General features: G+C 60.0%; 46 protein-coding genes and 1 pseudogene. 22 read left to right on the top strand and 25 right to left on the bottom strand.

All coding sequences use genetic code 11. The features are described from left to right. Positions 1-104 precede the first annotated feature (104 nt). The 9 genes from ACZZZU_RS00495 to ACZZZU_RS00455 form a co-directional block, all read right to left on the bottom strand. The gene (locus tag ACZZZU_RS00495) at positions 105-968 is read right to left on the bottom strand and encodes an IS3 family transposase (RefSeq protein ID WP_463549379.1); all 864 of its coding nucleotides are present in this window, start codon (positions 966-968) and stop codon (positions 105-107) included. After that, on the bottom strand, positions 965-1,258 hold the full coding sequence (locus tag ACZZZU_RS00490; protein WP_463549378.1) for a transposase: 294 nt from the start codon (positions 1,256-1,258) through the stop codon (positions 965-967). Before ACZZZU_RS00490 ends, ACZZZU_RS00495 begins: the two co-directional genes overlap by 4 nt. 195 nt (positions 1,259-1,453) lie before the next feature. Next, positions 1,454-1,804, bottom strand: a complete 351-nt coding sequence (locus ACZZZU_RS00485; RefSeq protein WP_463549377.1) for a hypothetical protein — start codon at positions 1,802-1,804, stop codon at positions 1,454-1,456. Positions 1,805-2,946: 1,142 nt separating this feature from the next. Beyond that, the gene (locus ACZZZU_RS00480) at positions 2,947-3,378 is read right to left on the bottom strand and encodes a hypothetical protein (RefSeq protein WP_463549376.1); all 432 of its coding nucleotides are present in this window, start codon (positions 3,376-3,378) and stop codon (positions 2,947-2,949) included. A 193-nt stretch (positions 3,379-3,571) separates the two neighbouring features. Next, positions 3,572-10,132 (bottom strand): hemagglutinin repeat-containing protein, encoded by a 6,561-nt coding sequence (locus ACZZZU_RS00475; protein ID WP_463549375.1) that lies wholly within the window; start codon positions 10,130-10,132, stop codon positions 3,572-3,574. A gap of 311 nt (positions 10,133-10,443) precedes the next feature. Beyond that, positions 10,444-11,106: a DUF799 domain-containing protein gene (locus tag ACZZZU_RS00470; protein WP_463549374.1), complete on the bottom strand. Its 663-nt coding sequence runs from the start codon at positions 11,104-11,106 to the stop codon at positions 10,444-10,446. Next, positions 11,106-11,471: a DUF4810 domain-containing protein gene (locus tag ACZZZU_RS00465; RefSeq protein WP_122495285.1), complete on the bottom strand. Its 366-nt coding sequence runs from the start codon at positions 11,469-11,471 to the stop codon at positions 11,106-11,108. The genes ACZZZU_RS00470 and ACZZZU_RS00465 overlap by 1 nt, the downstream gene beginning before the upstream one ends. A gap of 40 nt (positions 11,472-11,511) precedes the next feature. After that, the gene (locus ACZZZU_RS00460; RefSeq protein WP_463542205.1) at positions 11,512-12,180 is read right to left on the bottom strand and encodes a CsgG/HfaB family protein; all 669 of its coding nucleotides are present in this window, start codon (positions 12,178-12,180) and stop codon (positions 11,512-11,514) included. Between the two features lie 31 nt (positions 12,181-12,211). Further along, entirely contained in the window at positions 12,212-13,900 is a 1,689-nt protein-coding gene (locus ACZZZU_RS00455) for a ShlB/FhaC/HecB family hemolysin secretion/activation protein (RefSeq protein ID WP_463549373.1), read from the bottom strand. 402 nt (positions 13,901-14,302) lie between these two features. On the opposite strand from ACZZZU_RS00455, the gene ACZZZU_RS00450 reads away from it, so the two are divergent. After that, the gene (locus tag ACZZZU_RS00450; protein ID WP_122450515.1) at positions 14,303-14,470 is read left to right on the top strand and encodes a DUF2897 family protein; all 168 of its coding nucleotides are present in this window, start codon (positions 14,303-14,305) and stop codon (positions 14,468-14,470) included. A 15-nt stretch (positions 14,471-14,485) separates the two neighbouring features. Here ACZZZU_RS00450 and ACZZZU_RS00445 read toward each other — a convergent pair whose 3' ends face one another. The 3 genes from ACZZZU_RS00445 to ACZZZU_RS00435 form a co-directional block, all read right to left on the bottom strand. Next, on the bottom strand, positions 14,486-15,328 hold the full coding sequence (locus ACZZZU_RS00445) for an EamA family transporter (RefSeq protein ID WP_463549372.1): 843 nt from the start codon (positions 15,326-15,328) through the stop codon (positions 14,486-14,488). Positions 15,329-15,359: 31 nt separating this feature from the next. Continuing rightward, on the bottom strand, positions 15,360-19,484 hold the full coding sequence (locus ACZZZU_RS00440) for a chemotaxis protein CheB (protein WP_463549371.1): 4,125 nt from the start codon (positions 19,482-19,484) through the stop codon (positions 15,360-15,362). A 255-nt stretch (positions 19,485-19,739) separates the two neighbouring features. Beyond that, entirely contained in the window at positions 19,740-20,012 is a 273-nt protein-coding gene (locus ACZZZU_RS00435; protein WP_163016651.1) for a DUF1652 domain-containing protein, read from the bottom strand. Between the two features lie 403 nt (positions 20,013-20,415). On the opposite strand from ACZZZU_RS00435, the gene ACZZZU_RS00430 reads away from it, so the two are divergent. Beyond that, positions 20,416-22,788 carry a catalase gene (locus ACZZZU_RS00430; protein ID WP_463549370.1) on the top strand — a complete coding sequence of 791 codons (2,373 nt, stop codon included), beginning with the start codon at positions 20,416-20,418 and terminating at the stop codon, positions 22,786-22,788. A 56-nt stretch (positions 22,789-22,844) separates the two neighbouring features. On the opposite strand, the gene ACZZZU_RS00425 is transcribed toward ACZZZU_RS00430, so the two are convergent. Both ACZZZU_RS00425 and ACZZZU_RS00420 read right to left on the bottom strand, forming a co-directional pair. After that, positions 22,845-25,652, bottom strand: coding sequence for an autotransporter outer membrane beta-barrel domain-containing protein (locus tag ACZZZU_RS00425; RefSeq protein ID WP_463552082.1), 2,808 nt, complete (start codon positions 25,650-25,652; stop codon positions 22,845-22,847). A 252-nt stretch (positions 25,653-25,904) separates the two neighbouring features. Next, complete coding sequence (locus ACZZZU_RS00420) at positions 25,905-27,833, bottom strand: hybrid sensor histidine kinase/response regulator (protein ID WP_463549369.1); 1,929 nt, start codon at positions 27,831-27,833, stop codon at positions 25,905-25,907. A gap of 441 nt (positions 27,834-28,274) precedes the next feature. On the opposite strand from ACZZZU_RS00420, the gene ACZZZU_RS00415 reads away from it, so the two are divergent. From ACZZZU_RS00415 to ACZZZU_RS00395, 5 genes are all read left to right on the top strand, one after another. After that, complete coding sequence (locus tag ACZZZU_RS00415; protein WP_122495268.1) at positions 28,275-29,060, top strand: transporter substrate-binding domain-containing protein; 786 nt, start codon at positions 28,275-28,277, stop codon at positions 29,058-29,060. Between the two features lie 85 nt (positions 29,061-29,145). Beyond that, positions 29,146-29,874, top strand: a complete 729-nt coding sequence (locus ACZZZU_RS00410; RefSeq protein ID WP_122495266.1) for an ABC transporter permease — start codon at positions 29,146-29,148, stop codon at positions 29,872-29,874. Continuing rightward, a complete protein-coding gene (locus tag ACZZZU_RS00405) occupies positions 29,871-30,581 on the top strand; it encodes an ABC transporter permease (RefSeq protein WP_122495264.1) in 711 nt (236 codons plus the stop codon). The genes ACZZZU_RS00410 and ACZZZU_RS00405 overlap by 4 nt, the downstream gene beginning before the upstream one ends. A gap of 9 nt (positions 30,582-30,590) precedes the next feature. Then, the gene (locus ACZZZU_RS00400) at positions 30,591-31,718 is read left to right on the top strand and encodes a succinylglutamate desuccinylase/aspartoacylase family protein (protein ID WP_463549368.1); all 1,128 of its coding nucleotides are present in this window, start codon (positions 30,591-30,593) and stop codon (positions 31,716-31,718) included. Positions 31,719-31,730: 12 nt separating this feature from the next. After that, the gene (locus tag ACZZZU_RS00395; protein WP_122495260.1) at positions 31,731-32,495 is read left to right on the top strand and encodes an ATP-binding cassette domain-containing protein; all 765 of its coding nucleotides are present in this window, start codon (positions 31,731-31,733) and stop codon (positions 32,493-32,495) included. 144 nt (positions 32,496-32,639) lie between these two features. Here ACZZZU_RS00395 and dcd read toward each other — a convergent pair whose 3' ends face one another. Next, complete coding sequence (dcd, locus tag ACZZZU_RS00390; RefSeq protein WP_108097498.1) at positions 32,640-33,206, bottom strand: dCTP deaminase; 567 nt, start codon at positions 33,204-33,206, stop codon at positions 32,640-32,642. A gap of 674 nt (positions 33,207-33,880) precedes the next feature. Continuing rightward, a pseudogene (locus ACZZZU_RS00385) lies at positions 33,881-34,453 on the bottom strand (TonB-dependent siderophore receptor); the annotation flags it as partial. A gap of 78 nt (positions 34,454-34,531) precedes the next feature. Between ACZZZU_RS00385 and ACZZZU_RS00380 the strand changes: the two are divergent. Then, the gene (locus tag ACZZZU_RS00380; RefSeq protein ID WP_463549367.1) at positions 34,532-35,701 is read left to right on the top strand and encodes an integrase core domain-containing protein; all 1,170 of its coding nucleotides are present in this window, start codon (positions 34,532-34,534) and stop codon (positions 35,699-35,701) included. Here ACZZZU_RS00380 and ACZZZU_RS00375 read toward each other — a convergent pair. The 4 genes from ACZZZU_RS00375 to apbC all read right to left on the bottom strand — a co-directional run bounded on the left by ACZZZU_RS00375 (position 35,690) and on the right by apbC (position 40,439). Beyond that, entirely contained in the window at positions 35,690-37,639 is a 1,950-nt protein-coding gene (locus ACZZZU_RS00375; protein WP_463549366.1) for a TonB-dependent siderophore receptor, read from the bottom strand. The two genes, ACZZZU_RS00380 and ACZZZU_RS00375, sit on opposite strands and share 12 nt — an antisense overlap. 119 nt (positions 37,640-37,758) lie before the next feature. Then, entirely contained in the window at positions 37,759-38,712 is a 954-nt protein-coding gene (locus tag ACZZZU_RS00370) for a FecR domain-containing protein (RefSeq protein WP_463549365.1), read from the bottom strand. Next, entirely contained in the window at positions 38,712-39,221 is a 510-nt protein-coding gene (locus tag ACZZZU_RS00365; RefSeq protein ID WP_122495253.1) for a sigma-70 family RNA polymerase sigma factor, read from the bottom strand. Before ACZZZU_RS00365 ends, ACZZZU_RS00370 begins: the two co-directional genes overlap by 1 nt. 123 nt (positions 39,222-39,344) lie before the next feature. Then, positions 39,345-40,439, bottom strand: coding sequence for an iron-sulfur cluster carrier protein ApbC (gene apbC, locus ACZZZU_RS00360; protein ID WP_463549364.1), 1,095 nt, complete (start codon positions 40,437-40,439; stop codon positions 39,345-39,347). Between the two features lie 204 nt (positions 40,440-40,643). On the opposite strand from apbC, the gene metG reads away from it, so the two are divergent. The 9 genes from metG to ACZZZU_RS00315 all read left to right on the top strand — a co-directional run bounded on the left by metG (position 40,644) and on the right by ACZZZU_RS00315 (position 48,389). After that, entirely contained in the window at positions 40,644-42,689 is a 2,046-nt protein-coding gene (gene metG / locus ACZZZU_RS00355; RefSeq protein ID WP_463549363.1) for a methionine--tRNA ligase, read from the top strand. 61 nt (positions 42,690-42,750) lie between these two features. Then, positions 42,751-43,551, top strand: a complete 801-nt coding sequence (locus ACZZZU_RS00350; protein ID WP_463549362.1) for a DUF4349 domain-containing protein — start codon at positions 42,751-42,753, stop codon at positions 43,549-43,551. Between the two features lie 79 nt (positions 43,552-43,630). Next, a complete protein-coding gene (locus tag ACZZZU_RS00345; protein WP_463549361.1) occupies positions 43,631-44,182 on the top strand; it encodes an Rnf-Nqr domain containing protein in 552 nt (183 codons plus the stop codon). Continuing rightward, entirely contained in the window at positions 44,179-45,324 is a 1,146-nt protein-coding gene (gene rsxB, locus ACZZZU_RS00340; protein ID WP_463549360.1) for an electron transport complex subunit RsxB, read from the top strand. The genes ACZZZU_RS00345 and rsxB overlap by 4 nt, the downstream gene beginning before the upstream one ends. Beyond that, the gene (locus tag ACZZZU_RS00335) at positions 45,305-46,306 is read left to right on the top strand and encodes an RnfABCDGE type electron transport complex subunit D (RefSeq protein WP_463549359.1); all 1,002 of its coding nucleotides are present in this window, start codon (positions 45,305-45,307) and stop codon (positions 46,304-46,306) included. Before rsxB ends, ACZZZU_RS00335 begins: the two co-directional genes overlap by 20 nt. Further along, on the top strand, positions 46,299-46,898 hold the full coding sequence (locus ACZZZU_RS00330) for an RnfABCDGE type electron transport complex subunit G (RefSeq protein WP_463549358.1): 600 nt from the start codon (positions 46,299-46,301) through the stop codon (positions 46,896-46,898). Before ACZZZU_RS00335 ends, ACZZZU_RS00330 begins: the two co-directional genes overlap by 8 nt. Beyond that, positions 46,895-47,476: an Rnf-Nqr domain containing protein gene (locus ACZZZU_RS00325; protein ID WP_463549357.1), complete on the top strand. Its 582-nt coding sequence runs from the start codon at positions 46,895-46,897 to the stop codon at positions 47,474-47,476. The genes ACZZZU_RS00330 and ACZZZU_RS00325 overlap by 4 nt, the downstream gene beginning before the upstream one ends. Then, the gene (gene nth, locus ACZZZU_RS00320) at positions 47,463-48,101 is read left to right on the top strand and encodes an endonuclease III (RefSeq protein WP_122495235.1); all 639 of its coding nucleotides are present in this window, start codon (positions 47,463-47,465) and stop codon (positions 48,099-48,101) included. The genes ACZZZU_RS00325 and nth overlap by 14 nt, the downstream gene beginning before the upstream one ends. A gap of 105 nt (positions 48,102-48,206) precedes the next feature. Continuing rightward, positions 48,207-48,389 (top strand): PA3496 family putative envelope integrity protein, encoded by a 183-nt coding sequence (locus ACZZZU_RS00315; protein ID WP_122495234.1) that lies wholly within the window; start codon positions 48,207-48,209, stop codon positions 48,387-48,389. 206 nt (positions 48,390-48,595) lie between these two features. On the opposite strand, the gene gloA is transcribed toward ACZZZU_RS00315, so the two are convergent. From gloA to ACZZZU_RS00300, 3 genes are all read right to left on the bottom strand, one after another. After that, positions 48,596-48,988 carry a lactoylglutathione lyase gene (gene gloA / locus ACZZZU_RS00310; RefSeq protein ID WP_122450494.1) on the bottom strand — a complete coding sequence of 131 codons (393 nt, stop codon included), beginning with the start codon at positions 48,986-48,988 and terminating at the stop codon, positions 48,596-48,598. 86 nt (positions 48,989-49,074) lie between these two features. Continuing rightward, positions 49,075-50,292: an argininosuccinate synthase gene (locus ACZZZU_RS00305; RefSeq protein ID WP_108097514.1), complete on the bottom strand. Its 1,218-nt coding sequence runs from the start codon at positions 50,290-50,292 to the stop codon at positions 49,075-49,077. A 136-nt stretch (positions 50,293-50,428) separates the two neighbouring features. Next, complete coding sequence (locus ACZZZU_RS00300; RefSeq protein ID WP_463549356.1) at positions 50,429-51,340, bottom strand: flagellar protein MotY; 912 nt, start codon at positions 51,338-51,340, stop codon at positions 50,429-50,431. Positions 51,341-51,488: 148 nt separating this feature from the next. Here ACZZZU_RS00300 and pyrC point away from each other — a divergent pair, with 148 nt between their 5' ends. From pyrC to bfr, 4 genes are all read left to right on the top strand, one after another. Next, positions 51,489-52,535, top strand: a complete 1,047-nt coding sequence (pyrC, locus tag ACZZZU_RS00295; protein WP_463549355.1) for a dihydroorotase — start codon at positions 51,489-51,491, stop codon at positions 52,533-52,535. Continuing rightward, positions 52,532-53,203: a ribonuclease T gene (gene rnt / locus ACZZZU_RS00290; RefSeq protein WP_122450490.1), complete on the top strand. Its 672-nt coding sequence runs from the start codon at positions 52,532-52,534 to the stop codon at positions 53,201-53,203. The genes pyrC and rnt overlap by 4 nt, the downstream gene beginning before the upstream one ends. A 186-nt stretch (positions 53,204-53,389) precedes the next feature. Continuing rightward, a complete protein-coding gene (locus ACZZZU_RS00285) occupies positions 53,390-53,608 on the top strand; it encodes a bacterioferritin-associated ferredoxin (protein WP_122495230.1) in 219 nt (72 codons plus the stop codon). A gap of 200 nt (positions 53,609-53,808) precedes the next feature. Continuing rightward, positions 53,809-54,279 (top strand): bacterioferritin, encoded by a 471-nt coding sequence (gene bfr / locus ACZZZU_RS00280; RefSeq protein WP_122495228.1) that lies wholly within the window; start codon positions 53,809-53,811, stop codon positions 54,277-54,279. A gap of 57 nt (positions 54,280-54,336) precedes the next feature. Here bfr and grxD read toward each other — a convergent pair whose 3' ends face one another. Beyond that, positions 54,337-54,663: a Grx4 family monothiol glutaredoxin gene (gene grxD, locus ACZZZU_RS00275; RefSeq protein WP_122450487.1), complete on the bottom strand. Its 327-nt coding sequence runs from the start codon at positions 54,661-54,663 to the stop codon at positions 54,337-54,339. Between the two features lie 126 nt (positions 54,664-54,789). Then, entirely contained in the window at positions 54,790-56,898 is a 2,109-nt protein-coding gene (locus tag ACZZZU_RS00270; protein ID WP_463549354.1) for a molybdopterin oxidoreductase family protein, read from the bottom strand. Between the two features lie 398 nt (positions 56,899-57,296). On the opposite strand from ACZZZU_RS00270, the gene ACZZZU_RS00265 reads away from it, so the two are divergent. Beyond that, positions 57,297-57,509 (top strand): cold-shock protein, encoded by a 213-nt coding sequence (locus ACZZZU_RS00265; protein ID WP_108097521.1) that lies wholly within the window; start codon positions 57,297-57,299, stop codon positions 57,507-57,509. Positions 57,510-57,671 lie beyond the last annotated feature (162 nt).

The following is a 57,671-nucleotide window of genomic DNA, read 5'->3' as shown; positions in this document are numbered from 1 at the left end:
AACCGATCGGTTCCTTCTAACCGCCCGCGTTGATGCTAGGTCTATGTAGCTCGTAAATTAGAGCTGTTTAATAAATCTGAACCACCCCCGATTTCTCGGACATTTTAATTAGGCACTTCATTCATCGCACTGAACTCCAGCGGTGTGCAGTATCCCAGGGCGCTGTGTATCCGCTGGCGGTTGTAAAAGACTTCGATGTAATCAAACACCTGAACGCGTGCCTGGTCACGGCTTGCGAAGTCTTCGTGGTGCGTCAGTTCTTGTTTCAACGAGCCGAAAAAGCTCTCCATAACGGCGTTGTCATACGGCATACCCTTGCGGCTGGTACTAACCACTAGCTGTTCGGTTTCAAGTTGCTGCCGGTATGCGTTGCTGGTGTATTGCACGCCTTGATCGCTGTGGTGAATCGTTTCTTGCGCTTGCCTGCGCCCTTGCAAGGCCATGTTTAAGGCTGCGCTGGCTAATTGTTGGTCCGCTCGCTCGCCCATTGCCCAGCCCGCGATTCGGCGGGTGTACAAATCCAGTATTGCCGCCAAATACAACCAGCCCTGACGAGTCGGTATGAAGGTTATGTCCGCTACCCAAACTCGATCACGACCGGGGCTGACAAATGGCCATTTCAATTTGTTTGGTGCAACTGCCTGACGTTGATAAGGCGCTCTTGCGTGCACATAACGCCGCCGACGGCGGCTCTGGATCTGGTTGATCTGACGTAACCGTTGCACGCGATTTCGCCCACACGTCTCTCCCTTTCTACGCAGCGCATGCCATATCCGCTCTGTTCCATAAGCCTCTCGACTTTGCGTATGCAGCAGCCGTATTTGGCTCAACAGTCGAACGTTTTCTAGGTTGCGGGCGCTTGGTTTACGTCCGGCCCAAGCGTAGTAACCACTGGTGGAAACCGAGAGCACTTGGCACATCTTGCGTACCGAGCAAGTCTTTTGGCTTCTGATCCAGGCGTACTTCACGACAGCTCTCGCGCAAAGTACGCCGCCGCCTTTTTTAGAATCTCGTTCTCTTCCTTGAGCCGCGCGTTCTCACGTTTCAAGGTGCTTAGCTCATCGCTGCTGGCTTTCGGTCGCCCACTGCCTTGGAACGCTTGATCGCCCTTGTCTTGCATGTCTTGGGCCCATTTGTAGAGCCGGTTGCGTGGGATGCCTAACTCGCGAGCGACGACGGCGGCTGGCTTGCCGGATGTCTTCAAAAGACGGACAGCTTCGCGCTTGAACTCTGCTGTGAACCGATTACGTTGTTCCACCAAACACCTCCTCGGGGATTGCCCCCTTTCATGGGTGTCCGAAATATCGGGGGTGGTTCAGATTTATTAAACGACTGGTACTGCCCCCTTTCAGGGTTGTCCGAAATATCGGGGGTGGTTCAATCTGTCCCTTTATTTCACACTTTGAAAGTCCACAAGAGGTGATAACCATTTCTTTCTGCACCTGCAACCTGCTTAAATAAGCTTCAATACTTTAAGATCCTGCAAAAACAACTCCATCTCACCTAAGGGAATGCCGACCAAAATATTTTCAATGCTATTTTCTTTGAGCTGCTCAACTATAATTTTACGAGCACTAAAACACCAATCTTTATTCCAGCCACCCGACATAACAAGAAGTATTACTCGCCACATAAACTGTTCCACAGGACGCTCAAAAGAACTCTCAAATTGGTAATCCACATATGCCATTATCTGTTCATGACTCCAGCCCTTCGTCATGGCATGATCTCGACATCCCTCATAGTAGCAGTCCAAAGCCCACATCTTCAGGGCCTCATAAGTCAAACGCTCTTCGTGCAGCATCTTAAAAACCTTTTTTAGTCGGACGGATTACACCACTATCGAGTACATTACGGTGATATTAGGATACTTTGCCTTAAACAGCTCAATGATATTCGAGCAAATTGCGCAGGGTATAAAAGGGACAGATTTATTAAACTGCTCTAATTCGGCCTCCCTCGCCTCCCCATTCAACCCACAGCCCTGATAGATGCTCAATCTCATCAACAAACGATCGGCTCCTGTTAACCGCCCGCGCTGGATGCTGGGTCTATGTACCTCGTAAATTAGAGCTGTTTAATAAAATCCATCCCATTTTCTGAGCAAATAACTGAGTGATGTAGCTTCGAAGTAGCTAAATTTCCAAATAAAAAGATTTAGCGTGAATTTGCCAAGACACCTGCCCGCCCCCCAATGAATCGCTTAAATAGCCTCTAAAACATATTCCGAGGAATCCGGACTGTCTTCAACCTCCAAATTTTGGACGTTAGAACCTTTCAAATACATTACACCGTCCTCAATGAAGCATTTCCAAATGTATTTTTTTTTGCTAAAAACACCTCCGCGAAAACGAACCAGCATCCGCCCACGTACTCGTATTTCAGTATTTCCTTACTTATAGTTTTATCGAAATATTTTATTAACTCACCCGTACCCTCAACCCGCGCCTCCAACAAATCATTATCAGTGTTACACTCACTAAATTTATTTCTGGTCCAAGGATCATAAAAATACCGCCTTGGAAATAAGTTCCCGCACTCAGCAAAAAAAGGGGACAGATTTATTAAACTACTCTAGTTTCGGCCGCCCCGGCCCTCGTCTTTCAACGTAGCCCCCTTGGATGCTCAATCTCATCAACAAACCGATCGGTTCCTTCTAACCGCCCGCGTTGATGTTGGGTCTATGTAGCTCATAAATTAGAGCTATTTAATAAATCTGTCCCATTTTCTCTCTCGCCTTTCAACTCGCAGCCCTGATGGATGTTCAATTTCATCAACAAACCGATCAGTTCCTGTAAACTCAATCTCATCAAAACCGATGAGTTCCTGTAAATTTCCCCGTGTTGGATGCTGGGTCTATTTAGCTTGTAAATTAGAGCCTTTTAATAAATCTGCCCCTTTTTCTTACCATCTAGAAGAGTAAATTTTATATTAGCCATTAAGAATCTATGAAAGAATAAGTCTTTTAATATCTCCATCAGAAGGTACGCCCAACATGTAAATATTGCACAAAACCTCCTGCGGCAACTCAACACTGTGTCTTCCACCCTGAGGCATAGCAATTAATTTATAACCACCGTCACAAACATCGTAACTAAACAGCCCTTTTTTTGCCATATTAAGAAAAGAATTCAAATAGCGCTCCCGCTGACGTGCATCTTTAAATTCTGGAAGATTACTTTCGATAATTTCAAAATCAAACTCCTCCTCTAACGATTGAAAATACTCAACGACCAACTCGTATTTAGCTATTGAACTCCGTATAGAGGCGGGAACAAACCCTTTCCCTCCTGTCGCAAAATGCGCGAGCAAACCATTTTGGTAACAAGAAAACCAATCTAAATCGGTTGTCTCTAAAAACTCATCATCCATTTCCATTATTCGCCCCCAAAAATATTAATACAGTTATCGCAACGCGGCACCACTTCACCGGTCCTAGGTCGGATAGCGGAGGTGAATTTGATATCTTTTAGCTTAAGCCCGGAGTTGTTAAGTAGCAATTCATTTGCAGCCCTAAACTCAGCGCACCGCCCAAGTGTATTACCACAAGCCGTCTTCACTCCTAAACCACCTACTCACTGTCGATCTTCTGCTGACCGAAGCTAGCCGAACCACTGCCTACCGGAGCGCCATAGCAGAATGGCGGGATGCATAGGCTGACCCCAACGCTGGCATTGGTTTGCTTGGACTTATAAGTACTGGTGTCTTGCACGCTCTCGATGTTGAGGTCGCCACCGACATTGGCCACGACCTGGTCGCCACGGGCAATGGCGCCTTTGAGGTTGGTGTCTTCACCGGACCAGAAGCCCAGAGAGTTGCCTGCCTGAATGGTGGTTTGGGTCCAGGCCACGTCTGAACCATCGGCGTTGCCGCGTGACTTATTGGCGGCCAGGTCGATGGTGAAACCGTTTTGCTCACCAAACAGTGCGAAACCTACACCCACGCTCCAACCCGAACCCGCATTCTTGCTGTGCTGTTCAGCGGTGTTTTGTGCGGCCAGTAAGTTGATGTCGCCGTCAGCTTTTAGCGTGGCATCTTTGCCCGCGCTAATTTCACTGCCGACCACGGTGAGGTCGCTGTCTTTACCGGCGCCACTGGCGGTAATGTTGACGTTGCCACCGGCTGCCACGGTGCTAGCAACCACGTTTTGGCCGGACTGAGTGCTGCTACTGCTGCCCTTGTCGTTACTGAGGTTGACGCTGATTTTCAGGCCCGTAAGGCTGTCTGTTCCCAGCGCATTGGCAGCGTCATAGGCACGCTGCGCATCCATGGCGATATTCACAGCGGCTAACGCTTTGAGTCGCGTGTCCCCTGTGTCCTGCGCCGCTTCCCCCATGTTTTTAACACTGCGCACCGCATCCACAATCGGGATGCTCACCGAGCCGCCAAGGGCGGTCCGGCTAGAGCTTTGCTTCTGGGTAGAACTGAGGGTGTCGTACCCCGCTTCGATATCGACTTGCTTGCCGATGATGCTGATGTCGCCGGAAGGCGCAACCACTTGGCTGGCGACCTGCTTGTAACGCTCGCCAGCTTGAAGCTGGACGTCGCCGCCCAACGACGCAATCTGGCTGCCGGTTTGCGTGGTGGCGCTGTTCTGGTTGGTCTCTTTAAGGCTGGCAACGCCCGTTGCGCCTTGGTACCAGTTGCCGATTTCACCAGCATTTTTGGTTTTCGATTTGGCGCTGGACGTGCTGGTGCTTTCGCCGCTCACCACACTGAGATTGCGCCCAGCGTTCACGCTAATGTCGTTGTCCGCCACCAAGGTGCTGGCGCGCACGGTGGTGTCGCGGCCGCTGCTGACGTCGATGCTGCCGCCACTCAAGGTGCTGCCAACTTCTTGGACGGTTTTTTGCTCGGCGCCTTTTCCCTTATTTTCCAGGGTGAAGGAGCCGTTAGTGGCCAGGGAATCGGTGAGGTGCCAATTGAGTTTGTTGGATTTGCTCGCTTGGCTGCTCTGTTGGCTTTGCTGGGCGGTGCTGATGGCGACATCGCGCCCGGCGTCGAGGGTGATGCTTTTGTCGGCATGCACGGCGGCTGCGCGCAGGGTGATGTCGTTGTCGGCCAGTAGTTCGACGCTTTCGCCATTCACGCTGGTGCTGGTAAGGCTGGTGTTGGAGCTGCTTTTGTCGCTCGACTTGCTGGAAAACAGGCTGCTTTTTGACTTGGCGCCCGCTTGGCTGACGCTGTTTTCGGCGGCGTCGAGCACAATGTCGTGGCCGGCGTAGAGGGCGACAGCTTTGTCGCTGCTGAGCTGAGCGCCACGGGAAGTGATGTCGTTGTTTGCGACTAACGTCAGGTCACTGCCAGAGCGAATGGAAGATGACACGGCCTGACTATTGGAGCTCTCCGACATGGAGCTTTTCTTGGTGGTCGACAGGAAGCTGCCGCTCTTTTTCTTCTCATACGCGTAGCTGTAATCCTCATTCTGCGCAGCCTCCAACTTGAGGTCGCCTTTGGCATACAAATACGCTTCCTGCCCGGCATTCACCTGGCTGGAAATCAGCGTGGTATCTGCTCCCGAACTACTGGTGAAGTTGCCGCCGGCGTCGATTACCGAACCGACCTGGCTGACATGGTCTTCGGTGCGCGCGGTCTTGCGGCTGCCGCCTTTGCGTTTGCTGTCGTAGTGGCTTTCGTTGGCCGCCGCGCCGATGGTGAGGTCGCCGGCGGCTTGCAGGTCGATATCGCCGCCTGCTTTGAGTTTGCTGGCAACGACGGTCAAATCCCGCCCCGCCTCAGCCGTCAAATCCCCACCCACCTCCACCACCGAACCAAACTGCTTCACCTGCTCGCGATTGCTATACCCCTTGCGATTGCGGTTGTTGGCGACGTCGGTCTCGCTTTGGCTAACGATCAGCAGATCGCGCCCGGCACTCAGGTCGGCGTTGCCGCCGGCCTTGAGGTTGCCGCCCTGGTTAACGATGTCGCGCCCTGCGGACAAGGTCAGTGCATTGCTGGCTTCGATGCCGGCGGCGTTGTCGACGAAGTCTTCGCGGCGTTCGAAGCCTTTTTGGGCGGATTGGTGGGTGGTGACGCTGCGTTCGTTGGTGATGTTCCCGGTGAGGGCGATGGCGCTGACGTTTTTGCCCGCGATGATGCCGCCCTGGGCGTTGCGAATGCTGTCGGTGGCGAGCAGGGAGAGGCGTTCGTTGGTTTGCATCAGGCCGCTGTTGGTGATGCTGTTGGCGCTGACGTTTAGGGCATTAGTGGCGCGCAAGGTGCCGCTGTTGGTGAGGTCGCTGCCGGCGATCAGGGTGACGTCGCGGCCCTGGATCAGGGCGCCGGTGGGCGCTACGCGGTCGGTGGCCTGGGCGAGGTAAAGCACGGGCACCAGCACTTTCTGGCCGTTCACTTCTTGCTCTTGCATCCACACGATGTCGTGGGTGAGCGCGGCCACTTGCTCAGCGCTCAGGGCAATGCCGGGCACCAGGTTGAGCGCGGCTTTGCTGGCGATGGCGTTGTCCATCAGGTATTTGAATTGCGCTTCGTCGGAGGCCAGGCCGTCGAGGAAGCGTTTGCCGGTGCGCTGGACGATGGCTTGTTGCACCAGACGCTGTTCGTACAGGCCGTCGCCGAGGCGGCGCTGGGTCACGTCCTGGTTGTAGCCGATGATGTTGAGCAAGTAGTCGGAGCTGAGGAAGCCACGCAGCGTGGCGAACGCCGGGTTGGTTTCGATCAGGTACGGGTGGCTGTTGTCGGTGTTGACGTGGAACAGGCCGTTTTGCCCTTGGGGCAAGGTGAAGGTGGGCAGCGTGACCGCTTGTTGGGTGGTGTCGGGCGGTAGCTGCGGGTTGATGCTGATGACGGTGGCGAAGTTGCTGCCGGCGCTGCTGGTGTCGGCAGTGTTGCCACCGGCGACGTAGGCGAAGGTGGGGCGCACTACGCTGCTGTCGAAGTCGGCCTGGGCGGTGATGTCGACCGCGCCTGCTGTCTGGATGATGCCGGAGTAGCTGAGGTCGCCGCTGGGCATTGGGGTGATGACGCGGAAAGCCTCGTTCTCGCGTTCGGTACGGCCAATGAAGTGGGCGAGCGCGGCAATCAGGCTGTTGGAGTCGACGCTGCTCTTGTTCCAGTACGTGGCGGTGAATTGCTGGGCTTCGCGTTGCCAGCTGCCGATGTTCTCGGTGCGCTCGGATTTGAACACGCGGTACGTGTGCACTTCGCCGGGTTCAATGCCGGTGTTTTGCAGGTTGGCCACGCGCACGGTGAGGTCGCTGCCCGCGCTGATGGAGCTGCTCTGGTTGGTGAGCGTGGTGCCGCGCAGGTTGAGCGTGCCGCCTGCGGTGAGAGACGACGCAGCGGTACTGTCGGCGCTGACGGCGAGGCGGTCGAATTCTTCTATTGCCCACACGCCATTGCGCTTGCCGTCACAGTCACTGGCGCCGTAGTAACGGCTGCACGGCAGCTCGGTAATGCGCGCGCTGTATTTGCTCTGGGTGGTTTTCAGCACGTCCCGGATGTTGCTGATGGTGGTGGCGTGAATGCTCAGGTTGCCGCTGCTTTCGAGGGTGCCGGAGCGGTTTTCCACCAGGGTGGCGGCATCGCCGGCGTCGTTGGCGGCGATGTCGAGGTTGCCGAGGCTGTACACATCGGCCAACCGATTAACAAAGCTCGCGGTACGCAACGCCATATCCGCGCCGCTGAAGATCAATCCGCCGTCGTTAAGCAGGCTGTCGGCTTCGATGCGCAAGGTGGTGGCCGCGCCAAAGGTGCCGTAGTTGTTGAGGGTGTTGGCGCGCGCGAGCAGGCGTTGGGCGGCGGTGATGTTGCCGCGGTTGATGAGGATGCCGCCGACGCTGAAGTCGGCGTCGCCACCGGCTTTCCACTGTGCGTCTGCGCCGGTATCGACGCTGGCGGCGACTACGGTCAGGTCGCCCTGGCTGAGCAGCGCGCCGTTGCCGCTGTAGGCGCCGGTGAGGGTGAGGCTGAGGGCGCCGTCGGTTTCGATGCTGCCGTCGTTCTGCCAGGTGTCGCCGGTGGCGGTGATGCTTTGTTTGGAGAGCAGTTTGCCGGTGGCGGTTTGGCTGAAGTTGCCGACGTTGAGGCTGATGCTGTTGGCTTGCAGCTGGCTGGTGTTGGTCCAGTTGGCGACGTTGAGGGTCAGGTCGCCGTTGGTGATAAAGCTGCCGCCTGCGTTGCCGACGTCGGCCAGCGCCAGGGCGAACTGGTTACCGAGGTGGCGCACGGTGCCGAGCTGGTTGCTGAGGCTGGCGCTGGTGAGGCTGAACGTAGCGTTGCCGACTTCGACCAGGCCGCCATCGTTGCTGAACAGGCCACCTATTTCGAACGCGCTGGTGCCGCTGCTGCCAAGGGCGCGCAGTTTGCCGCCGCTGTTGCTGACGCTGCCGGCTTTGAGCTGCAAGGCGCTGGCGGATTCGACCAGACCATCGGTGTTGTTGAGGTGGCCGCTGAGGTTCAGGCCGACGGTGTTGGCGCCAACGGCGCCGTCGCTGTTGTTCAAGCTGGCGGCGTTAACGGTGAGGTCGGTTTTGGCCAGCAGGCTGCCGGCCTGGTTGCTGACGGCGCCTGCGGTGAGCGTTTGCTGGCCTTGGGTGGCGGCGATGCGGCCGGCGTCGTTGGTGAGTGTTCCGGTGGCGGTGAGGTTGACGCTGTCGCCTTGCAGGTTGCCGGCGCTGTTGTCGGTATCGGTGGTGACAACGGTCAGCGTGTTGCCGTCGGCCTGCACGGTGCCGCCCGCGTTGTTCAGCGTTTTGGCGGTGAGGGTCAGGCCGTCGGCTTTGCTCAGCAGCAGGCCGTCGGCGCTGTTGTTGAGAGTGTCGGCCAGGGTGAGGCTCAGGGCTTTGTTGCTGGCGAGGGTGCCGGCGCGGTTGTCGAGGTTGTCGGCGGTGACGGTCAGGGTTTGTTGGCCGACGAGCGTGCCGCCACGGTTGTCGAGGGTGGTGGCTCTTACGCTGGCATCGCCCACGGCGAGGATGGTTTTGCCGGCGTTATTAAGACGTTGAAGATCGGTGTTCAAGCGGCCTTGGGAGCTGACGCTGCCGTTGTTGTTCAGCGTGCCGCCTTGCAGGTCCAACAGTGCGGCGCTGTTGCCGCTGCCGTCGGGGTTTACCCCGGCTTCGAGGCTGCCGTTGTTGGTGATGGCGGCACTTGTGAGGCTGAGGTTGGCGCCGCTGGCGAGGCTGCTGGCGATGTCGATCTGGTCGGCGGTCAGCGTGGCGTTTTGCGTGGCGTACACGCTGTCGGTGAGGTCGATGTGCTTGGCGGTGGCGCTCACGCTGCCGGCACTGGCGACCCGCGCAACGGTGAGTTTGCCGTTGGCGTCGATGTGAATATCACCGCCGCTGGCGGCCATGTCGGCGGCAAGTTTTACGCCCACCCCGGCTTCGGTGCCGACCAGGCGGATGGCGCCCGCGTACATGCCGCCGAGGGCAGAGCTGTCGATGGCCAGTAGCGGCTTGGCGCTGCCGTCGTCGGCTTTGGCGGTGGCGGCCAAGGTGGTTGCGTCCACCTCGTTGCGGCCCGCGATGATGTTCAGGCGCTGGGCTTGCAACTCGGCGTTGAGTTTGGCGCTGCGGGTGATGAGGTCGAACTGGCTGATGTTCGAGGCATTAAGGCCGGTGCCTTCGATGTTGATGTCGCCGCCGTTGACGTCGAAGTGGTCGAGCTTGCCGTTGTCGATAACCGGCGTGCCGGTGGTGAGTGTGGCGCGCGGGGTGTTGATAAAGCCGCAGCCGTCGCAGGTGATGCCGTGAGGGTTGGCGACTACGACATGGGCGCCCTGCCCGGCCACTTCGGTGTAGCCCTTGAGCTGGCTCTGGTTGCCGCCGGTAACTTCGTTGAGGATCAGGTTCGCGGCACGACCGTTGAGGTTGCTGTTGCCGAGAATCACGCCGCCCAGTTGGGTTTCGTTGAACGCCGCGGTGCCGTTGTTGAGGATCAGGCCCTGCTGACCGACGTTGTAGTCGGTGAATTTGTTGTGGGACAACCCGCTGCCGTTAGGCGTGGCGATGTTCACCACCGGCACGCCATTTTGCGCATTGCCAAGGCTCGTGTTGCCGCCCGCTGCCGCGTCCACCGTCAGCTCTGCAGCGGTGCTGACAATAGGGTTTAGAAACATCACCCCCATCAGGATGCAGGCGATGTTTTGGAACAGCGGGCTACGAACGTCCATTTCGGTACTCTTTTATCGGTGTTTGAAAGGCGCTACCGGTGAAGGCGTTGCCTCACTTCCAGGTGCGTAGGCGGCGCACACAAGCGGGGTTTGCGGCGAGCGATCTGATGTCTAATGTTGAAAATTAAAGGCCCCTCACCCCAGCCCTCTCCCGCAAGCGGGAGAGGGGGCAGACCGAGTCAGTCCCGGGCAATCGTCACCCCTCGCCCGCTTGCGGGAGAGGGGCTGGGGGTGAGGGGCTTTTAAACCAAACCATCCAATTACCGTCCGCGCATGGAGTTGCGGGGCGGTGTTTGCAGCACGTAAACGGGTTAGTCGCTTTGGTACTTGGGCGAACGCGGGCCATACAGCAGGCCTGATCCTTTGGCCGTGGAGAGCAGCCTGCCGCTGGTGGTGCCAGCGATGGGGTACGCCGCATCGTCCATGGAGCTGTTGATGATCTGCGTGACCGCAGCCGTCACCAGCATGCCAACCAGCCCGCCTCCGGAGTTGTTGTTACCTTCGTTGCTGGAGGCCGTGGCCGAACCGGTCCACAGGGTGGTGCCGGTTTTCAGGTCTACCAGCTTGGCGCTGGCGGTCACGGTGGTGGCACTGCTCAGGATCAGGTACTGGGTGCCGTACTGGCTCACGGTGATGTACAGGCCGGCATCGGCGCCGAAAATCTCGTGCAGTTTGGCGGGAGCCACTTGGTGGGCGTCGCTGGCGGTGCTCAGGCCGTTCTGGCGAAAGGTTTCATCGGCCAGCGCGACCGGCACCACGTAGTAACCGGCTTCGGCGAGCGGCACGGTGACTTGCGCGAGCACGCCATAGGTGGCTTTCACGTCGGGCGATTCGTTTACCGGCGGCAGTACCAGAATGGAGCGCGGCCGCGCTTGTTTGTACGCCGAATAATCCAGGCTCTTGGGCGGTGCGACGCAGCCGCCCAACAGTGCCAGTGCCACAAGCCATGCACAGGTGCGATAGGTGCGCGCCATTATTTAGCCTCCGGGGTTTTCTTCTTCATCAAGAAGTCCATGTACGGCGCCGACTCCGGGAACAATGCCTTCTCGTTCTCGAAGGAACGCATCGTCAGTTCCTCGTCACCCAGGCTGGAATACAGCAAGCCCATTTGCGCGTAGAAACCGGGCGGTATCGCGCCGTTTTTTGCCTGGATTTTCTGCAGATCGGCTTTCAATACGTCGAGCTGCGCTTCAGGCGAGCCACCGTTGAAATGCTCGCGCAGTTGAGGTTGGTAGTTGCCCCACTGGTACAGCGCTGGCTGCCGCGCGCAACCGCCCAATGCCATGCTGCCGATCAGCAACATGGCGGCCATGCCCCGGCCTGAAAACGTCAAGTTCATTCCCCGTTATCCCTTTTTCAAATGCTTCAGTTGCCTAGCGTTACGGCTTCCATGCGCCGCTATCGACCGCGCCTACCAGTTTGTCCACGGCTTCACGCATGGCCAGGTCGAGCACCTTGCCGTTCAATGTGGAGTCGTAGCTGGCGGTGCCACCAAAGCCCACCACTTCGCGGTTGGAGAGCGAGTACTCGCCGGCGCCCTGGGCCGAATACACCACTTCGGAGGTGGAGATATTGACGATGTTGAGCGCCACCTTGGCGTAGGCGACCTGGGTTTTGCCGCGCCCCAAAATGCCGAAGAGTTGGTGGTCGCCCACTTCCTTGCGACCGAACTCGGTCACATCGCCGGTCACCACGTAGTCGGCTCCGCTCAGGCGCTGAACCTGGCCTTTGATTTGGGCTTCCTGAAGGGTTTCGCCCATGTTGTCGCGGTCCAGAACCTTGAAGCGGTTGCTCTGTTGCAGGTGGGTGATAAGGATGGTTTTGGCTTGGCTGCCCAGACGATCCACACCATCCGAGAACACGCCGCGCATGTAGCTTGAGCGGTTATCAAACTTGCCCACGGCAATCGGGCTACGGGTGCCGTTGTAGGCGGTGGTGGCACTGACAACTTGCTGCACGGGCACGCTGCGCGAGGACTCGGTGGCGCAGCCGGCCAGCCCCATTACCAACAGCGCCAGCAGCGCTGGAGAAGCCACGGTTTTATTCATCAACATGCGGTGAAACTCCCTGGGTAAACGGTTAGAAAAAAAGGTCGACGCGAAAATAGATGGGGTGCTCCTGGCGCTCGATGGCGTCGGGGCGTTCCAGCGAGCGGGCGAAGGTGACGCTGGCGGCCACGTTGCGACCGCGCGTGCTGAATTCCACGGCGTTACCGGACAGGCGCCCGTGTTGCGTGCCGTTGTGGCCGTTGCCGTGAATCACGCCGAGGTCGTAGGCCAGCGCCACGCCGTATTCCTGCAGGAACGGGCGCAGTGGTTCGAAAGCCATGGGCCGCCGCCAGCGCACCTGGTTGCGCCAGTAGGCGCCGCTGTCGCCGGACAGTGATTGCTCCTTGAAGCCGCGCACCGAGCTGAGGCCGCCCAGGCTGATGCGCTGCGGGCTGAACAGCACGTCTTCACTGCGCTGGCCGTTGACCAGGCTGTCGACGCTGAAGTTTTCGTTCCACAGGGTGAAGGGCTGCAGGTAGCTCGCGGTGAGGCTGTATTTGTTGTAACGGGCCACCGGCTGGTTGCGGTGCGGATCACCTTCGCCCTGGGCGTCGAATGCGCCGGTGCCTTGCTGCCAGCCGACGTCGAGGTTGACGAAGGCGCTGCCGATGCGACGGCCGTGGTTGAGGCCGAGCTGGTTTTCGCTGAGGCGTTGGCTGGAGACGTCGATCAAGTTGTTGTTCAGGTAGTTGCGGGTTTGCAGGTGCGAGACGCCAAAATTAGCGGCGGTCTTGCTCACGTCGTCGCGGTGCAACACGCGTTCGGCGCGCAGGCTATGGGTTTTGCTGTCGCCGTCGGAGCCGAACACAAAGCCCGCGCCTTCACTGCGGGTGCGGTAGTAGCTCTGGCTGTAGCTGTAATTGAACGACCACCAGCCGTACGGCACGTTGTAGCCGACGCTCTGGTTGGCGGAGTGTTTCCAGTGATCGCTGACGGTGTCGCCACCGCCGCGCAGGCTCAGTTGATCGGCAAGGCCCAGCGGGCTGTCCCAGGTAAAGCCGGCGCCCCACTGCTGTTCGCCGGTCGAGGTCTGGCCGTCGTTGTGACGGTTGAGGTTGGCTTGCCACGGCTTGCCGCGCTCGCCTTGCAAGCGCACGCGACTGCCGCCTACTTCGCTGCCGGGCACCAGTTCCATTTGCGCCGGGCGCGATGGCAGGCGATTGAGTTGGTCGACCAGTTGCTCCAGTTCGCGCAGGTCGAGCACCTCGCCGGGTGTACCGGGGAACGCCATATTCAGCTCACGCGGGCTGGCGATGGCGGAAGGCTCCAGCCCTTCGAGGCGCCCTTCCACAACGAGCACTTCCAGCGTGCCGTCGGCCAGGTCTTGCTGCGGCAGGTAGGCGCGCGAGGTGACGTAGCCGTGGTCGAGGTAGTACTGGGTGACGGTTTTCAGCAGTGCGTTGAGCTGTGTACTGCCCAGGCATTGGCCTTCGTAGGGGCGCAGCAGTTCGGCCTGGCGGCTGGGGGAAATCAGCGTGGCGCCTTGCAAGGTAATGCGGGTGATGGCGAAGCACTGCTCGTCCGGGTTGATGGCCGGCGTCGTGGCCTCGGCACTTTTGCCTGGCAGTTGTTGCAGATCTTGAAGGCGTTGTTGCTGTTCTTGCAGGACTCGCTCCTGACGGTCGCGGATCAGGTCGCGGTCGGCTGGCAGCTCGGCAAATGCGGTGGAAGAAACAGCCAACAAGGTGCAGAGCAGCACCCTAAAACGTAGCGCGGGCATAAGCCTTCAATCCCTTGAAGAATAAGGTTTGGAAAAGCGAAGGCGCGGATTAAACAGGACACGCAAAAATTTGGCGACGCTTTATTGACCGGATGGCCACTATTGCGACATCACTCACAAGTCGGATAGCGAATGGCTTACACCGCGTAAGCAATTGGTACGGCAGTGCGACACGCAACCGTTGCGGGGCGGGGGTTTCAGCGGGTTTCGGGTTGTGGTCGAGTGAGGGCGAGTGGGATTTAGAGCATCGCGGCTGAAGCCGCCCTTACGGGGTTGTGGGAGGCTGGGCTGAGGCGTTGCGAAGCAGCCTTCAACACATTGGCGGAACGCTCTCAGCGGCGGATGATCCAACCTGCACAGCGGACGGCTATCTGCCCCGCGTATAAAGTTAAGGAGAACGTTATGCCTTGGTATGCCTGGCTGATTTTGGCGTTGGCGCTTGGCTCGATCGTCGGCGGCTTGATGATGTTGCGCGACACGGCGAAGAAGCTGCCGCTTACGGATGAGCAGCTAAGAAAGGTCCATGAGCGCAACGCGGAGATGGACGCCAAGGAAGCGCAAGACCGCTAACCGGCGTTCATGCTTTCAGGCCAGCCGCAGCACCACGGCGCCAGCAACGATGATGCTGGCGCCGACGATGCGCGCGGCGCTGAGCCTTTCTTTTAGAAACAGTCCGGCGATCAGCACGCCGAACAGAATCGAGGTTTCCCGTAGCGCCGCGATCACCGCGACCGGCGCCAGGGTCATGGCCCACAGCGCCAGGCCGTAAGAGGCCAAGGTGCCGAACGCGCTGACTATTCCCATCCGCCAATACGTTGCCGCGTAGGCCACGAACGCGCGCCTGCGCATTAGCAGCACCCAGCCTATTAACACCCAGCCCGTCAGCAGAAACAGCCACAAGGTGTAGGCCGCCGGTGCGCCAGAACGGCGAACGCCGAGGCCGTCGACCAAGGTGTACGCGGCGATAACGCCGGCGTTGAGCAGCGCCAGCAGCAAGCCGAGCCGTTGGCTGGGCGTAGGCCGGACAGCCCGGCGCGAAAACGCCATGGCCAGAATGCCAAGGCAGATGAGTCCGATACCGAGCAGCGCCAGCGGCGGCAAATGTTCGTGAAGGAAACCCACACTGACCAGCGCCACCAGCAAGGGCGCGGTGCCGCGCATGATCGGGTAGGTCTGGCTCATGTCGGCCAGGTGGTACACCCGCGCGACCAAGATGAAATACACCACCTGCAAACCCACCGACGCGCCGAGATACGGCCAGCTCGCCGCTGCCGGTTGTGCAAGCCAGGGCAGCAGCAACAGCGCCATCACCGCGCCGCAGCCGGTGAGCAACACGGTGCTTAACAGCTTGTCGGTGCCGCCTTTGACGATGGCGTTCCAACTGGCGTGCAGCAACGCGGCGAACAGCACCACCAAGTAGACCGACAAACGTGCTCCTTAACAGCGTGGCGCTGGCGTCTTAGTGGGGCTTGTTCAATAGCTTGGCGACGGCTTCAAGCAGCGTGTCCATGGCCACCGGCTTTTGCAGGTGCAGATTGAAGCCCGCCGCCACCGCGTCGTCCACGTCCTGCTTGGTGCTGTAACCCGATAATGCAACGGCGGGCGTGTGCGGGTTGGCACTGGCTTGGCGGATGGCGCGCATCATTTGGTGGCCGTCGAGCAGCGGCATACCGATGTCCGAGAGAATCAGGTCGTAGCGGTTGTCTTTGGCCAACGCCAAGCCGCGCTCGCCGTTTTCAGCGGTGGTCACGGTGGCGTCTTCGCCTTCTAACAGCATTTCCATGACGCTGAGAATATCGGGCGAGTCGTCGACCACCAGCACCTGCACGCCGGTGAGACTACCCGCCACGGCGGTGGCCTCGATGCCGGTTTTAAGTTGCAGCTCGGTTTGCAGGCAGATCGGCAGCCACAGGCTGAAACGCGCGCCCCGCCCTCGCCCTTCAGAGAACGCTTCGATACGTCCGCCGTGGGCTTCGACCAGTTGATGCACCAGCGCCAGGCCAATGCCCAGGCCGTTTTTAGAGCGGTGCACGTGTTGCATGTCGGCCTGGCCAAACAGGTCGAACACTTTGCCGAGGAAATCCGGGTCGATGCCCTGGCCGGTGTCGACCACATCGAGCCGGGCGGCATCGCCATCACGGCTCACGGCCAGACTCACACGCCCGCCGGCCGGGGTAAATTTCAGGGCGTTGTTGAGCAGGTTCCAGATCATTTGCTCAAGGCGCGTGTTGTCGGCGCTGACGAACAGAGGCTCGCCCTCGTCGTGGTAGGTCAGTTCGATGTGTTCACCCTCGGCGATGGGCTTGAACATGTCGAAGGTGTTGCGCACGGAGTCGCTGAAGTCGCGCACGGCCATGCTCAGGTTGAGCTTGCCGGTGCGCACGCGGGAAATGTCCATCAGGTCGTCGATAATGCGCGACTGGTTGCGCACGGCGGCCTGAATGGCATCGCCGGCCCGGTTAAGCGGCGGCGAAGCTTTGAACAACGGCGTGCGGGTCATCACGTCCATGTTCAGTTGAATAAGGTTCAGCGGGTGTTTGAGTTCGTGGGACAGCACGGCGAAAAACTCGTCTTTACGCTCGTTGCTGGCCTGGGCGGTGAACAACAGGTTTTCGCTTTCGTGGGCGCGGCGTTGCTGCTCGGTGAGGTCGTGCGCCACCAGTGCAAAACCGTGCAAGGTGCTGTTGAACATCGGTTGCAGCAGGCAATGGCTGGGAACGTGGGTGCCGTTGTTGCAGACGAAACTGCGCGCCTCGCTGAGCTGGCCTTCGCGCTCGGCGCGCTGGCGGTCGCGCTCGGGCAAGCCTTGGGCGCGATCCTCTTGCCGGTAGAGCAAGTCGATCGACTTGCCGACAACCGTGCTGGCTTCGTGGCCGAAGAGCAATTCAGCCCCGCCGTTCCATGAAGTGATGATGCCGGCGCAGTCCACCGTGACGATTGCATACGCCTTGATGCTCTGGGCCAACAATTTGGTGTGGGCTTCGCCGGCGCGCATTTTTTCTTCGGCGAAGCGCCGGCTGGTGATGTCGATAAAGGTCAGCACCGAGCCTTGAATGCGGTCGTCGGTGGTGCGGTACGGCAGGAACCGCGCCAGGTACCAGCGGCCATCGGCGCTGGTGACTTCCCGTTCGATCAGACGCAGTTCTTCAAAGGCGCGCGTGGCATCGCTGATCAGATCGGGGTAATCGAGGCGATGGGTGATGTCGAGAATCGAGCGGCCGGCGTCGTTGCGTATCACGTTGAAGATGTCGCCGGTGCGCGGGGTAAACCATTTGATGCGCATCTGCCGGTCGACAAACAGCGTCGCGATATCGGTGGAGGAAATCAGGTTTTGCAGGTCGTCGGTGATCTTGCTGGCTTCGTCAACTTTCACCTTCAGCTCGGCGTTCACCGTCACCAGTTCTTCGTTGATCGACTGCAGCTCTTCCTTGCTCGTTTCCAGCTCTTCGGTGGCCGAGCGAAGTTCTTCGTTGATGGCCTGCAGTTCTTCGTTCGAGGCGCGCAGTTCTTCGGTGGAAGCATCGGAATGCTCCATGGTTTGTTGCAGCTGTTCTTTGGTCTGCTGCAGCTCGGCTTCCAGATGAGTGAGCACCGAATCTTTGCTGGCGCCACGTTGCAGCGGGCCCGGGTCGAGGCTGTCATCAACCTTGTCGAACAGCACCAGCACGTAGTCGCTGGCCGACTCGGTATCGCGGAACGGCTTGACCACCATGTTGACGTAACTGGCGCTGCCGCCCTGCTCGAGCTTCACGCGCCGGGCATCCACGCTCTTGCCGGTCTTGATCGCCTGATACAGCGCGGTGCGCAGTTCCAGTCGCAGTTCCGGGTGAACGACAGCAGGCAAGTTGAGCGTTGGCTCGCCACCGATGTAGCGCAGGAATTCGCCGGCCCGGGCCGACATATGCACGATGTCGGAATCGAAATTGACGATCACGCTCGGCGGCGCGTACTGCTCCAGCACACGCTGGTGCACATCGGCAAACGAGGGTTTGCGCTGCGGCACATTCAGCCCTCGCGGCACGGGCATCGGCAACGGGCCGGAGAACGTGCTGATGGGCATGCTCGGCCGTTTATGCGAAGAATTTTTAGCGCGGTAAATGCGATTTTTCTTGTCCACCACAGCGAACAGATTCGGGCACGCATCGGCTGTTTCCGAACTGCCGAGAAACAGCAGGCCGCCAGGGTTCAGGGCGAAGTGGAACATGCGCAGCACTTCGGCCTGAATGTCGCGGTCGAGGTAAATGAGCAGGTTGCGGCACGAGATCATGTCCAGCCGCGAGAACGGCGGGTCGCGCAGAATATTGTGGGTGGCGAACAGGATTTTCTCGCGCACCTCTTTCTTCACCCGGTAGTAAGCCGCTTCCTTGGTGAAGAATTGGCGCAGGCGCGTGGGGCTGACGTCGGTGAGGATCGATTCCGGGTACAGGCTGGAGCGGGCAATGGCCAGGGCGCTGTCGTCGATATCGGTGGCGAACACATGCAGCTCGGCGTTGCTCATGGTTTGCTCGGCGTGTTCGCTGAGCAGCATGCACAACGAATACGCCTCTTCGCCGGTGGAACAGGCCACCGACCACACGCGAATCTGCGCGTCGCTGTCGCCGTCGATGGGTTTGTCGAACAGCGCGGGGATCACCTCGCGCTCCAGCGCTTCGAACGCTTCCACGTCGCGAAAGAAGTTGGTCACGCCGATCAACATGTCATCCAGCAGCGCCGGGGTTTCTTCCATGTGCTCGTTAAGCAGCGTGGCGTAGGCCGGCATATCGCTGATGCCGTTGACCTGCATGCGCCGCTCGATTCGACGCAACACGGTGGCTTGTTTGTAGTGCTTGAAATCGTGGCCAGTGCGCGCTCGCAGCAGGCTGAGGATGTCGCGAAGGGCAATTTCGCTGGATTTGGCCAGTTGTGCGTCTGGCTCCTTGCGCACCTCGTCCGGGGCTTGCGCGAGGGGAATATGCAATTCCTGGATGTTGGCGCTCAGGTGCACCAGGCGCGCCGCCAACTCGGCGACCGGCAGCACGATATCGACGACACCCGACTCAATGGCGCTGCGCGGCATCGACGCGAACTCGGCTTCGTCGGGCGACTGCGCCAGGGTGATGCCGCCCTTCTCTTTGATACGCGCCAGGCCTACGGCGCCATCTGCGCCAGAGCCGGACAGCACCATGGCGATGGCGTGGGTTTGATGCACTTCGGCCAGGGCGCGGAAAAACAGGTCTATGGCGACGTGCATGCCACGGGTGCGTTGCGGCGTGGCCAGGCGCAGATAACCGTCGTTCATCGACAGGTCCATGCCAGGCGGAATCACGTACACCGTGTTGGCCTCGATGGCGATGGCCTGGGCCACTTCGTGCACCGGCATAGCCGTGGCTTTTTGCAGAATGTAGGCGAGCTGGCTTTCGTGTTCGGGCGAGAGGTGCATGACCACCACAAAGGCCATGCCGCAATCGTCTGGCATTTGCTCGAAGAGTTTGATCAGCGCCTGTAAACCACCTGCCGAGGCACCAATGCCTACAACCGGAAACGTGAGATGGCTGCGCGTCAATGACGGCGAATCCGAATCGCGCGGTTCTGGGGTGTCGCTCATGAAGACCTCAGGCAGTGAGGCGGGCGACGGGAAAAGTTCCTGATCGACGGCCTTGTGATCGGTGCAAAGCAAAAAATAACGCGCAGCAGGCAAACGGCTGGGGGCAGAGTTTAAAGCGCAACGCAGCCTCCAGGGCAGGCCTTTTTTATAGGGCTGCTCGGGGCGGGAAAGTTCAAGGGGAATACGGCTCGCAGCAAGGCCGGGGCGCTCTATGCACGCCGGCCAGCTGCCGTTGCAATGGCAACGTGAGCGAGTTTAACCAAGCGAGTACAAGGCCAGGCTTTGCTTGAGCAGTTGCGGCTGTAACAAGCGGATGTCGGATTCGATTTCATCGATGATCCGTTCGATGTCATCGCGGTGCAGGCTGGCACTGCAGGCGATGCCGGCGATGGACAGCAGCGTGGCGCCGCTGTCGGGTTGGTAGATACGCACCAGCATCGAATGGGTGCTGTCCATGCTGGCTTCCAGGCCCAGGGGTGCGAAATGCTCTTGAAGCAACACACAGGCGGCGGGAAAGGATCGTTTCACGGCCAAACCTCGCGGGTTTCGCAAAAGGTGCAAACCAGCCTAGGCGAGGTTCAGCCGCCCTGCCCCGCATTTGGTCTGATAGCACGGCAGTGCCATGGCAATTGCTCGCCTGGACACTTTCTCTCTGCGCTGTAGGAGCCAGCTTGCTGGCGAATTTCGCTCGCACGGGGAAGAACTTCGTTTCCAGGGTTCGCCAGCAAGCTGGCTCCTACAGGACTGCCTGGAACGTCGTTTTGATAGCGCCATTCAATCAGCCTGATAGCAAGATTCCCTGAACCTCTGCGTACCGCCGGCTCTCGATAACCCATAAGCCCACCGTGAGGCTTAACGGGATATTCAGCGAAGGACCTGCCGTAACGGTCGCTCGCTCCCCCCAAAGGACCTACCTGATCAGGAGCATCTAATGGCTACGCCGAAAAAACCCGCCGCCGGTAAACCTTCCGCCAATCAAGCCACGCAGCCGCAACCACCGGCCACCGCTGGCCAACCCGCCAGCGCAACACCGGCACAAGCGGCACAGGCCGAGGCCGTGCAACAAACCGTTGCCGCCTGCCCGTTCAACACCAACAAAGCCAAGGAATATGGCGCTGCCTCGACCCGGCCAAGCCCAGGCGAAACCGTTGCCGCGCCACCGGTGGTCGGCGCCAGCACCTTGAGCGAAGACAATATCAACGAGAAGATCGGCGCCGCGCAGCCGGGCTTCAATGCCAATAGCGGCGAGCTGCCGCGCGTGCAAGCCGACAGCGCTGGCCAAGGGTTGACCACCAACCAAGGCGTACCGGTGGGCGATAACCAAAGCTCGCTGAAAGCCGGCCTGCGTGGCCCGGCGCTGCTGAAAGATTTCATCCTGCGCGAGAAGATCACCCACTTCGACCACGAGCGCATTCCAGAGCGCATCGTGCATGCCCGTGGCTCGGCGGCTCACGGTTTTTTTGAAGCCTACGAAGACCTCAGCGAAATCACTCGCGCTGCGCCTTTCGCCGCTGCCGGCAAGCAAACGCCGGTGTTTGTGCGCTTCTCCACGGTGGCCGGTGAACGCGGCTCGAAAGACACCGCCCGCGATGCCCGTGGTTTCGCCGTGAAGTTCTACACGGACCAAGGCAACTGGGATCTGGTGGGCAACAACATTCCCGTGTTCTTCATTCAGGACGCGATGAAATTCCCTGACCTGGTGCACGCGGTGAAACCTGAACCGCACCACGGCATGCCGCAAGCAGCGTCGGCGCACGACACCTTCTGGGACTTCATCTCGCTGTCGCCAGAAGCGGCTCACATGATCATGTGGGTGATGTCTGACCGTGGCATTCCGCGCAGCTACCGGATGATGCAAGGCTTCGGGGTGAACACCTTCCGCTTCGTCAATGCGCGCGGTGAATCGCACTTCGTCAAGTTCCACTGGAGCCCACTGCTGGGCACCCACTCGCAGGTGTGGGATGAAGCGGTGAAAGTGTCCGGCGCCGACCCGGATTACCACCGCCGCGACCTGTGGGAAGCCATCGAGGCTGGCGCCTATCCTGAATGGGAGCTGGGTGTGCAGGTGGTGAGCGAGGCGCAGGCTGAAGCGTTCAGCTTCGACATTCTCGACCCGACCAAACTGATTCCCGAAGAATTGGTACCGGTGCGGCCGGTGGGCCGCATGGTGCTCAACCGCAACCCCGATAACTTTTTTGCTGAAACCGAACAGGTGGCGTTCTGCGCGGCCCATGTGATTCCGGGTATCGACTTCAGTAACGACCCGTTGCTGGCTGGCCGTATTCACTCGTATGTGGACACGCAAATCAGCCGTTTGGGTGGCGCGAACTTCCACGAAATCCCGATCAACTCGCCGCTGGCGCCGGTGCACAACAATCAGCGCGATGGTATGCATCGGCAAACCATCAACCGCGGCCGTGTCGCATATGAGCCGAACTCGCTGGCCGGCGGCTGTCCGTTCCAGACCGGCGAGATGGGCTTTGTGCCCTTCCCCGAGCCGGTGCAAGGCGACGAGGTGCGCGGCAAGCCGGAGAAATTCGCTGAGCACTACAACCAGGCCACGCTGTTCTTCAACAGCCAGGCACCGTTCGAACAGCAGCACATCATTGACGCGCTGCGTTTCGAGCTGAGCAAAGTGACCGTGCCGGCCGTGCGCACGCGCATGTTGGCGCAGCTGCGCAACATCTCGGAAAAACTGGCCCAAGGCGTCGCTGATGGGCTGGGCGCGCCGCTGCCGGAGCCGTTGCCGAAAGCACTGGTAACGCCGGTAAAACCCGAGGTCGAACTGTCGCCGTCATTGTCGTTGTTGGCGCGGCCGGGAGACGGCAGCATCAAGACGCGCCAGATCGCCATTCTGGTGGCCAACGGTATTGATGAGGCCAGCGTGAAAACCGTCGCCGATGGCTTGATTGCCGAAGACGCGGTAGTGCGTTTGGTAGGCCCGCGGGTGGGTGCGTTCACAGGCGCGGCAGGCGGCGAAGTGGTGGCCGATGCGTCGTTGGAAAACCAACCCTCGCCGTTGTTCGATGCGGTGTACGTGCCCAACGGCCAAGCCGCCATCGAAGCGCTGAAAGCCGATGGCCGTGCGTTGGAGTTTCTACGCGACGCGTTCCGCCATGGCAAAACCATCGCCAGCGCAGGCGGCGGCAGTGCCTTGCTGCAACAGGCGAATATTGATATCGGCAGCAGTGTGCCGGGGGTAATCGTGGCGAAGGCGGCCGATAAAGGCTTGGTGAAATCGTTCGTGGAAGCGGTGGCTAAACACCGCCATCCAGAACGCGAAACCAATCCGCCGAAGGTTTAACCAGCAGCGGTGCAGAGCGGCTGACGACGGTGTTCGTCGGCCGCCCTACCCTGGCGTTAAAACCGATACCGCGCACCCAGATTGACTGCCCAGGGTTGGTCTACTTGACGGCCTTGCGCATGTTCGACATCCAGAGAAATCTTGGTTGCCTGACTCACCTGCAGCACCCCGCCAAAGCCGACTTCGACGCGAGCATCAGCCACCTTGTTGTCCAAGGTGTAGCCGTTAACTTCAACCGAACTTTCACCGGCGAACTCGTGCACATACGAGGCTTTCACGTAGGGCTGAAACGCCAAGCCATTGGGCTGCGTGAGCGTTCTGCCAAGCAACGCGCCGACCCGGCCTTGTAACGAGCTGGCGTCGCCAGGCGCCACTTTCAGTCCGTTACTCGCGGTGTAGCGCTCGGCGCCTATGTGGGTATAGGTCAGCTCGACTTGCGGCTCGATGAACCAGTTGTGTTGCAAGCTAATCTGCCGCCCGAATTCGATATCGGCGGCGTACCCGCTGGCGCGATAGCTGCCCTTAATGCGGCTTCCCGTGTTGGCCTGGGTTTTAACCTCGCTCTCCATCCAGTTGTACTTCGCCACGCTGTCGAGGTAGTAGCCGCGCGCATCCATCCACGTTGCGTACACGCCCAGCAGGCGGCTGTTGATCTCGCCGTTGGCGCCTGCGCCGAAATGCTGCGATGACGTTGCCGCGCCGACCATGGCGCCGAGGTACAGCTTGGCCTCTGGCATGTCGATGGCCTGGTCCGCTCCCACTTCCAGGCCACGCACTTGCTGGGTGAATGCGCGGCTGTGTCCATTGGCGACGTTGAAGGTCTTGCCAATGCCTCGCGTCCACACGCCACCTCGGTCATCGCCCATGCGCAACTCTCCCAGGCGTTTGACCAGCGCATTCATTTCCGCGCCCCAGAGCACGGCAGCCGCCACCTGATTGCCCAACGCCACATTGCTGCCGTCGGAGATACTGTCGACGGCGTTAATCGAGGTGTTGCGCAGCAGCCAGTCGTCGCCTTCCTGTTCCAGGGTGTAGCGGAACGCGCCTGCATCCACATAAGGCCGACCTGCCAGGGCAAACTGCCCCGCGCCGCCGTTGCCATCGACCACCAGCAGTTCGCCGTTGGCAGCGCCCGGCTCACGCCCGGAGTCGGCGATGATTAACGTCTGGTTGTCCTGCACGGCGCCGAGCACCTTGAGCAGATCACCGCGTTCGGTGGCCAAGTCGGTGTTGAGGGCGAAGATTCCAGCGCCGGTGAGATCACCCTCGACGGTCAGCGTTTTGAAGGTTGTGCCGGGCTGGAAGGCCACGGTGCCGCTGTTGTGCAAGTCGACGAGCATGGAATCGCCGGTGACGTTCCAGCGACTGGTGTCCAGCACATCGAGGCGATCAAGGTGCTGGACAGCGCCCGTCAGCGTCGAGTTGTCGAGATTCAGCTCGGAATCTCCGGTGCTGGCGCCAGCCACCTGGACGTCGCCTGTCAGCACGCTGTTCTGCGCCAATACCCGCACGGCGCCATGAGCGACGCTGGCGCCGTTGACCAGGTTCTCATTGATGTCGAGCAGTCGCTGCCCGCTGACGGTGGTGTTGCTCAGTGTCACGTCGAGTTTGCCGCCAATTACGGCGATGGCCGAACCCTGCCCTGCGGTCAGGCTGCCGCCCTCGACCGTCGCTTGGTTCAACTGGTCATCGGCGGTGCCCACGGAGCCCAGTGCAATGCTGTCCACGCCGGCTGCACTTGCCCGAACATTTTCCAGCGTTAGCGTGGCGCCTTGGTTCATAAGGGCGGCGGCCGCGCCATCACCCTGGGCTGTCACCTCCATGTCGGTGGCGGCAATGCGCGAATCTATCGCCGCCATCAAGCCGACTCCGCCATTGCGGGTATTAACCGTGCCCGTGTTGAGCGTGACCATGCCGCCCGATACGGCAAACGCTCCAACGCCGGCGTCATCAAGGGATATAGAGATACCGGTGGCATCGATTCTCGCGGTATCGCCTTGGCTATATAGCCCATGGGCTTGCTCGCCCAAGGTCGTGATGGTTACGTTGCGCAAGATCGCCGTGCCGTCTTGGCTGGAGACTCCGACCGCGCCATTGCCCTCGGTGCGAATGCTCACGTCATCGAGATCGGCCGTGGCATCTACGCTGGCTAACCACACACCGTGGGCGTCTTCACCCAAGGTGTTGATCTGGCTGCCGCTGACTTGAACCGTGGCGTCGGAATTAACATTGATGCCGATCGAAAAATCCCCACGTGTGGTTACGCGGCTATCGACGATGTTGGCGGTTGCCGGCATCGCAGCACTCATGCCCATGAGCATCAGGGCATGGGCTTCGATACCTGAGGTTTCGACTGCGCTATGGGTCAGCGCCACCCCTGCGTTGTCGAAAACGCCCATACCAATGGCCGACCCACCGGCCGTAGAGACCGATACGTTTTCCAGCTCCACCCGGGAGGACGTATCGCTAAACACGCCGTAGCCCATGGTTTTGCTGGTAGAAACGCTGCCGTTGTTCAGCGAGATGCGTGCGCGGTCTGTCGCCGACACGCCGATAGCGCCTGAGCCTTCCGTGCTGATCTGCGCTTGTACGAGGTCGATGCGCCCGTCGTTGCTGGCTTCTACCGCTGAGGCGCTGGAACCGGTAGTGCCCAAGGTGAGGCTATTGCCAGTCAGCGTGCCTTCTGACCTGAGGGCCGCAGAAGCGTAGCCACGCGTTGTGACGCTTGAGTGGGTGACGTGCACCACGTCGCCGGCATTCACCGAGACCCCCGTTGCTTGGCTAGCGCTGGTATCGATGGTTTGCCCGGTGATTACGGTGGGCGCCGCGACGGCATACGGTTGCATAAGCGTCAGGTTAATCATGCCCACCAGCAACAGCTGGCGCCCCTGCGCTCGCCCCTTTCGGCCTAAAGGGCCTAGGACTTTTCCTGTTTGTTTCATGACTCAGACTCCGGCAATTTTGATTGCCGGCAGTCTTCCTAGTCAGGCGCACGCGACGCCACGGGAGCTTTCGGTTACTGGCCTAGTCCCGTTCCGAAGCTTTGCAACCAACCCTTTTTCCAAGCCGCTAGCGCAACACCTGCCAGCGCGCCCTTTAGCGGGGGGATTAATCCTCTAGGGACAAAGCTCGACCAGCGCCTGCACCAATTCCGCCTGGCTAAACGGCTTGCCTATGTGGGGCAACGCTGCATCGGATTCGCTGAGTTTGTCGGCGTAACCGCTGGCGAGCAGCACAGGCAAGGTGGGCCAGCGTTGTTTGATGTGTTGAGCCAGCTCGGCTCCGGTCATCCCGGGCATGGCCAGATCTGTCACCACCACGTCAATGCGCGCGCCGTTGGCCAGCAGGTGCAACGCCTGGTCGGCGGACGAAGCTTGTACGGCGGTGCAGCCCAGGTCGTCGAGCGTGGCCGCCGTGCTCAGCAGTACCAGCGGATCATCGTCTACCACTAGCACGTTCAATGGTTGCAGCACGGAAGCGATCGGCGCCAGCGCGGTTTGCGCGCTCAGGTCCGCCACCTCACCGTCGGCGACCGGCAACCACATTTCTGCGGTAGTGCCCTGCCCCAGCACACTGCTCAGCAGCAGTCGCCCACCCGATTGCTGGGCAAAACCGTGCACCATCGACAGCCCCAGGCCAGTGCCTTTGCCGACGCCCTTGGTGGTGAAGAAGGGTTCGCGGGCGCGTTCCAGCGTTTCGCTGTCCATGCCCTCGCCGCTGTCAGTGACGGACAGGCATACGTACCGTCCGGCCTTGAGTTCACCTTCGTCGGCGGCAAGTTCTTCTTCACGCGCAGCAATCACGATCTGCCCGCCGCTGGCCATGGCGTCGCGCGCGTTTACGGCGAGGTTGAGCAAGGCCATTTCCAGCTGATTGCTGTCTGCCAATAGCGGGCTCAAACGCAGCGGAAAGCGCACTTCAATGCGGGTTTGCGGCCCCAGCGCACGTTGCAGCATGTCGGACATACCGCGCACCAGCGCCGGTGCATCAAGCGCTTCAACCACCAATTTCTGGCTGCGGGCAAAGGCCAGCATGCGTTGGGTCAGCGTGGCGCCGCGTTGCGCACCCTGGATGGCGTTGTCGAGCAAGTTGAGCACTTTCGGGTCGTTGGGCACGCGCCGGCGTACCACTTCCAGACTGCCCAACACCACCATCAGCAGGTTGTTGAAGTCGTGGGCGATGCCGCCCGTAAGGCGGCCCAGCGATTCCATTTTCTGCGCCTGGAATAGCGATTCGCGCGCTTTCTCCAGCGCGCGCTGGGCTTCCATGCTTTCAGTAATGTCGCGGGTGATTTTGGCGAAGCCGATAAGCATGCCGAGGTCGTTGCGGATGGGATCGACCACCACGCTGGCCCAGAAGCGCGTGCCGTCTTTACGGATGCGCCAGCCCTGACTTTCAAAACGCCCCTCGCTCACGGCGCGGCTCAGGCCCCGTTGCGGCTCGCCATTGGCGGCGTCTTCGGCGCTGAAAAACAGCGAGTAGTGCTTGCCGATGATTTCCTGCGGCGTGTAGCCCTTGATGCGCTGCGCGCCGGTGTTCCAGTTGGTGATCACGCCCGTGGGGTCGAGCATGTACAAGGCGTAATCGGTAACGCCTTCCACCAGCAAGCGGAACTGTTGCTCGCTCTGCTTCAGCGATTCTTCGGCGAGTTTGCGCTCGGTCAGGTCGCGGGTGACTTTGGCGTAGCCGATCAGGGTGCCGTGGGTGTCGCGGATGGGGTCGATGACCACATGGCACCAGAAGCGCTCGCCATCCTTGCGTTGCCGCCAGCCTTCGCCCTCGAACCGCCCTTCCCCTTCGGCGGTAGACAGCGCGCGCTCGGGCATGCCGCGGGCGCGGTCTTCTTCGGTGTAGAAGCGGGAAAAGTGCTGACCGAGAATTTCGCTTTCTTCGTAGCCTTTGAAGCGCTTGGCGCCAGCGTTCCAGCTGCTGACCAGACCGTTGGCGTCGAGCATATAAATGGCGTAGTCCGTGACCGCATCGAGGAGCATCCGGTAGCGGTCGTCGCTCATTAAAGGGTCTGGCTTGCGCTTTAACTGGGGCATGCAGGTTCCGCGGAGCTGTTGAGTGAAGAAAGAGAGGGGCAAATCTTAACGGTCCTCGCAGCGGTGGGTCCACGGTCCACGCCACAGGAGGCAGAGGCGTCGGGCCTGATGAGGTGTAGAGGCCACCCTTGGGGTTTGGTTCTGTGTAAATGCACCCGCCGAAAGTTGGAAACCCCCACCGTCATACGGCATTCGCTACCGCCACGCACCAGGCTGTTACCGAATGCCCCGTGTTGGCGCACCGTTTCGGTGCGATGAAAAATTATCGTTAGTTGCCAAGGTTTTACGGGGCAGGTGGATAGCCAGGCGCGGCGGCTTTCTGATCCAATATGTCGAAAGCGGTACAGTGGTTCGAAAATTGCTGGCATACACTCGTTCGGGACTAGTTCCCGTCGTACTTCCGCGTTATCTCACGTGATCTACACACTAAGGACACAAGCAATGAAGAAAGCATGGCTGACTCTTTCTGCCCTGGCCCTTTGCATTGGCGCCGGTGCGCTGCAAGCCAAAGAATTCAAAGAAATCCGCTTCGGTGTCGATCCTTCCTACGCTCCCTTCGAATCCAAAGCCGCTGACGGCAGCCTGGTTGGCTTCGACATCGACTTGGGCAACGCCATCTGCGCCGAACTGAAAGTGAAGTGCAAATGGGTTGAAAGCGATTTCGACGGCATGATCCCTGGTTTGAAAGCACGCAAGTTCGACGGCGTGATTTCCTCCATGACCGTCACCCCGGCCCGCGAAAAAGTTATCGATTTCTCGGACGAACTGTTCTCCGGTCCTACCTCGCTGGTATTCAAGAAAGGCGCTGGCCTGACCGCTGACCCGGCGTCGCTGAAAGGCAAAACCGTGGGCTACGAGCAAGGCACCATTCAGGAAGCCTATGCCAAGGCCGTGCTGGATAAAGCCGGTGTGAAAACCCAGGCCTACCAGAACCAGGATCAGGTTTACGCCGACCTCACCAGCGGCCGTCTGGATGCGTCCATCCAGGACATGCTGCAAGCCGAGTTGGGCTTCCTGAAGTCGCCACAAGGCGCTGATTACGAAGTGAGCGAGGCCATCGACAGCGAACTGCTGCCGGCCAAAACCGCTATCGGCATCTCCAAGGGCAATGACGAGCTCAAAGCCCTGCTGAACAAAGGCATCAAAGCCCTGCACGACGACGGCAAATACGCCGAAATCCAGAAGAAGCACTTCGGTGAGCTGAATCTGTACCTCGGCAATAAATAAGCCGACCGGGCCGTCGCAATAACGGCCCAGTAACCGCCCACCCCGTCATACGGGTGGGCGTTTTGTTTAGCGATGAGCGTTCCTCATGTTCGAAAACCTGCTGCAATTTCTCGGGCTGTCGGCCTTCAGCTTGAAAGGCTTCGGCCCGCTGCTGCTGCTTGGCACCTGGATGACCATCAAATTATCGGTTCTGTCGCTGCTGGTGGCCGTTGTGCTCGGCCTGCTCGGCGCCAGCGCCAAACTGTCGAGCCTGCGCGCCCTGCGCATTCCGGCGCAGCTGTACACCACCCTGATTCGCGGCGTGCCCGACTTGGTGTTGATGCTGCTGATTTTCTACAGCCTGCAAACCTGGCTGTCGTCGTTCACCGACGCGATGGAATGGGATTACATCGAGATCGATCCCTTCGCCGCCGGGGTCATTACCCTGGGCTTTATCTACGGCGCGTATTTCACCGAAACCTTTCGCGGCGCCATTCTGGCCGTGCCCCGTGGGCAGATTGAAGCCGCCACGGCCTATGGCTTGAAACGTGGTCAGCGCTTTCGCTATGTGGTGTTTCCGCAAATGATGCGCTTCGCCCTGCCCGGCATTGGCAATAACTGGATGGTGATGCTCAAAGCCACGGCGCTGGTGTCGATCATCGGCCTGGCCGACGTGGTGAAAGCCGCGCAAGACGCCGGCAAGAGCACCTATCAGTTGTTCTACTTTCTGGTGCTGGCGGCGCTGATTTACCTGGCGATCACCAGCGCGTCGAACTTTGTTTTGCGACGCCTCGAACGGCGCTACGCGGCTGGCGCGCGGGAGGCGGTGCGATGATCGAGTTACTGCAGGAATACTGGAGACCGTTTCTCTACAGCGATGGCGTCAACATCACCGGGCTGGCCATGACCATGTGGCTGCTCAGTGCGTCGATTTTTTTCGGCTTTCTGGTCTCGATTCCGTTATCGATTGCCCGCGTTTCGCCCTCGCGCCTGGTGCGTTGGCCGGTGCAGTTTTACACCTACCTGTTCCGTGGCACGCCGCTGTATATCCAACTGCTGATTTGCTACACGGGCATCTACAGCATTGCCGCCGTGCGCGAAGTGCCGGTGCTCGACTCGTTCTTCCGCGACGCCATGAACTGCACCATTCTGGCCTTCTCGCTGAACACCTGCGCCTACACCACCGAGATTTTCGCCGGCGCCATTCGCAGCATGAACCACGGCGAAGTCGAAGCGGCCAAGGCCTACGGCCTCAATGGCTGGAAGCTGTATGCGTACGTGATCATGCCCTCGGCGCTGCGCCGTTCGTTGCCGTATTACAGCAACGAGGTGATTCTGATGCTGCACTCCACCACCGTGGCCTTCACCGCCACCGTGCCGGACATTCTCAAAGTCGCGCGGGACGCCAACTCGGCCACCTTCCTGACCTTCCAATCGTTCGGCATCGCAGCGCTGATCTACCTGGCCATCACCTTCACCCTGGTAGGCCTTTTTCGCTTGGCGGAAAAACGCTGGCTGGCCTTCCTCGGTCCCGCGCATTAAGGGTTGCCCATGCGTCATCAACAACACGAGCTTCTCGCCCCGGTGCCCGGCACCGCGCGGCAGATTCACAGCTTTCATTTCGGTTCGGCCTCGGTCGATCCGGCGGCCAAGCGCGCCTACATTCAGGCCTCGCTGCATGCCGACGAGTTACCCGGCATGTTAGTGGCCTGGCACCTGAAACAGCGCCTGAGCGAGCTGGAAAACGCGGGCCAGATACTGGGCGAGGTTACGTTGGTGCCGGTGGCCAATCCCATCGGCCAGGCGCAAGTCGTCATGGATATGCCGCTGGGCCGCTACGAGCTGGAAACGCGCGAGAACTTTAACCGCGCCTTTATCAACGTCAGCCAGCACGTGGGCGACGAAGTAGAGCCGCTGCTCAACGACGATTCCGCGCACAACCTGCAACTGATCCGCGCCAGCCTGCATCAGGCGCTTACCCACGCCACGCCGACCACGCAATTGCAGTCGCAACGCCTGACCTTGCAGCGTCTGGCCTGTCAGGCCGATGTGGTGCTCGACTTGCACTGCGACTTCGAAGCCGTGGCGCATCTGTACACCACGCCCGAAGCCTGGGAGCGGGTCGAACCGCTGTCGCGCTACATCGGCGCCGACGCCAGCCTGCTGGCCAGCGATTCCGGCGGCCAGTCGTTCGATGAAAGCTTCAGCCTGTTCTGGTTACAGATGCAGCAGCGCTTCGGCGAGCGCTTCCCAATTGCCCAGGGCGCGATTGCCGTGACCGTGGAACACCGTGGCGTGCTCGACGTTTCCCACGCGCAGGCGGCGGCCGATTGCCAGGCCATTCTTAATTACCTGACCCACGTTGGTGTGCTGGCCGGTGAAGCCCCTTCCCTGCCCGCCCTGCGCCAGCCGGCAACGCCGCTGGCCGGCGTGGAACCGGTGACGACGCCGGTGGGCGGCTTGCTGGTATTTTGCGCCACGCCCGGGCAAGTGATGGCGGCGGGCGATCAGATTGCCGAAGTCATCGACCCGATCAGCGACAGCGTCACGCCCATTTATTGCAGCACGGCGGGCCTGCTGTACGCCCGTTCGATGCGCCGCATGGCCACGGCCGGCATGGCCGTCGCCCACGTGGCCGGCAGCCAGGCCTACCGCAGCGGCTACCTACTTTCGCCTTGAGGTTTTTCGTCCATGTACAAACTGACCATTGATGGCCTGCATAAAAGCTATGGCGACAATGAAGTGCTCAAAGGCGTTTCACTGAAGGCCGCAAGTGGCGACGTGATCTGCCTGATCGGCGCCAGCGGCTCGGGCAAGAGCACGTTTTTGCGCTGCATCAACTTTCTTGAGCAACCCAACGACGGCGCCATGAGCCTGGACGGCCAACAAGTGCGCATGGTCGCCGACCGTGGCGGCATGCGCGTGGCTGATGAAGACGAACTGCAACGCCTGCGCTGCCGCCTGGCCATGGTGTTTCAGCACTTCAACCTGTGGAGCCACATGACGGTGCTGGAAAACATCACCATGGCGCCACGGCGAGTGCTGGGTGTAAGCAAGGAAGAGGCGGAAACCCGCGCGCGGCGTTATCTGGAAAAAGTCGGTTTGCCGGAGCGCGTTGCCAACCAGTACCCGGCATTTCTTTCTGGCGGCCAGCAACAGCGCGTGGCGATTGCCCGGGCCTTGGCCATGGAACCGGAAATCATGCTCTTCGACGAACCCACCTCCGCCCTCGACCCCGAGCTGGTGGGCGAAGTGCTGAAAGTGATTCAGGCGCTGGCCGAGGAAGGCCGCACCATGATTCTGGTCACCCACGAAATGGGCTTCGCCCGTCAGGTGGCAAGCCAGGTGGTGTTTTTGCACCAAGGCAAAATCGAAGAACAAGGCGCGCCGAAGGATGTGCTGGATAACCCGCAAAGCGAGCGCTTGCGGCAGTTTTTGAGCGGGAATCTGAAATAATCTTTTCCAGGACTCGAGGCTGAAGCCTCTCCCACAAAGGCCAGAATCTCTGTGGAGAGGCTTCAGCCTCGAGTCCTGCAAACGAACATCTCGACCCAATAAAAAACCGGGCACAGGGCCCGGTTTTTTATTGGCTGAAACGAATCAGGCTTTAGGCAAGGTAACGCCCAGTTGGCCTTGGTATTTACCGCCGCGATCTTTGTACGACACTTCGCACGCTTCATCCGATTGCAGGAAAAGCATCTGCGCCACGCCTTCATTGGCGTAAATCTTCGCCGGCAAGGTGGTGGTGTTGGAGAACTCCAGCGTTACGTGGCCTTCCCATTCCGGCTCCAGCGGCGTGACGTTAACGATGATGCCGCAGCGTGCGTAGGTGCTTTTGCCCAGGCAGATGGTCAGCACGTCGCGCGGAATGCGGAAGAACTCAACCGTGCGCGCCAACGCGAAAGAGTTTGGCGGAATGATGCAGACATCGCTTTTAACGTCGACGAAGCTCTTTTCATCAAAGTTCTTCGGATCGACGGTGGCCGAGTTGATGTTGGTGAACACCTTGAATTCATCGGCGCAGCGCACGTCGTAACCGTAGCTCGACACCCCGTAAGAGATCAGCGCGTTGGCGCCTTCGGCCCGCACCTGACGCTCCACAAAGGGCTCGATCATGCCGTGCTCTTGGGCCATGCGGCGAATCCACTTATCCGATTTGATGCTCATGGCGAGGTGTCCTGAATAGCGAGGTGAAAAAGTGTGCGCATCTTACCGGGAGCCACGGCGAGGTTCAAAGGGGCGCACGCCTGAAGCCGCAATCCGCCCCGCCACACACTCCGTGGCACGCGCCGGAACTGTGGGAGCGACTTCAGTCGCGATGGCCGTTACGCAGTCTCGCGCAAGACCACCTTTTTCAGGGATCGCGACTGAAGTCGCTCCTACAGGTCTGTCGCCGCTGCCTGAATTTGTGGGAGCGACTTTAGTCGCGATGGCCGTTACGCGGTCCACGCTAGGCCACCTTTTTCAGGGATCGCGACTGAAGTCGCTCCTACAGGTCTGTCGCCGCTGCCTGAATTTGTGGGAGTGACTTTAGTCGCGATGGCCGTTACGCGGTCCACGCTAGGCCACCTTTTTCAGCGATCGCGACTGAAGTCGCTCCTAAAGGTCTGTCGCCGCTGCCTGAATTTGTGGGAGCGACTTTAGTCGCGATGGCGGTTACGCAGTCTCGCGCAAAACCACCTTTTTCAGGGATCGCGACTGAAGTCGCTCCTACAGGTCTGTCGCCGCTGCCTGAATTTGTGGGAGCGACTTTAGTCGCGATGGCCGTTACGCAATCTCCAGCAAAACCTCCTTTTTCAGAGTTCGCCAGCAAGCTGGCTCCTACGGGGTACACCGGTGCGTCAGAACTGCGGGGTGTATTTGACGGTGAACATGACGTTGCGCGGGTCGCCGTAGTAGTTGCCGCCATCAACGTCGTTGTAAGCGGGGATGTAGTACTTCTTGTCGAACACGTTGTTGAGGTTCATCGCCACGCCAATTTCATCGCTGGCCTGGTACGCCACGCGCGCGCTCCATACGGCCAGACCGGGCAAGTCGAATTTGTCGTCCTGGCTGGGTGTATGGCTGCTGGCGTTGACGCCGGCACCAAGGCTGACGCGGTTGAAATCGCCCGGCAGCTTGTAGTTGGACCACACGCGCAGCATGTGCTTGGGCGTCCAGGTGCTGAAGATTTCGCCTTCTTTCTGCGGATCTTTCAGGTATTTGGTGGTGTTGTAGGTGTAGCCGGCCGAGAGTTCCAGATCGGTTAACACCTCGCCACTGACCTCGGCTTCAAAGCCTTGGCTGCGCACTTCGCCCGCCGCTCGCGAACACAGCGAGCCGTTGCAGATATAGCCCAGGCTGGAGAGCTGCGTGGCGCGGTTTTGGTGGTCGTAGCGAAACAGCGCAAAGGACACATTGAGGTACGACTCACCCACATAGGTAACAAATCAGTTCAACCACATGGGTAACAGTTTTTAACCTAATGGGGTCTCCCTCAGGAGGGTGCCCTCATGCCGTGGCGAGAACTGAAACCTATGGACGAGAAAGTGTTGTTCATTGCTGATTACCTCAGGCAGGTCAGCAGCTTCACTGCGTTGTGCGAGCACTTCGGCATCAGTCGAAAGACCGGCTACAAGTGGGTGGAACGCTACAACTTAGCCGGCATGGAGGGGTTGGCTGAGCAAAGTCGGCGGCGTCGCGAACAGGTGTGCACGCCATTTGTTATCCGCGAGTACATCCTTGATCTAAGGCGCCGATCTGCGGTTGAACTGGGGCCGAAGAAGATCCAGGCACTCGTGGAGCAGCGATATCCTGGGCAAAGTCCTTCCCGGACCACGATCTACAGCATCCTCAAACAGGCGGGATTGGTCACGCCCCGCCGGCTTCGTAAGCGGGTACCTAGCTATCCAAAGCCGCTTAAATCGACCAACGAACCTAATGAACTCTGGAGCGCCGACTACAAAGGTCAGTTCCTGACTCAGGACGGGAAGTGGTGTTATCCGTTGACGGTGATGGATCACGCCAGTCGTTTTCTGCTGGCTTGCGAAGGCATGTCCGGCACACGGCTAAAGGAGACCAAGTCGGCTTTCGAAGATTTGTTTCGCTGCTACGGATTACCTTCGCGCCTGCGAACAGACAACGGCACCCCCTTCGCTAGCGCTGGCAAAACAGGTCTAAGCCAACTCTCCATTTGGTGGCTACGGCTGGGCATCATTCCTGAACGAATAGCACCTGGCCGCCCCGAACAGAATGGGCGCCACGAACGTATGCATCGGACGCTGAAACGGGCCGTCACTCACCCCTGTTCTGCGCATATGGCGGAGCAGCAAAGGCAGTTCGACCTGTTTCGTCATAATTACAATGAGCAGCGGCCGCACGAAGCGCTAAACCAGAGCACGCCCAAAACCCATTACCAGAATTCGCCACGGCCATACCCGGAACGCTTGCCGGAGCCGACATATCCTGGCTATGTCGAACCGCACCGGGCCGACTGCAGCGGGATCATCAATCGCCACGGTATGCGCATTTATGTGGGGTATCTTTTAAGGCACGAACTAATTGGGCTGGAGCAAATTGGCGATGATCTTTGGGCCGTTCATTTCGGCCCGGTTGTGATAGGTAGGCTGGACGAAAGGGAGCAGAAGGATGGGTATCTATCCTTGAAAGTGTCACCCATGTGATTGAACACTTTTGTTACCCATGTGGTTGTCTCGTACATTGACCCGCCCGTCAGCCAGCTCGCCTTTCAAGCCGGTCTCGTAGTTGCGGCCTTCGATGGGTTTGAGCGGTTTGTTGTCGAGCGTCGGTTCTGGTTGGGGAATAAATACTTCGGCATAGCTGACGTAGGCCGACCACTCGGGCGTGAGTTCATAAACCAGGCCGCTGTACGGGGTGAAACGCCCGGTGCTGCTGATTTGTGAATCCACGTCCCAGCCGGGCTGGCGCTGGCCGAGTTTTTCCTGGTAGGCGGTGTATTGGTAGTCATACCAACTGGTGCGCCCGCCCAAAATCAGGGTTAGCGGCTCCAGCAGTTTTACCCGCCAGGTGCCGTAGATGCCTTTCTGGCGAACGTCGTATTCGCTGGGGTTGAGGCTGGCATTCGGTTTGGTGAGGATGTTTTCCATGTCCTCGTACGGCCGGTGGTGGTCGATATCCAGAATGCTTGCCGTCCAATCTCGGTAAGCGGCGTAAGCCCCTTCGCTGGTGTACTTCGAATAGTTGCCGCCCACTACCAGAGATTGCTCAAAACCCAGGCCCTCGAATTTGCCATCCACGAACATGTCGAGGCCGACGTTCTTGCTTTGATAGTCAGTGGCATAGTCGAAATAGCCAGAGCCGCTGCCCTCGGCAACGACCAGATACTGATAAGCCGCCTCATTGCTCTCAACCATGCCAAACGCCGAGCTCTTGAATTTCCAGTCGTCGTTAAAGCGATGCTCCAGGTCCAGATAAACCGAGGTCTGGTCATTCATGCCGCGGTTCCAGGTGGAGCCGGTGAAAGTCGAGCGCGGCAGGCCGATGTCGCTGCCGTCGGCATAACGCACCAGTCCGAGAAAGAACGGCCGGTAATGCCCTTGATGGTGATTGAAGCCAACGCCTACCGTGGTGCTGTCGCTGAGGTCGACATCCAGCGCGCCGTATACCGTCTGGTCCCAGTTCCATTTGTAGTCGACGAACGAGTCGCCTTGGGAATAGTCCACCACGGTGCGACCACGCACCGTGCCGGCCTCGTTCAGCGGGCCGCCGGCGTCCAGTTGCAGGCCGTAGCGGTCCCACGAACCGGCCTTGCCGGTGATGCTGACGGTGGGTTTGCCCTGCCCGCGCTTGCGCACCAGATTGACCGCGCCACCCGGGCTGTTGGCGCCTTGCAGCAGGCCCGCCGAGCCGCGCAGAAATTCCAGACGGTCGTAGATGGCCATCGATTCGGTCAGGTAGCTGCCCAGCGAGTAAATGTTGCGGGGCGTCGGCACGCCGTCGTATTGCAGCGCTTCGATATCGAAGCCGCGCGAGAACATGAACATGCCCGGGCCTGGCGACTTGGTGGAGGTCATGCCGGTGGTGTTGACCAGCGCTTCGGTGAGGCTGGTGATGTTCTGGTCGTCCATGCGTTGGCGGGTGAGCACGCTGACAGACTGGGGAATGTCTTTGAGCTTCTGCTCGCTTTTGCCGATGCTCAACGCGCCGGTGGTGTACGAGCCGCTGCCTTCGGTGGTAGTGCCGAGGGTTTGGCCGTTGATGTCGGTGGCGCCCAACTCCAGCGCCGAACCGGCTTGCACCGTGACCAGGCTATAGCGGCTGGCGCCCTCCTCGCGCAGTTGCAGATGGCTGCCGGCGAGTAGCTTGGCAAACCCTTCCTGAACCGAGTATTCGCCCCGCAAACCCGGCGAGCTGAGGCCGGCTGTTTGCGTGGAAGCGAACGACAGCATCACCCCACTGGCCGCCGCAAACTGGCTGAGCACGGTGCCCAACGGGCCAGCGCCGATGGTGTACTGGGTGCGGCTGGCATCGGTTTGCGCCCAAGCGGGCTGCGCACTGCCAAGTAACAGCGGGCCGCCGAGGGCGAAGCCGAACAATGCCAGGCGAACGCCTTTTGCCAGAAGGGGGTAATGCTGAGTCATCAATCTCGATCCTTGTGCCGTGGGCAGATTTAGTGGCGGTTAAACCGCTCTACTGCTTGAGCCGGACGAGATTCGAAATCGGCAACCCAGATAAGAAATATTTTCATCGGCGCGGTACATCACGCCTCAATACGCACCCAATAGCGGGAAAAACTGCGCAGCCGCACCGGCAGCGAAGCCGTCAGGTTGGCGAGCACGGCGTCGGTATCGTCGAGAGTGAAGGCGCCCGACACGCGTAAATCCGCCACGGCTGGCGCACAGCTCAAGTGCCCGGGGCGATAGCGCGCCAGCTCGTCGATAAAATCGCCCAGACGCCAGTCGATGGCGACCAGCATGCCGGTGGTCCAGGCGCTGCGATTGGGGTCGGCCGGTTGTACGGCGCCCAATTGGCTCGCGCTGAATTGCAGCTGCTCGCCGGCGTTTACCCGCTGCGCAGCCTGCGGCATCTGCTCGCTGCGCACTTCGACCGTGTGTTCGAGCACGCTCACCGAGGTGAAATGTTCGCCCAGGCGGACGTTGAAATCGGTGCCCAGCGCGCGCACGCGACCGTGGCGGCTCTGCACCAGCAAAGGTCGGGGCGCGGCAGTTTGCGTGTCGGCGGCCGTGCGCAGGCGAATTTCGCCATGGCGCAGGGTGATCAGGCGTTCGCTGGCGCTGAAGTGAACGTCGACCTGCGTGTCAGTGTTCAGGTCCAGACGGCTGCCATCGGCAAGCATGACCTGCCGGCGCTGGCCCGTGCGCGAGGCGTAATCGGCGCTCATTGGCGAAAACTGGTAGCCCGCCCCCACCGCCCCAACGGCGGCAAACAGCACCAGCGATTTCATCGCCAGACGCCGCTCCACGCCGGCCTGGGTCAGCACGGGCATGGCCAGTTCCATTGGCACGCCGCGCAACTGCCGTTGCAGTTTCTCCACCCGCGCCCAAGCGCGGGCGTGATCGGGCGAGGCGGCCAGCCAGCGCTTCCACGCCTGGCGCTGCGCCTCGTCGGGCGCGCCGTCGTTGAGCTGCACGTACCAGTGCACCGCCATTTCCAGGCAATGGGCGGTTAGCGCTTGGGCGGCGGGGCTGGCCATCAATCTTCGACCAGCAGCAGGCATTGCAGCAGCGCTTTGCTCAAATGGTTTTTGACCGTGGTGACGGACACGCCAAGGCGCTGGCCGATCTCCACGTAGCTGAGTTCTTCCAGCTGAGCCATGAGAAAAATCTGCCGCGTGCGTGGCCCGAGGCCGTCGAGCATGGCGTCAATGGCCAGCAGCGCCTCAAGAATCAGGTGGCGGTTTTCCAGGCTTTCTTCATAAGCCTCGGGGCGTGCAGCCAGCGCGTCGAGGTAAGCATTTTCCACGGCGCGCCGGCGAAACAGATCCACCAGCAAGCCACGGGCAATGGTGGTGAGGTAATGACGGGGTTCGCGAATGCTCGGCGCCGTGCGGGCATTGAGCAGCCGCACAAAAGTGTCTTGCGCCAGGTCAGCCGCATCCGCGGAGTTGCCGATACGGCTGCGCAGCCATTTTTGCAGCCAGCCGTGATGCTCGCCGTAAAGGCTTTCCACGCTGTGCAACGGGAAGAAGTTGTCGGTAGACATGCCGCCAGAAACGCCACAGATGAGATTTCATCTCATCTTCCACGATTTCTCATCTGCGGCGCAACGGCTGTGTGCAGGCGACTGCTGCATTGGCGCTCGGACGAACGCCAATGTGCAGGCCGATTAGTCGTCGGAAATCACAATATTCGGCATACCCGGCGCGCTCTGCCCGCTTTGCGCAATGCGCGCGCCAACGGCACGGGCGACTTCTTGATAGAGCATGGCGATCTGGCTTTCCGGGTCGGCGATGGCGGTGGGTTTGCCGCCATCCGATTGCATGCGAATCGCCATGGACAGCGGCATCGAGGCCAGCAGATCAACGTCGTATTCCGCCGCCAGCTTCTCGCCACCGCCCTCGCCGAACAGGTGCTCGGCATGGCCGCAGTTGGAGCAGATATGAACGGCCATATTCTCCACCACGCCCAGCACCGGAATGTTCACTTTGCGGAACATTTCCACGCCTTTACGGGCGTCCAGCAGGGCCAGGTCTTGCGGGGTGGTGACGATCACGGCGCCGGCTACGGGCACTTTCTGCGCCAGGGTCAGTTGGATGTCGCCGGTGCCGGGCGGCATGTCGACGACCAAATAATCCAAGTCGCCCCACGCGGTTTGCGTGACCAGTTGCAGCAACGCACCGGACACCATCGGCCCGCGCCAGACCATCGGCGTGTTGTCGTCGGTGAGGAAGGCCATGGACATCACTTCAACGCCGTGGGCCTTGATCGGCACAAACCACTTCTGCTCTTTCACCTGCGGGCGGGTGCCCTCAGGAATGCCAAACATGATGCCTTGGCTGGGGCCGTAGATATCGGCATCGAGAATGCCGACCTTGGCGCCTTCGCGCGCCAGGGCCAGGGCCAGGTTGGCGGCCGTGGTGGACTTGCCCACGCCGCCTTTGCCCGAGGCCACGGCGATCACGTTTTTCACATTGGCCAAACCGGGCACCTGAGCCTGGGCTTTGTGGGCGGCGATGTGGGTGTCGATTTGCACCGTAGCGCTGTCGATGCCGTCGACATTTTCCAGGGCCATTTGCAGCATTTGCGCCCACCCGTTTTTGAACAGGTCGGCGGCGTAACCCAGTTCCAGGCGCACTCGCACCTTGGCACCGTCGATGCTGACATCGCGCAGGCAGCCGGCGCTGACGGGGTCTTGATTGAGGTTGGGATCAGTAAACTGGCGCAGGGTCGCTTCGACCAGCTGGCGGGTAACGGTGCTCATGGGGCAACTCCGAAAGACTGAGCAAAACAGGCGGGCATCTTACTTCAAGCCAATAGTGTGTGGATTAAAAGCATCGCGGCTGAAGCCGCTCCTACACAACGGTGCGGTCTGTAGGAGCGGCTTGAGCCGCGCCACGGGTGAAAAAAAACCGCCACGCCTTTATAGTTGCCGACTTCCCTCGTAATGCCAGTGCAGCCGATTACCATGTCCGAGCCCCGCAAAATCCTCGTCACCAGCGCCCTGCCCTATGCCAACGGTTCCATTCACCTTGGCCATATGCTCGAGTACATCCAGACCGATATCTGGGTGCGCTTTCAGAAGCACCGCGGCAATCAATGCATTTATGTCTGCGCAGACGACGCTCACGGCTCGGCCATCATGTTGCGCGCCGAGAAAGAAGGCATCACCGCGCAGCAACTGATCGACAACGTCAAAGCCGAGCACAGCGCCGACTTCGCCGCCTTTCTGGTGAATTTCGACAACTTCCACTCCACCCACTCGGAAGAAAACCGCGCGCTGTCGACCTCGATTTACCTGGCCCTGCGCGACAAAGGCCACATCGCCACCCGTTCGGTCACCCAGTACTTCGACCCGGAAAAAGGCATGTTCCTGGCCGACCGCTTCATCAAGGGCACCTGCCCGAAGTGCGGCACCGAAGACCAGTACGGCGACAATTGCGAAAAATGCGGCGCCACCTACGCGCCCACCGAATTGAAAAACCCGCGCTCGGCCATTTCCGGCGCCGTGCCGGTGCTGAAAGACTCCAAGCACTTCTTCTTCAAGCTGCCTGAATTCCAGGCCATGCTGCAAAGCTGGACCCGCAGCGGCACCTTGCACGACGCGGTCGCCAACAAGCTCGCCGAGTGGCTGGATTCCGGCTTGCAAGAGTGGGATATCTCCCGCGATGCGCCCTATTTCGGCTTCGAAATTCCGGACGAGCCGGGCAAGTATTTCTACGTGTGGCTGGATGCGCCGATTGGCTACATGGCCAGCTTCAAGAACCTGTGCGACCGCACGCCAGAGCTGGATTTCGACGCCTTCTGGAACAAGGATTCGACGGCCGAGCTGTACCACTTCATCGGCAAAGACATCGTCAACTTCCACGCCCTGTTCTGGCCGGCCATGCTCGAAGGCGCGGGCTACCGCAAGCCGACGGGCATCAACGTGCACGGCTACCTGACCGTTAACGGCCAGAAAATGTCGAAATCGCGCGGCACCTTTATCAAGGCGCGTACCTACCTCGATCACCTGTCGCCGGAATACCTGCGCTACTACTACGCGGCCAAGCTCAGCCGTGGCGTGGACGATCTGGACCTGAACCTCGAAGACTTCGTGCAGAAGGTCAACTCCGACCTGGTCGGCAAAGTGGTGAACATCGCCAGCCGCTGCGCCGGCTTTATTCACAAAGGCAACGGCGGCGTGCTGGTCGACACCAACGCCGCGCCTGAACTGACCGACGCCTTCCTGGCCGCGACCCCAAGCATTGCCGAAGCCTATGAAGCGCGCGACTTTGCCCGCGCCATGCGCGAAACCATGGCCTTGGCCGACCGCGCCAACGCCTGGATCGCCGACAAAGCGCCGTGGGCACTGGCCAAACAGGAAGGCAAGCAAGACGAAGTGCAGGCCGTGTGTGCCCTGGGCATCAACCTGTTCCGCCAGTTGGTGATTCTGCTCAAGCCCGTGTTGCCAACCCTGGCGCGCGATGCCGAAGCGTTCCTCAACGTGCCGCCGCTGACCTGGGACGACCACAAGACGCTGCTGGCCAACCATCAGCTCAACGCGTTCCAGCCCCTGCTCACCCGCATCGACCCCAAAGCCGTGGAAGCCATGACCGACGCCTCGAAAGAAGACCTGGCCAGCAGCGAAACCGCTGCACCGGCTGCCGCTGGCAATGGCGAACTGAGCAAAGACCCGCTGGCGGCTGAAATCGCTTTCGACGCCTTCGCCGCCGTCGACCTGCGCATTGCCCTGATCGAAAAATGCGAGTTCGTTGAAGGCGCCGACAAGCTGCTGCGCCTGACGCTCGACATTGGCGATGCCAAGCGCAACGTGTTCTCCGGCATCAAAAGCGCCTACCCGGACCCAAGCAAACTGGAAGGTCGCCTGACCCTCTACGTGGCCAACCTGGCTGCACGCAAGATGAAGTTCGGCGTGTCGGAAGGCATGGTGCTGGCGGCCGGCCCTGGCGGCGAAGAAATTTACCTGCTTAGCCCAGACAGCGGCGCCAAGCCGGGTCAGCGCGTCAAGTAACGCCACCATCAGACGGGGCTGAGCGATCAGCCCCGTTTTTTATTTCTGCAAGGAAGCGACGATGAAACCTGTATGGATTGTTCCCCTTCTGATCCTGGCGCTGGCGGGCTGCGGCAAACAAGACGGCTACTCGAGCGTGAACGCCGTTTCCGGCAGCGCCGACGTTCAGGGCGAGAAAGCCAAAGCCGGGGCGTTCCTGGCGTACGAACACTACGTCACCCTCGAACTGGACAAAGCGGCCGTGCGCCAGCGCCTGGCCGATACGCGTGAAGCCTGCACCAGCGGCCGCTTTGGCCAATGCGACCTGCTTGGCATTGAACAAGGCGAGAGCAGCTACAACGCCGGGCAACTGCGCGTGCGCATCGTGCCCGACGGTGTTGAAAAGCTCGTCTCCCTCGCGGGCGAAGGCGGCAAGCTAGTCAGCCGCACCACCCATGCCGAAGACCTCGCCCAGGCCGTCTCCGACAACAACCAAGTGCGCGAGCGCCTGCAACGCCAATACAAAACCCTCGAACAATTCCAAGATCGCAAAGACCTCAGCGTCAGCGACATGCTCGCCCTCGCCCGCGAAATGGCCGAGGTGCAAGTTCAACTCGACGCCACCTCCCAGGAAGCCGCGCAGCAACAACGGCGCATCGACACCAACCTGCTGACCCTCTCCTTGCGCACCGAAACACAGCACGAAGGCCGCTTCAGCCGAATCGGCGAAGCCTTCGGCAACCTGCTCGACAACGCCACCGACGGCACAGCCAAAGCTCTGGAAGTGCTGGGCTACAGCATTCCTTTCCTGATCGTGCTGTTCCCGCTGGCGCTGCTGGTGCGCTGGTTGTGGCGCAAGGTGACGCGGCGCAAGACCGCCTGATCTACGCGTAGCTGTACCGAGCTGGCGCCATCCCCGATAATGGCGCCCCTCTCTGGCAACACAACGACACCCGCGCGCAATGACTGCTTTTTTCCTCGCCCTGCTTGGCGCCGCCTTGGTGAACAACCTGCTGGTGCTACTGCCTGCTGGCGCCGATGCCGTGGGCACGCCGCCGGTGCGCATGGCGCAGTTGGGGCGCGTGAGCGCAGTGCTGATTGCCCTCGCGACGCCGCTGGGTTGGCTGCTGTTTCACGGCGTGTTGCTGCCGCTTAAGCTCGATTACCTGCGGTTGTTTGTATACGCGCCAATGCTGGCCGCGCTCGCCTGGCTGGCGGTTTCCGTTTTCCGTAGGAGCGAGCTTGCTCGCGAAGCTTTGCCCTTATTTATCTCCAGCGCCGCCGCGCTCGCAAGCATCTTGCTGGCCGAACCTCACACCTTCGCGCTGGCCGTGGCGCAAGGCGTTGGCGGTGGACTGGGTTTCTGGTTGGCGTTGCAGGTGCTGGGCGATCTGCTTGGGCGCATTGATCACAACGCTGTGCCAGTGGCCTTTCGCGGCGGGCCGCTGTTGTTGATTGGCGCGGGTTTGATCGGCGTTGTGCTGCTCGGTCTGCAAGGGCTGGCGCCGCTATGAGCAGCCTGATCACCGCCATCGACGCCTTGTTGCCGCAAACACAGTGCGGCAAATGCGGGCACCCCGGCTGTAAGCCTTACGCCGAGGGCATCGCTCGGGGTGAAGCGATCAATAAGTGCCCGCCCGGCGGCGAGGCCACCATTCAAGCCTTGGCGCTGTTGTTGAAGGTGCCGGTGCTACCACCGGAACTGCCGCCCATTGCCCCGCAAGTGGCCTTTATTCGCGAGGCCGAATGCATCGGCTGCACCAAGTGCATTCAGGCATGCCCGGTGGATGCCATTGTCGGCGCGGCCAAGCTGATGCACACCGTGATCACGGACGAATGCACCGGCTGCGAACTGTGTGTAGCGCCCTGCCCGGTTGATTGCATCGACCTGCGAACGCTGCCCGAACCCGCCGCGCAGGAGCAGCGTCTGCGTGCTGACCATTTCCGCTGGCGCCATGAGAACCACCAGGCTCGCTTGCAACGGGAAGAAGCGCGTCGCCAACGCGACCGTGCAGCCCGCGCTGAGCGTCAGGCACAACCTCAAGCGATGGCGTTGGATCCGGTGCAAGCGGCCATCGAACGAGTGAAAACACAGAAATCCGCCAGCCTCGATGAGCGGGTCAAGCGCCTGAAAATCGAAGCGGCCATGGCGCAGGTGGCCTACAGCAAGGCGCAAAAACAGCTCGCCACCTATGGCACACCGGAGCTTGCGCAGCAGGTTGAGGAACTGGGCCAGGCTGCGGCGGCGGCGCAAGCAGCCCTGCAAGCGGCCAAACCTGCGGCCAGCGTAGACAGCCAGGTGGCGCTGAAGAAAGCCAAGGTCAATCTCGCCGTCGCTCGCGCGGCGCTGAAAACCGCCGAAGGCAGCGGCGCCGGCGCAAGCGAATTGCAGCCGTTGCAAGCGGCTCTGCTGGCGGCCGAAACGGCGTTGCACCAGGCCGAAGACGCCTGCAAAAAGCCGGCGCCAGACCTGCAGCGCATCGACAAGCGCCCTATCGACACCGGCTTGCGCGACCTGGAAACCGACCTGGTGATGGCCCGTGCCGAGGTCAGCAAGTTGCAGCGCCGTCAGCCTGTCGATGAGGCGGCGCTGGCCAAGGCGCAGCAGCGTCTGCACCAGGCGCAGGAAAAGCTTGATGCCTACCAGCCAGGCTAATCCGGCGTTCGACCCGCGCCCTGGCATGCAATGGGTGTTGCTCGCCTGCGTGCCCGGTGCGCTGGTGCTGTGCTGGCACTTCGGTTGGGGCACGTTGCTGCAATTGCTGCTCGGCATGGCCACGGCGCTGGCGTGTGAAGCGCTGACGCGACGTGTGCAAGGGGCGGCGCACTTTTCGCTCGGCGATGTCGCGTGGTTGGGTGATGGCAGCGCGCTGGTGACCGCCGCCTTGCTGGCGTTGGCGCTGCCACCGTACGCGCCGTGGTGGCTGAGCGTCAGTGCTGCGGCGTTTGCTCATCTTGTCGGCAAAGCGCTGTTCGGCGGCTTCGGTAAAAACCCGTTCAACCCGGCCATGCTCGGCTATGCCTTCGCCCTGCTGGCCTTTCCCGCGCAGATGACGCAATGGCCCGCGCCGGGCGATGCCCACGGTTTGCTTGCCGGGTTACAGCACATTTTTATCGGGCCAGTGGCGGTGGACGGCTGGAGCCAGGCCACGGTGCTCGACAGCCTCAAGCACAACGATCGGCTGACGGTGGACGAACTGTTGCAACGCAACCCAGCGTTCAGCCATTGGCAGGCAGGCTGGGTGAATGTGGCGTTTCTGCTTGGCGGCCTGTTGCTGATTCAGCGCAAGGTCATACGTTGGCACACCCCGGCGGGCGTGCTCGGGGCGTTGTTTGTGGCCAGCTTGCTGTGCTGGAACGGCTCCGGCTCGGACTCCAACGGCTCGCCGTTTTTTCATCTGTTCTCCGGCGCGACGATGCTGGGCGCATTTTTTATCGCCACCGAGCCGGTGTCCGGCCCTAGTAGCGACCGCGCCCGCCTGTGGTTCGGCATCGGCGTTGGGCTGTGGCTTTACGTAATCCGCACCTGGGGCAACTACGCTGACGGCATGGCCTTCGCCGTACTCGGTATGAACCTGTTGGTGCCGATGATCGGGCGGCGGGCAGCGAAACCCTTAGCGGAGGTGACGAATGACTAAGCGCAATGCGCTGGTTATCGGCGCGTTGTTGCTCGCGCTGATGACTGCCGTGGTGGGCGTTCAGCACCTGCTCGGCGACCAGATCGCCAGGGAACGGCAGGCCGCCAGCGAGCGCGCCTTGTTGGATTTACTGGCGCCCGGCAGTTACGACAATCACCCGACGGCGGCGCCGATTGCCTTGGCCGATAGCGAGCAACTGCGCCTGCCGGAGCCGGCGTTTGGCTACCTCGCCACCTTGAGCGGCATGCCCGTCGCGGTGCTGCTTCCAACGCGCGGCGAAGGTTACGAAGGCAGCATTGAGTTGCTGTTGGCGATCGCGCCGTCGGGGCAGTTATTGGCCGTCAAGGTGCTGAGCGAACGGGAAACGCCAGGGCTGGCAGACCTCAGCAACGCGGCGAGAAGCCCGTGGTTGCGCGGTTTTTTCGGTCGCAGCGCCGGCGATGCCGATTGGCGGATGAAAGCCGACGGCGGCCCATTCGACCAAATGGCGGGCGCCACCGTGACATCGCGGGCGGTCAGCCAGGCGGTACAACGAGGCCTGCGGTATTTCGATGCGCATAAAGCTCACCTGCTTCAAGCGGTGGCGCCATGAGGCCGCTTAATTGGCTGGCCCTGGCGCCGCTGCTGGGTGCCAGCGATTTGCTGGTTAAAAGCCTGGGGCTGAGCGTCGTGGCGCTGCCGCTGCTGATCACTCTGGGCGTGCTGGCCGGGCTGTTGCGCCGATTGGACGCCACGTTACAGCGCGCGGTTCTGCTACTGGCGGCGTGCGCCCTGCTGACCGTCGCGGACCTGCTTTTGCAAGCCACAGCGCTGGAGCTGCGCAATGCCTTGGGGATTTTTTTGCCACTGCTTCTGCTCGCCGTAGTGCAGGCGCCGGCAAACGCGTTACAAGGGCTGCGCCACGGTTTGCTGTTCAGCGGCGTCGCCCTGCTGCTCGGCGCGCTGCGGGAATTGCTCGGTCGAGGCACGCTGCTAAGCCATGCCGAGTGGCTGTTTGGCCCAACCGCTTCTGGCTGGTCTGTTTCCGGCTTTAGCGGATTGCCGCTTTTCGCCTTGGCACCCGGCGCGTTTATAGTGCTGGGCGCGCTGTGGGCGTTGTCCCGGTTAGTGTTTCCCTCTTCCCAAACCTCTTCTCTTACTGCCGACCCGACCACCGATGAACGCCGCTAAACGCTACGAAATTTTTCGCCGCTTGCACGAAGACAACCCCGAGCCGAAGACCGAACTGGCCTACACCACGCCGTTCGAGTTGCTGATTGCGGTGATTCTTTCGGCGCAGGCCACTGACGTTAGCGTCAACAAAGCCACGGCCAAGTTGTACCCAGTGGCCAATACCCCGGAGGCGATTTACGCGCTGGGCGTGGACGGGTTGAGCGAGTACATCAAGACCATTGGCCTGTACAACAGCAAAGCCAAGAACGTGATCGAAACGTGCCGGCGCCTTATCGAGCTACACGGCAGCCAGGTGCCGGAAGACCGCGAAGCGCTGGAAGCCTTGCCAGGCGTGGGCCGCAAGACCGCTAACGTGGTGCTCAACACCGCGTTCCGGCAACTGGCGATGGCCGTGGACACGCACATTTTTCGCGTCAGCAACCGCACCAACATCGCGCCGGGCAAAAACGTGGTGGAGGTGGAGAAGAAACTGCTGAAGTTTGTGCCCAAGGATTTTCTGATGGATGCGCACCATTGGCTGATTTTGCACGGCCGTTATGTGTGCCTCGCCCGCAGGCCACGGTGTGGTAGCTGTCGGATTGAAGACCTGTGCGAGTACAAAGCCAAAACCTCGGACGATTGACTTTTTAATGTTCCTACTATCGCTCGATTGAAAAAATCTTTTTTACCCGTCCCGAATTTGCCTATATAAGGTGCGCCAATGGCCCTGTAGCCGGAGTGGACGTCAATGAGCACTAGCAAAGAAGAACTGGAACTCGACGAAGACGTAGTAAGTGACGAAAGCGAGGAAGTGGTGGAAGCACCGGTTGAGGTGGCAAAAACCAACCTGACCAAGCGCCGCATCATCGACAACCTCTTGGAAGAGCGACGGTTGCACAAACAACTGGCCGAATACGATTTTGATTTCTGATCTGCCAATAAAAAGCCCGACATGATGTCGGGCTTTTTATTGGGCGCTACGCCCCTGTTTTGTAGGAGCGACTTCAGTCGCGATGGCCTTTACTCGGTCTGGCGTGAGAGCGCCTTTTCCAGGATCGCGACTGAAGTCGCTCCTACACAGATCAAAAGCATCGCGGCTGATCGGAATGCGGCCCAATCGCTCTAGAGGTCGCCTTGTCAGTCGCCGCGCGAGGGCGACAGCAGTTCAATTTTGTAGCCGTCGGGGTCTTCAACGAAGGCCAGAATGCTGGTGCCATGCTTCATTGGGCCTGGCTCGCGGGTGATTTTTCCGCCACGGGCGCGGATGTCTTCGCAGGCTTTGTAGACGTCGGCCACTTCCAGGGCGATATGACCGTAACCGGTGCCCAGCTCGTAGCTTTCGACGCCCCAGTTGTGGGTCAGCTCGATCACGCTGTTGTCCGCTTCGTTGCCGTAGCCCACGAATGCCAGGGTGAATTGGCCGTCGGGGTAGTCTTTGCGGCGCAGCAGGGTCATGCCCAGCACTTCGGTATAAAACGCGATGGATTTGTCCATATCGCCGACGCGCAGCATGGTGTGCAGCAGTCTCATCAGTCGTTCCTCATCGGTTGCCTGTGACAGGCTTATAAATGCAAACCCCGGCTCGTGGCCGGGGTTTGGTCAGCCGCAAAAGCTTATCAGAACAGCTTGCGACCCTTGTTGGCGGCGATGCGCATGCGCAAGGCGTTCAACTTGATAAACCCAGCCGCGTCGGCCTGGTTGTACGCGCCGCCGTCTTCTTCGAAGGTGGCGATGTTGGCGTCGAACAGCGAGCCTTCGGACTTACGACCAGTGACGATGACGTTGCCTTTGTACAGCTTCAGACGAACCACGCCGTTCACGTGGGCCTGCGATGCGTCGATCATCTGTTGCAGCATCAGACGCTCCGGGCTCCACCAGTAGCCGGTGTAGATCAGGCTGGCGTACTTGGGCATCAGCTCGTCTTTGAGGTGAGCGACTTCGCGGTCCAGGGTGATCGATTCAATGGCGCGGTGAGCACGCAGCATGATGGTGCCGCCGGGCGTCTCGTAGCAGCCACGGGATTTCATGCCGACGTAACGGTTTTCCACGATGTCGAGACGACCAATACCGTTTTCACCGCCGATTTTGTTCAGCGTGGCGAGCACGGTGGCCGGGGACATTTCCACGCCGTCGAGGGCGACGATGTCACCGTTGCGGTAGGTCAGTTCCAAGTAGGTCGGTTTGTCTGGAGCGTTCTCAGGGGAGACGGTCCATTTCCACATGTCTTCTTCGTGCTCGGTCCAGGTGTCTTCCAGCACGCCGCCCTCGTAGGAGATGTGCAGCAAGTTGGCATCCATGGAGTACGGCGATTTCTTCTTGCCGTGACGCTCGATCGGGATGGCGTGCTTTTCGGCGTAGTCCATCAGCTTCTCACGCGAGAGCAAATCCCACTCACGCCACGGAGCGATCACTTTTACGCCAGGCTTCAACGCATAAGCGCCGAGCTCGAAGCGAACCTGGTCGTTGCCTTTGCCGGTGGCGCCGTGGGAAATGGCGTCAGCGCCGGTTTCGTTGGCGATTTCGATCAGACGTTTGGCGATCAGCGGACGGGCGATGGACGTACCCAGCAGGTACTCGCCTTCGTACACGGTGTTGGCGCGGAACATGGGGAAAACGAAGTCGCGAACGAACTCTTCGCGCAGGTCGTCGATGAAGATTTCCTTGACGCCCATGGCCTGTGCCTTGGCACGGGCTGGCTCAACTTCTTCGCCTTGACCGAGATCGGCGGTGAATGTCACCACTTCACATTGATAGGTGTCTTGCAGCCACTTGAGAATCACCGAAGTGTCCAGGCCACCGGAATACGCCAGGACAACCTTCTTTACGTCCGCCATGCCATCACTCCACGGGGTTCTACGGAAAACCCGCGATTCTACTGGCCGCGCCGCACAATTTACAGAGGCGCGACAGCTAATGACGATCAAGCGACGGATTCTTTCGTCTAAACGACGGGAAGCGCACAACCTGCAATCAGGACGTGGCAGCAGGTTTTATCGGCGCGGTCGCGGGAGTGGTGGGCGCTGGCGGCATGGGTTCGCGGGACAAATGCACGGTTACCCGGCGATTTTTCGCACGGTTGGCGGCATTAGTGTTGGGAACCAGCGGATAACGCTCACCGTGGAAGCGAACGACAAACTGGCTTTCAGGGATGCCATTGGCCTTGAAATATTCCTGCACGGCTAACGCGCGACGGCGGGACATATCCAGGTTGGTGAGGCGGTTGCCGCCGTTGTCGGAATGGCCGTCCAGCTCGATATGGTTAACGCTCGGATCAGCCTTGAGGTACTGCAGGATGATTTCCAGCTTGGCGCGAGAAAGTTCATCCAGGTCGGCGCCGCCACCCGGAAAGGCCACTTGCACTTGTTTGATCTGGTCGAAATTGACGGGCAGCAGCTTGGTCGTGCAATCCAGGTAATCGTGGTAGGCCTTGTTGAACTTGACCGGCAGCAGGCGAACTTCAACGCCCTCGCCGCCGTCCGGCATGCGGTGGCGCACTACGGGACTGCGACCTTCCAGTAACCCGGTGAGCATGCGCGCGCCTTGCTGCTGGCTGCTGTTAAAAGGCATGGCGCCGTTGTCGACCGTGACCCGACCCAGATTGATGTCGCCTCGCCCTGGTTGCCACGGTGCTGCGGCAGCAACCAGGGTGGCCGAACCTGCACCCAGCCAGCGTTCGCGGGCTTGCAGGCGGAAAGTGACCTGTTCACCGGCACGGCGGACGAATTGGCCTTGGCCGAAATCGGTGATGTCCTGCGACAAGCGGCACTCGAATTGATCGCCGTCGACCTTCCATTCGACCTTTTCCAGGCGCGTTTGAAACGTGATCGCCATGGCCGGCAGACTGGCGAATAAGCTGAACAAGGCGAGATAGCGCTGGCGCACGGTAGGCTCCATGAAGAATTACGGCGTTCTGAGTGGGGTATCGGTTGGCGTTGGGAAAACTTGATAGCGGGTGCCGCTACCAGGCTTTTCCGGTAGCATTCGCAGCAGTTTTCACCGCACAAATTTCGCTGATCTGGTATCGCCCCCCATGACTGACCGCCTCACCCTGCTGCGTCCGGACGACTGGCATATTCACCTGCGCGACGGCGCGGTGCTGCCTCATACGGTCGCCGACGTCGCGCGCACCTTCGGTCGCGCCATCATCATGCCGAACCTGGTGCCGCCGGTGCGCAACGCCGCCGAAGCCGATGGCTATCGCCAGCGCATTCTTGCCGCCCGCCCGGCCGGCAGCCATTTTGAACCGCTGATGGTGCTGTACCTCACCGACCTCACCAGCCCGGACGATGTTCGCAGCGCCAAGGCATCCGGTTTCGTACACGCCGCCAAGCTGTATCCAGCCGGCGCCACGACCAATTCCGATTCCGGCGTGACCAGCGTCGACAAGATTTTTCACGTGCTCGAAGCCATGGCTGAAGTGGGCTTGCCACTGCTGGTACACGGCGAAGTGACGCGCGGCGAAATCGACGTATTCGATCGCGAAAAGGTGTTTATCGATGAGCACCTGACCCGCGTAGTGGAGCGTTTTCCGACGCTCAAAGTGGTGTTCGAACACATCACCACTGGCGATGCGGTGCAGTTCGTCAACAGCGCCCCAGCCAATGTCGGCGCAACGATCACGGCTCACCACCTGCTGTACAACCGCAACCATATGCTGGTTGGCGGCATTCGCCCGCACTTCTATTGCCTGCCAATTCTCAAGCGCAACGTGCACCAGGAAGCCCTGCTGGACGCCGCCACTAGCGGCAGCGCCAAGTTCTTCCTCGGCACCGACTCGGCGCCCCACGCTCAGCACGCCAAAGAAGCCGCTTGCGGTTGCGCCGGCTGCTACACGGCCTACGCGGCGATTGAGCTGTACGCCGAAGCATTCGAGCAACGTAACGCGCTGGACAAGCTGGAAGGCTTTGCCAGCCAGCACGGCCCGGACTTCTACGGCCTGCCGCGCAATACCGATACCATTACCCTGGTCCGTGAAGAATGGACCGCCCCGACCATCTTGCCGCTTGGCGAGCACAGTGTCGTCCCGCTGCGCGCCGGTGAAAAACTGCGCTGGCGCTTGCTGGAGCAAACCGCGTGAGTGAAGACAACTACGACGACGAACCGGAAGGCGGCAGCAGCAATTCGCGCCACCCAATGGCCGCGCGCTTTCGCGGCTATTTGCCGGTGGTGGTCGATGTGGAGACTGGCGGTTTCAACTCTGCCACCGACGCCCTGCTGGAAATTGCAGCCGTCACCGTGGGCATGGACGAAAAGGGTTTTCTGTTTCCGGAGCACACCTACTTCTTCCGTATCGAGCCGTTTGAAGGCGCCAATATCGAAGCGGCTGCGCTGGAGTTCACCGGCATCAAGCTCGATCACCCACTGCGCATGGCGGTTAGCGAAGAATCGGCATTGACCGATATTTTCCGTGGCATCCGCAAAGCGCTGAAAGCCAACGGCTGCAAACGCGCCATTCTGGTGGGCCACAACAGCAGTTTTGACTTGGGCTTTCTCAATGCGGCCGTCGCGCGTAATGACCTGAAGCGCAATCCATTTCACCCGTTCTCAAGCTTCGACACCGCCACCCTCGCCGGCCTTGCTTACGGGCAGACCGTGCTGGCTCGGGCGTGTCAGGCGGCTGGCATGGATTTCGACGGTCGCGAGGCGCACTCCGCGCGTTACGACACCGAGAAAACCGCCGAGCTGTTCTGCGGCATCGTGAACCGTTGGAAGGAAATGGGCGGCTGGCAGGATTTCGACGACTGATCGCTGCCCTGCTCCGCTTAAAAAAACCCGGCCTCTGCGCCGGGTTTTTTCATGCGTGGAAATAATGCGTGGGACCGTTCATCGCCCCGAGGGAATATCAATGAGAAACGCTCGGTCTAGTTTTGACAAGCATTCTCATTAACATTAATATCCTCCGCATCAAGTCACTTTGAGTCCGGGCCTTATATGTACGTATGCCTCTGCATGGGTGTCACCGACGGTCAGATCCGCGATGCAATCTACGAAGGTTGCTGCAGCTACCGCGACGTTCGTGAGTCGCTGGAAGTCGCCAGCCAGTGCGGCAAATGCGCGACGCTGGCCAAGAAAGTGGTACGCGAAGCGCTGACTGAAGTGCAAAGCAGCCAAGCCGCGCTCGGTTATCCAGCACAATTTTCTGCGGCGTAAAGTAGTCAATTTCCCAAAACCGGACCGAGTGTCCGGTTTTTTTATGCCTGAAATTCAACTAGTTAGCGCCAAGACGCGGAATCTAAACATTCTTATTCGGGTTTATTTTCCGTTTAAATTCAATTACTTACATTTGACACCTTAAACATGCAGGGGCAGACTCTCACGCTATCACCCCCTTTGCACGGCAGGCCGCAGACATGAAAGGCGACAAGAAAGTCATCCAGCACCTCAACAAAATCCTCGGCAACGAGCTGGTCGCCATCAACCAATACTTCCTGCATGCGCGCATGTACGAAGACTGGGGCCTGAAGAAACTGGGCGAGCACGAGTACCACGAGTCCATCGACGAGATGAAACACGCGGACAAGCTGATCAAGCGCATCTTGTTCCTGGAAGGCCTGCCGAACCTGCAAGACCTCGGCAAGATTCTGATCGGCGAGAACACCAAAGAGATGCTCGAGTGCGATCTGAAGATCGAACACAAAGCGCACATCGACCTTAAGGAAGCCATCGCTTACTGCGAGAGCATTGGCGACTACGCCAGTCGCGAACTGCTCGAAGACATCCTCTGCTCCGAGGAAGAACACATCGACTGGCTGGAAACCCAACTCAGCCTGATCGACAAAGTCGGCCTGCAGAACTACCTGCAGTCGCAGATGGACGAGTAAATCGTCAGGCAATAAAAAGCCCCGCTTCGGCGGGGCTTTTTATTGCGCGTCAGCTAATCAAGCGTCGGCTTTGGCAGCGGCGGCTTTAACCATAGTTTGCAGCTCACCGTTTTCGAACATCTCAACCATGATGTCGCTACCACCAACCAACTCACCACCGACCCACAGTTGCGGGAAGGTTGGCCAGTTAGCGTATTTCGGCAGGTTGGCGCGGATTTCAGGGTTTTGCAGGATGTCGACGTAGGCGAATTTTTCGCCGCATGCCATGACAACCTGAGCGGCTTTCGACGAGAAGCCACATTGCGGGGCGTTCGGCGAGCCTTTCATGTACAGCAGGATGGCGTTGTTCGCGATCTGCTCTTTGATAGTTTCGATGATATCCATGGGTACCTCAGCACTAAGGCCTATCTGACTGTCAAACTCGCCGACTCACGGGCCGACACGGTGACGCGCATTGTATCGGAAAGCCGCGCACTTGGCTCGACCCTCCTATCGTCGTAGTGAGAGTGCCTACGCCGCTGCCACCACAACCGGCACGCCATTGAGCGCCGCATTGCCGGACAGCACGTCGAGGTGGCGTTCATCCGTCAGGTCGTTGGCGCTGGCACCTGGTTGTGCGCTGGCAATCGCCATTTGCACGCCCGGCCGGCCGTGGCCCCAGCCGTGCGGCAAGCTCACTACGCCAGGCATCATGTCATCGCTGCCGGCGACTTCTACTTCAATCATGCCTACACGCGAACGCACACTGACGCGCTGTCCGTCAGTAAGCGCGCGACTAGCCATGTCGGCCGGATTCATCAGCAGTTGATGACGTGGTTTGCCCTTCACCAGCCGGTGATAGTTGTGCATCCAGGAGTTGTTGCTGCGCACATGGCGGCGGCCAATCAGCACCAGCTCACCGGGTTGCGGTACCGGCTGCGCCGCGAAACGGGCGATGTCATCGAGCAAAATCTGCGGCGCTGCCAGCACGGTTTTGCTTGGGGTTTTCAAACGCGCCAACAGATTCGGTTTCAAAGCGCCCAGATCGATGCCATGGGGGTGTTCGCGCAACATGGCGACCGACAACTTGTGCTCGGAGCTGTCGCCATACCGGCCCATGCGCAGGCCCATGTCGATCATCTTCGCCGGCTCCATAGTTGGCTTGAGCGTTGCCTCGGTTTTGCTGGCAAAGGCTTTGGCGAGCCCGACGAAAATTTCCCAGTCATGCAGCGCGCCTAGCGGTTTGGCCAGTACCGGCTCGTTAAAGCGAGTGACGTTGCGCACGGCGAATACGTTGAAGGTGGTGTCGTAATGATCGTGCTCAAGCGGCGCGGTCGGCGGCAGAATCAGGTCGGCGTAGCGGGTGGTTTCGTTGATATAGAAGTCGATGCACAGCATGAACTCCAGGCCATCCAACGCCTGCTCCAATTGGCGGCCGTTGGGCGTCGACAGCACGGGGTTGCCCGCAACAGTGATTAACGCGCGAATCTGCCCTTCTCCCGGCGTCAGCATCTCTTCGGCCAGTGCCGAAACCGGCAATTCACCACCGTACTCCGGCAGGCCAGACACCCTGCTCTGCCAGCGATTGAAATGACCGCCCGACGTGCTTGCCACCAAATCCACCGCCGGCTCGGTGCACAGCACGCCGCCGACCCGGTCGAGGTTGCCAGTCACCAGATTGATCAGTTGCACCAACCACTGACAGAGCGTGCCAAACACCTGGGTGGAAACGCCCATACGGCCGTAGCACACAGCCGAATCGGCGGCGGCAAAATCTCGCGCCAACTGGCGAATCGTCTCAGGCGGCACGCCGCAGCGCGCACTCATAGCCTCCGCGGTGAAGGCCGCCACGGCGCTGCGCACCTCGTCCAGCCCTTCGACTGGCAGATGGCTGATGCGGGTCAGGCCTTCTTCAAACAGGGTATTGAGCACGCCGAACAGCAGCGCTGCATCCTGACCCGGACGGACGAAAATATGTTGGTCGGCAATAGCCGCCGTTTCGCTGCGGCGCGGATCGACCACCACCACCTTGCCGCCGCGCGCCTTGATGGCTTTCAGGCGTTTTTCCACATTCGGCACGGTCATGATGCTGCCGTTGGACGCCAGCGGATTGCCGCCCAGGATCAGCATAAAGTCGGTGTGATCGATATCGGGGATCGGAATCAGCAAACCGTGGCCGTACATCAAGTGGCTGGTGAGGTGATGAGGCAATTGATCCACCGACGTTGCCGAATAACGGTTGCGCGTTTTCAGTTGGCCTAGAAAGTAATTGCTGTGGGTCATCAGCCCGTAGTTGTGCACGCTCGGATTGCCCTGATAGACCGCAACGGCGTTCTGCCCATGGCGGGTCTGAATGTCGGCCAAGCGGCTGGCGACCAGTTCGAAGGCTTCGTCCCACTCAATGGCGTGCCATTCGCTGCCGACGCGGCGCATTGGTTGGCGCAGGCGGTCGGGGTCGTGCTGGATATCTTGCAGCGCAACGGCTTTGGGGCAGATGTGGCCTTGGCTGAAGCTGTCCAGGGCATCGCCTTTAATAGAAAGGATCTGCTGGGTGCCGTCGGGCTGGGTTTCGGTCTCAATGCTCAGCCCACAAATGGCTTCGCATAAATGGCACGCACGGTGATGGAGGGTCTTGGTCACGGCCTAGCCTCTTTTTTATTTGGCACGACGCATCCGGTCGTTAAGTGCTGACTATGGAGGGCATCAAGCTGCTGCACCATAGGCTTAAGCCCCATGAATTGGGGCTCATCAGGAGAATCCATACCGTTCTTCAGACGGGCCTTACAGCGTTTTTAACTGCCAACGGAGCCGCGTTTCGGCAGATATATGCCATTTATATCGATTACAGAGGCTTCGCTAGTCGCATTACTCCAACAAAGTGCGTATCTTTAGGCCACTGTGCTGCATGTGTACCGCGAATCGCAACTTGGTGTTTAGATCTCGATCCAACCATCTACACGTATTCCGATAACTCTTTGCACTCAGTACTGGCAGGGCCTGTAGCCCGCCGCAATCCACTCTGTTCAAGGATCTACACCATGGCTAATCGCGAAACTGGTACCGTTAAATGGTTCAACGATGAAAAAGGCTTCGGCTTCATCACTCCAAGCAACGGCGGCGCTGACCTGTTCGTGCACTTCAAAGCTATCCAATCCGATGGCTTCAAAAGCTTGAAAGAAGGTCAGACCGTATCTTTCGTGGCCGCTAAAGGCCAGAAAGGCATGCAAGCTGAAGAAGTACAGGTAGTCTAAGACTCCCCGCGCTTCAAAAAAAACCCCGCTTCGGCGGGGTTTTTTTATGCCTGGAAAACAGGCCAGGCCTAGGCGCATAAAGGACCGAGACATCTCGTATAAACGCAACGCGTGCCAAAGATGACACGGCGCGACATTTCCTTATAAGATCCCGCCTCCCCA

It is taken from the genome of Pseudomonas sp. AC136 (assembly GCF_979258585.1).
Note: the sequence above shows the minus strand (reverse complement) of the source record. Positions and strands in the feature narration are given on the sequence as shown.

What these genes read in the sequence shown, in the direction of transcription:
- ACZZZU_RS00485 (WP_463549377.1), bottom strand. Translation starts at nt 1,804, where the DNA reads ATGCTGCACGAAGAGCGTTTGACTTATGAGGCCCTGAAGATGTGGGCT.
- ACZZZU_RS00480 (WP_463549376.1), bottom strand. Translation starts at nt 3,378, where the DNA reads ATGGAAATGGATGATGAGTTTTTAGAGACAACCGATTTAGATTGGTTT.
- ACZZZU_RS00475 (WP_463549375.1), bottom strand. Translation starts at nt 10,132, where the DNA reads ATGGACGTTCGTAGCCCGCTGTTCCAAAACATCGCCTGCATCCTGATG.
- ACZZZU_RS00470 (WP_463549374.1), bottom strand. Translation starts at nt 11,106, where the DNA reads ATGGCGCGCACCTATCGCACCTGTGCATGGCTTGTGGCACTGGCACTG.
- ACZZZU_RS00465 (WP_122495285.1), bottom strand. Translation starts at nt 11,471, where the DNA reads ATGAACTTGACGTTTTCAGGCCGGGGCATGGCCGCCATGTTGCTGATC.
- ACZZZU_RS00460 (WP_463542205.1), bottom strand. Translation starts at nt 12,180, where the DNA reads ATGAATAAAACCGTGGCTTCTCCAGCGCTGCTGGCGCTGTTGGTAATG.
- ACZZZU_RS00455 (WP_463549373.1), bottom strand. Translation starts at nt 13,900, where the DNA reads ATGCCCGCGCTACGTTTTAGGGTGCTGCTCTGCACCTTGTTGGCTGTT.
- ACZZZU_RS00450 (WP_122450515.1), top strand. Translation starts at nt 14,303, where the DNA reads ATGCCTTGGTATGCCTGGCTGATTTTGGCGTTGGCGCTTGGCTCGATC.
- ACZZZU_RS00440 (WP_463549371.1), bottom strand. Translation starts at nt 19,484, where the DNA reads ATGAGCGACACCCCAGAACCGCGCGATTCGGATTCGCCGTCATTGACG.
- ACZZZU_RS00430 (WP_463549370.1), top strand. Translation starts at nt 20,416, where the DNA reads ATGGCTACGCCGAAAAAACCCGCCGCCGGTAAACCTTCCGCCAATCAA.
- ACZZZU_RS00425 (WP_463552082.1), bottom strand. Translation starts at nt 25,652, where the DNA reads ATGATTAACCTGACGCTTATGCAACCGTATGCCGTCGCGGCGCCCACC.
- ACZZZU_RS00420 (WP_463549369.1), bottom strand. Translation starts at nt 27,833, where the DNA reads ATGCCCCAGTTAAAGCGCAAGCCAGACCCTTTAATGAGCGACGACCGC.
- ACZZZU_RS00415 (WP_122495268.1), top strand. Translation starts at nt 28,275, where the DNA reads ATGAAGAAAGCATGGCTGACTCTTTCTGCCCTGGCCCTTTGCATTGGC.
- ACZZZU_RS00410 (WP_122495266.1), top strand. Translation starts at nt 29,146, where the DNA reads ATGTTCGAAAACCTGCTGCAATTTCTCGGGCTGTCGGCCTTCAGCTTG.
- ACZZZU_RS00405 (WP_122495264.1), top strand. Translation starts at nt 29,871, where the DNA reads ATGATCGAGTTACTGCAGGAATACTGGAGACCGTTTCTCTACAGCGAT.
- ACZZZU_RS00400 (WP_463549368.1), top strand. Translation starts at nt 30,591, where the DNA reads ATGCGTCATCAACAACACGAGCTTCTCGCCCCGGTGCCCGGCACCGCG.
- ACZZZU_RS00395 (WP_122495260.1), top strand. Translation starts at nt 31,731, where the DNA reads ATGTACAAACTGACCATTGATGGCCTGCATAAAAGCTATGGCGACAAT.
- dcd (WP_108097498.1), bottom strand. Translation starts at nt 33,206, where the DNA reads ATGAGCATCAAATCGGATAAGTGGATTCGCCGCATGGCCCAAGAGCAC.
- ACZZZU_RS00380 (WP_463549367.1), top strand. Translation starts at nt 34,532, where the DNA reads ATGCCGTGGCGAGAACTGAAACCTATGGACGAGAAAGTGTTGTTCATT.
- ACZZZU_RS00375 (WP_463549366.1), bottom strand. Translation starts at nt 37,639, where the DNA reads ATGACTCAGCATTACCCCCTTCTGGCAAAAGGCGTTCGCCTGGCATTG.
- ACZZZU_RS00370 (WP_463549365.1), bottom strand. Translation starts at nt 38,712, where the DNA reads ATGGCCAGCCCCGCCGCCCAAGCGCTAACCGCCCATTGCCTGGAAATG.
- ACZZZU_RS00365 (WP_122495253.1), bottom strand. Translation starts at nt 39,221, where the DNA reads ATGTCTACCGACAACTTCTTCCCGTTGCACAGCGTGGAAAGCCTTTAC.
- apbC (WP_463549364.1), bottom strand. Translation starts at nt 40,439, where the DNA reads ATGAGCACCGTTACCCGCCAGCTGGTCGAAGCGACCCTGCGCCAGTTT.
- metG (WP_463549363.1), top strand. Translation starts at nt 40,644, where the DNA reads ATGTCCGAGCCCCGCAAAATCCTCGTCACCAGCGCCCTGCCCTATGCC.
- ACZZZU_RS00350 (WP_463549362.1), top strand. Translation starts at nt 42,751, where the DNA reads ATGAAACCTGTATGGATTGTTCCCCTTCTGATCCTGGCGCTGGCGGGC.
- ACZZZU_RS00345 (WP_463549361.1), top strand. Translation starts at nt 43,631, where the DNA reads ATGACTGCTTTTTTCCTCGCCCTGCTTGGCGCCGCCTTGGTGAACAAC.
- rsxB (WP_463549360.1), top strand. Translation starts at nt 44,179, where the DNA reads ATGAGCAGCCTGATCACCGCCATCGACGCCTTGTTGCCGCAAACACAG.
- ACZZZU_RS00335 (WP_463549359.1), top strand. Translation starts at nt 45,305, where the DNA reads ATGCCTACCAGCCAGGCTAATCCGGCGTTCGACCCGCGCCCTGGCATG.
- ACZZZU_RS00330 (WP_463549358.1), top strand. Translation starts at nt 46,299, where the DNA reads ATGACTAAGCGCAATGCGCTGGTTATCGGCGCGTTGTTGCTCGCGCTG.
- ACZZZU_RS00325 (WP_463549357.1), top strand. Translation starts at nt 46,895, where the DNA reads ATGAGGCCGCTTAATTGGCTGGCCCTGGCGCCGCTGCTGGGTGCCAGC.
- nth (WP_122495235.1), top strand. Translation starts at nt 47,463, where the DNA reads ATGAACGCCGCTAAACGCTACGAAATTTTTCGCCGCTTGCACGAAGAC.
- ACZZZU_RS00315 (WP_122495234.1), top strand. Translation starts at nt 48,207, where the DNA reads ATGAGCACTAGCAAAGAAGAACTGGAACTCGACGAAGACGTAGTAAGT.
- gloA (WP_122450494.1), bottom strand. Translation starts at nt 48,988, where the DNA reads ATGAGACTGCTGCACACCATGCTGCGCGTCGGCGATATGGACAAATCC.
- ACZZZU_RS00305 (WP_108097514.1), bottom strand. Translation starts at nt 50,292, where the DNA reads ATGGCGGACGTAAAGAAGGTTGTCCTGGCGTATTCCGGTGGCCTGGAC.
- pyrC (WP_463549355.1), top strand. Translation starts at nt 51,489, where the DNA reads ATGACTGACCGCCTCACCCTGCTGCGTCCGGACGACTGGCATATTCAC.
- ACZZZU_RS00285 (WP_122495230.1), top strand. Translation starts at nt 53,390, where the DNA reads ATGTACGTATGCCTCTGCATGGGTGTCACCGACGGTCAGATCCGCGAT.
- bfr (WP_122495228.1), top strand. Translation starts at nt 53,809, where the DNA reads ATGAAAGGCGACAAGAAAGTCATCCAGCACCTCAACAAAATCCTCGGC.
- grxD (WP_122450487.1), bottom strand. Translation starts at nt 54,663, where the DNA reads ATGGATATCATCGAAACTATCAAAGAGCAGATCGCGAACAACGCCATC.
- ACZZZU_RS00265 (WP_108097521.1), top strand. Translation starts at nt 57,297, where the DNA reads ATGGCTAATCGCGAAACTGGTACCGTTAAATGGTTCAACGATGAAAAA.